The sequence below is a fragment of the Streptomyces sp. NPDC041814 genome, assembly GCF_055590565.1.
In genome coordinates, this window is the sequence record NZ_JBVJAM010000002.1 from 854,768 (window position 1) to 912,438 (window position 57,671).

43 protein-coding genes and 6 pseudogenes (2 of these 49 running past the window's edge) are annotated in these 57,671 nt (G+C 70.0%); 28 read left to right on the forward strand and 21 right to left on the reverse strand.

Annotation, left to right across the window (positions count from 1 at the left end):
• The 4 genes from ACZ6C6_RS09105 to ACZ6C6_RS09120 all read left to right on the forward strand — a co-directional run.
• On the forward strand, window positions 1-323 hold the final stretch of the coding sequence (locus tag ACZ6C6_RS09105) for a carbohydrate ABC transporter permease (RefSeq protein WP_469200618.1). It extends 562 nt beyond the left edge of the window; the window shows 323 of its 885 coding nt (coding positions 563-885); the start codon falls outside the window, past its left edge; it ends in the stop codon at window positions 321-323.
• A gap of 11 nt (window positions 324-334) precedes the next feature.
• Window positions 335-1,219 (forward strand): carbohydrate ABC transporter permease, encoded by an 885-nt coding sequence (locus ACZ6C6_RS09110; RefSeq protein ID WP_469200619.1) that lies wholly within the window; start codon window positions 335-337, stop codon window positions 1,217-1,219.
• Between the two features lie 320 nt (window positions 1,220-1,539).
• A complete protein-coding gene (locus ACZ6C6_RS09115; protein ID WP_469200621.1) occupies window positions 1,540-4,104 on the forward strand; it encodes a carbohydrate-binding protein in 2,565 nt (854 codons plus the stop codon).
• Window positions 4,105-4,238: 134 nt separating this feature from the next.
• Window positions 4,239-5,852, forward strand: a complete 1,614-nt coding sequence (locus ACZ6C6_RS09120; RefSeq protein ID WP_469200623.1) for a glycoside hydrolase family 13 protein — start codon at window positions 4,239-4,241, stop codon at window positions 5,850-5,852.
• Window positions 5,853-6,040: 188 nt separating this feature from the next.
• Here the strand turns inward: ACZ6C6_RS09120 and ACZ6C6_RS09125 are convergent, their stop codons facing one another.
• Both ACZ6C6_RS09125 and ACZ6C6_RS09130 read right to left on the reverse strand, forming a co-directional pair.
• Window positions 6,041-6,529 carry an ISL3 family transposase gene (locus tag ACZ6C6_RS09125; RefSeq protein ID WP_469200625.1) on the reverse strand — a complete coding sequence of 163 codons (489 nt, stop codon included), beginning with the start codon at window positions 6,527-6,529 and terminating at the stop codon, window positions 6,041-6,043.
• A 598-nt stretch (window positions 6,530-7,127) separates the two neighbouring features.
• Window positions 7,128-7,538, reverse strand: a complete 411-nt coding sequence (locus ACZ6C6_RS09130; RefSeq protein WP_469200627.1) for an organic hydroperoxide resistance protein — start codon at window positions 7,536-7,538, stop codon at window positions 7,128-7,130.
• Between the two features lie 142 nt (window positions 7,539-7,680).
• Here ACZ6C6_RS09130 and ACZ6C6_RS09135 point away from each other — a divergent pair, with 142 nt between their 5' ends.
• On the forward strand, window positions 7,681-8,595 hold the full coding sequence (locus ACZ6C6_RS09135; RefSeq protein WP_469200629.1) for an AraC family transcriptional regulator: 915 nt from the start codon (window positions 7,681-7,683) through the stop codon (window positions 8,593-8,595).
• Window positions 8,596-8,806: 211 nt separating this feature from the next.
• Window positions 8,807-8,980: pseudogene (locus ACZ6C6_RS09140) on the forward strand (phosphotransferase); the annotation flags it as partial.
• Window positions 8,981-9,176: 196 nt separating this feature from the next.
• Here the strand turns inward: ACZ6C6_RS09140 and ACZ6C6_RS09145 are convergent.
• A complete protein-coding gene (locus ACZ6C6_RS09145; protein WP_469200892.1) occupies window positions 9,177-9,512 on the reverse strand; it encodes a hypothetical protein in 336 nt (111 codons plus the stop codon).
• A gap of 415 nt (window positions 9,513-9,927) precedes the next feature.
• On the opposite strand from ACZ6C6_RS09145, the pseudogene ACZ6C6_RS09150 reads away from it, so the two are divergent.
• A pseudogene (locus ACZ6C6_RS09150) lies at window positions 9,928-10,588 on the forward strand (transposase); the annotation flags it as partial.
• Between the two features lie 275 nt (window positions 10,589-10,863).
• Here the strand turns inward: ACZ6C6_RS09150 and ACZ6C6_RS09155 are convergent.
• The 7 genes from ACZ6C6_RS09155 to ACZ6C6_RS09185 form a co-directional block, all read right to left on the reverse strand.
• Window positions 10,864-11,958, reverse strand: a complete 1,095-nt coding sequence (locus ACZ6C6_RS09155) for a Rieske 2Fe-2S domain-containing protein (RefSeq protein WP_469200631.1) — start codon at window positions 11,956-11,958, stop codon at window positions 10,864-10,866.
• A complete protein-coding gene (locus ACZ6C6_RS09160) occupies window positions 11,955-13,010 on the reverse strand; it encodes an MDR family NADP-dependent oxidoreductase (protein ID WP_445066113.1) in 1,056 nt (351 codons plus the stop codon). Before ACZ6C6_RS09160 ends, ACZ6C6_RS09155 begins: the two co-directional genes overlap by 4 nt.
• Window positions 13,007-14,650, reverse strand: a complete 1,644-nt coding sequence (locus ACZ6C6_RS09165; RefSeq protein ID WP_469200879.1) for a phytoene desaturase family protein — start codon at window positions 14,648-14,650, stop codon at window positions 13,007-13,009. The genes ACZ6C6_RS09160 and ACZ6C6_RS09165 overlap by 4 nt, the downstream gene beginning before the upstream one ends.
• An 11-nt stretch (window positions 14,651-14,661) precedes the next feature.
• A complete protein-coding gene (locus ACZ6C6_RS09170; RefSeq protein ID WP_469200633.1) occupies window positions 14,662-16,347 on the reverse strand; it encodes a phytoene desaturase family protein in 1,686 nt (561 codons plus the stop codon).
• On the reverse strand, window positions 16,334-25,660 hold the full coding sequence (locus ACZ6C6_RS09175; protein ID WP_469200635.1) for an amino acid adenylation domain-containing protein: 9,327 nt from the start codon (window positions 25,658-25,660) through the stop codon (window positions 16,334-16,336). Before ACZ6C6_RS09175 ends, ACZ6C6_RS09170 begins: the two co-directional genes overlap by 14 nt.
• A 127-nt stretch (window positions 25,661-25,787) precedes the next feature.
• Window positions 25,788-26,693 carry a sterol desaturase family protein gene (locus tag ACZ6C6_RS09180; protein WP_469200637.1) on the reverse strand — a complete coding sequence of 302 codons (906 nt, stop codon included), beginning with the start codon at window positions 26,691-26,693 and terminating at the stop codon, window positions 25,788-25,790.
• A gap of 1,073 nt (window positions 26,694-27,766) precedes the next feature.
• Window positions 27,767-27,973 carry an SDR family oxidoreductase gene (locus ACZ6C6_RS09185; protein WP_469200639.1) on the reverse strand — a complete coding sequence of 69 codons (207 nt, stop codon included), beginning with the start codon at window positions 27,971-27,973 and terminating at the stop codon, window positions 27,767-27,769.
• A gap of 476 nt (window positions 27,974-28,449) precedes the next feature.
• On the opposite strand from ACZ6C6_RS09185, the gene ACZ6C6_RS09190 reads away from it, so the two are divergent.
• Window positions 28,450-28,656: a hypothetical protein gene (locus tag ACZ6C6_RS09190; RefSeq protein WP_469200641.1), complete on the forward strand. Its 207-nt coding sequence runs from the start codon at window positions 28,450-28,452 to the stop codon at window positions 28,654-28,656.
• Window positions 28,657-28,665: 9 nt separating this feature from the next.
• Here the strand turns inward: ACZ6C6_RS09190 and ACZ6C6_RS09195 are convergent, their stop codons facing one another.
• The 4 genes from ACZ6C6_RS09195 to ACZ6C6_RS09210 form a co-directional block, all read right to left on the reverse strand.
• Window positions 28,666-28,965 carry a sulfurtransferase TusA family protein gene (locus ACZ6C6_RS09195; protein ID WP_469200643.1) on the reverse strand — a complete coding sequence of 100 codons (300 nt, stop codon included), beginning with the start codon at window positions 28,963-28,965 and terminating at the stop codon, window positions 28,666-28,668.
• 5 nt (window positions 28,966-28,970) lie between these two features.
• Complete coding sequence (locus tag ACZ6C6_RS09200) at window positions 28,971-30,233, reverse strand: MFS transporter (protein ID WP_469200645.1); 1,263 nt, start codon at window positions 30,231-30,233, stop codon at window positions 28,971-28,973.
• A gap of 96 nt (window positions 30,234-30,329) precedes the next feature.
• Window positions 30,330-31,436: a flavin monoamine oxidase family protein gene (locus ACZ6C6_RS09205; RefSeq protein ID WP_469200647.1), complete on the reverse strand. Its 1,107-nt coding sequence runs from the start codon at window positions 31,434-31,436 to the stop codon at window positions 30,330-30,332.
• A gap of 122 nt (window positions 31,437-31,558) precedes the next feature.
• Window positions 31,559-32,587, reverse strand: coding sequence for an alcohol dehydrogenase catalytic domain-containing protein (locus ACZ6C6_RS09210; protein WP_469200649.1), 1,029 nt, complete (start codon window positions 32,585-32,587; stop codon window positions 31,559-31,561).
• Window positions 32,588-32,714: 127 nt separating this feature from the next.
• Here ACZ6C6_RS09210 and ACZ6C6_RS09215 point away from each other — a divergent pair, with 127 nt between their 5' ends.
• Both ACZ6C6_RS09215 and ACZ6C6_RS09220 read left to right on the forward strand, forming a co-directional pair.
• Window positions 32,715-33,602 (forward strand): LysR family transcriptional regulator, encoded by an 888-nt coding sequence (locus ACZ6C6_RS09215; RefSeq protein WP_469200651.1) that lies wholly within the window; start codon window positions 32,715-32,717, stop codon window positions 33,600-33,602.
• A 193-nt stretch (window positions 33,603-33,795) separates the two neighbouring features.
• On the forward strand, window positions 33,796-34,005 hold the full coding sequence (locus ACZ6C6_RS09220; RefSeq protein ID WP_469200652.1) for a hypothetical protein: 210 nt from the start codon (window positions 33,796-33,798) through the stop codon (window positions 34,003-34,005).
• Window positions 34,006-34,766: 761 nt separating this feature from the next.
• Here the strand turns inward: ACZ6C6_RS09220 and ACZ6C6_RS09225 are convergent.
• The gene (locus ACZ6C6_RS09225) at window positions 34,767-35,702 is read right to left on the reverse strand and encodes an AraC family transcriptional regulator (RefSeq protein WP_469200654.1); all 936 of its coding nucleotides are present in this window, start codon (window positions 35,700-35,702) and stop codon (window positions 34,767-34,769) included.
• An 88-nt stretch (window positions 35,703-35,790) separates the two neighbouring features.
• Here ACZ6C6_RS09225 and ACZ6C6_RS09230 point away from each other — a divergent pair, with 88 nt between their 5' ends.
• Window positions 35,791-36,720 (forward strand): NADP-dependent oxidoreductase, encoded by a 930-nt coding sequence (locus ACZ6C6_RS09230; protein WP_469200656.1) that lies wholly within the window; start codon window positions 35,791-35,793, stop codon window positions 36,718-36,720.
• 98 nt (window positions 36,721-36,818) lie between these two features.
• Here ACZ6C6_RS09230 and ACZ6C6_RS09235 read toward each other — a convergent pair.
• Window positions 36,819-37,240 (reverse strand): annotated as a pseudogene (locus tag ACZ6C6_RS09235) (transposase); the annotation flags it as partial.
• Here ACZ6C6_RS09235 and ACZ6C6_RS09240 point away from each other — a divergent pair.
• Together ACZ6C6_RS09240 and ACZ6C6_RS09245 are read left to right on the forward strand one after the other, a co-directional pair.
• Window positions 37,212-37,496, forward strand: a complete 285-nt coding sequence (locus ACZ6C6_RS09240; protein ID WP_469200658.1) for a hypothetical protein — start codon at window positions 37,212-37,214, stop codon at window positions 37,494-37,496. The pseudogene ACZ6C6_RS09235 and the gene ACZ6C6_RS09240 sit on opposite strands and share 29 nt — an antisense overlap.
• Window positions 37,497-37,631: 135 nt before the next feature.
• Window positions 37,632-37,931 carry a hypothetical protein gene (locus ACZ6C6_RS09245; protein WP_397989443.1) on the forward strand — a complete coding sequence of 100 codons (300 nt, stop codon included), beginning with the start codon at window positions 37,632-37,634 and terminating at the stop codon, window positions 37,929-37,931.
• Between the two features lie 370 nt (window positions 37,932-38,301).
• Here the strand turns inward: ACZ6C6_RS09245 and ACZ6C6_RS09250 are convergent, their stop codons facing one another.
• On the reverse strand, window positions 38,302-39,264 hold the full coding sequence (locus ACZ6C6_RS09250; RefSeq protein WP_469200660.1) for an LLM class flavin-dependent oxidoreductase: 963 nt from the start codon (window positions 39,262-39,264) through the stop codon (window positions 38,302-38,304).
• Window positions 39,265-39,350: 86 nt separating this feature from the next.
• On the opposite strand from ACZ6C6_RS09250, the gene ACZ6C6_RS09255 reads away from it, so the two are divergent.
• Complete coding sequence (locus tag ACZ6C6_RS09255) at window positions 39,351-40,130, forward strand: helix-turn-helix domain-containing protein (RefSeq protein WP_469200662.1); 780 nt, start codon at window positions 39,351-39,353, stop codon at window positions 40,128-40,130.
• Here ACZ6C6_RS09255 and ACZ6C6_RS09260 read toward each other — a convergent pair.
• Window positions 40,109-40,531, reverse strand: coding sequence for a hypothetical protein (locus tag ACZ6C6_RS09260; protein ID WP_469200664.1), 423 nt, complete (start codon window positions 40,529-40,531; stop codon window positions 40,109-40,111). The two genes, ACZ6C6_RS09255 and ACZ6C6_RS09260, sit on opposite strands and share 22 nt — an antisense overlap.
• 174 nt (window positions 40,532-40,705) lie before the next feature.
• Here ACZ6C6_RS09260 and ACZ6C6_RS09265 point away from each other — a divergent pair.
• Window positions 40,706-41,550, forward strand: a protein-coding gene (locus ACZ6C6_RS09265) for an IS5 family transposase (protein WP_469200666.1) whose coding sequence is annotated in 2 segments (ribosomal slippage) — window positions 40,706-41,078 and window positions 41,078-41,550 — 846 coding nt in all. Because the reading frame shifts where the segments join, the coding sequence is not laid out codon by codon here.
• A gap of 4 nt (window positions 41,551-41,554) precedes the next feature.
• On the opposite strand, the gene ACZ6C6_RS09270 is transcribed toward ACZ6C6_RS09265, so the two are convergent.
• On the reverse strand, window positions 41,555-41,971 hold the full coding sequence (locus ACZ6C6_RS09270; RefSeq protein WP_469200667.1) for a hypothetical protein: 417 nt from the start codon (window positions 41,969-41,971) through the stop codon (window positions 41,555-41,557).
• Between the two features lie 559 nt (window positions 41,972-42,530).
• On the opposite strand from ACZ6C6_RS09270, the gene ACZ6C6_RS09275 reads away from it, so the two are divergent.
• The 3 genes and pseudogenes from ACZ6C6_RS09275 to ACZ6C6_RS09285 all read left to right on the forward strand — a co-directional run.
• Window positions 42,531-42,926: a hypothetical protein gene (locus ACZ6C6_RS09275; RefSeq protein ID WP_469200669.1), complete on the forward strand. Its 396-nt coding sequence runs from the start codon at window positions 42,531-42,533 to the stop codon at window positions 42,924-42,926.
• 648 nt (window positions 42,927-43,574) lie between these two features.
• Window positions 43,575-44,102, forward strand: coding sequence for a DUF6584 family protein (locus tag ACZ6C6_RS09280; protein ID WP_469200671.1), 528 nt, complete (start codon window positions 43,575-43,577; stop codon window positions 44,100-44,102).
• A 103-nt stretch (window positions 44,103-44,205) separates the two neighbouring features.
• Window positions 44,206-44,958, forward strand: a pseudogene (locus ACZ6C6_RS09285) (transposase); the annotation flags it as partial.
• Window positions 44,959-45,048: 90 nt separating this feature from the next.
• Here ACZ6C6_RS09285 and ACZ6C6_RS09290 read toward each other — a convergent pair.
• Window positions 45,049-45,178: pseudogene (locus ACZ6C6_RS09290) on the reverse strand (transposase); the annotation flags it as partial.
• Window positions 45,179-45,473: 295 nt separating this feature from the next.
• Between ACZ6C6_RS09290 and ACZ6C6_RS09295 the strand changes: the two are divergent.
• The 5 genes from ACZ6C6_RS09295 (at window position 45,474) to ACZ6C6_RS09315 (ending at window position 52,110) form a co-directional block, all read left to right on the forward strand.
• Window positions 45,474-48,224 (forward strand): ATP-binding protein, encoded by a 2,751-nt coding sequence (locus ACZ6C6_RS09295; RefSeq protein WP_469200673.1) that lies wholly within the window; start codon window positions 45,474-45,476, stop codon window positions 48,222-48,224.
• A 129-nt stretch (window positions 48,225-48,353) separates the two neighbouring features.
• A complete protein-coding gene (locus ACZ6C6_RS09300; protein ID WP_469200675.1) occupies window positions 48,354-49,187 on the forward strand; it encodes an alpha/beta fold hydrolase in 834 nt (277 codons plus the stop codon).
• A 34-nt stretch (window positions 49,188-49,221) separates the two neighbouring features.
• Window positions 49,222-49,695 carry a Dps family protein gene (locus tag ACZ6C6_RS09305; protein ID WP_469200677.1) on the forward strand — a complete coding sequence of 158 codons (474 nt, stop codon included), beginning with the start codon at window positions 49,222-49,224 and terminating at the stop codon, window positions 49,693-49,695.
• A gap of 29 nt (window positions 49,696-49,724) precedes the next feature.
• Window positions 49,725-50,855 (forward strand): serine hydrolase domain-containing protein, encoded by a 1,131-nt coding sequence (locus tag ACZ6C6_RS09310; protein WP_469200679.1) that lies wholly within the window; start codon window positions 49,725-49,727, stop codon window positions 50,853-50,855.
• A gap of 409 nt (window positions 50,856-51,264) precedes the next feature.
• Window positions 51,265-52,110, forward strand: coding sequence for an alpha/beta fold hydrolase (locus ACZ6C6_RS09315; RefSeq protein WP_469200681.1), 846 nt, complete (start codon window positions 51,265-51,267; stop codon window positions 52,108-52,110).
• Window positions 52,111-52,391: 281 nt separating this feature from the next.
• Here the strand turns inward: ACZ6C6_RS09315 and ACZ6C6_RS09320 are convergent.
• Window positions 52,392-52,960, reverse strand: a pseudogene (locus tag ACZ6C6_RS09320) (HD domain-containing protein); the annotation flags it as partial.
• 1,000 nt (window positions 52,961-53,960) lie between these two features.
• Between ACZ6C6_RS09320 and ACZ6C6_RS09325 the strand changes: the two are divergent.
• From ACZ6C6_RS09325 to ACZ6C6_RS09345, 5 genes are all read left to right on the forward strand, one after another.
• A complete protein-coding gene (locus tag ACZ6C6_RS09325; protein WP_469200683.1) occupies window positions 53,961-55,349 on the forward strand; it encodes an MBL fold metallo-hydrolase in 1,389 nt (462 codons plus the stop codon).
• A 158-nt stretch (window positions 55,350-55,507) separates the two neighbouring features.
• On the forward strand, window positions 55,508-56,092 hold the full coding sequence (locus tag ACZ6C6_RS09330; RefSeq protein WP_469200684.1) for a rhodanese-like domain-containing protein: 585 nt from the start codon (window positions 55,508-55,510) through the stop codon (window positions 56,090-56,092).
• Window positions 56,089-56,988 (forward strand): sulfite exporter TauE/SafE family protein, encoded by a 900-nt coding sequence (locus tag ACZ6C6_RS09335; protein WP_469200686.1) that lies wholly within the window; start codon window positions 56,089-56,091, stop codon window positions 56,986-56,988. The genes ACZ6C6_RS09330 and ACZ6C6_RS09335 overlap by 4 nt, the downstream gene beginning before the upstream one ends.
• 59 nt (window positions 56,989-57,047) lie before the next feature.
• Window positions 57,048-57,314 (forward strand): metal-sensitive transcriptional regulator, encoded by a 267-nt coding sequence (locus tag ACZ6C6_RS09340; RefSeq protein WP_469200688.1) that lies wholly within the window; start codon window positions 57,048-57,050, stop codon window positions 57,312-57,314.
• A 224-nt stretch (window positions 57,315-57,538) separates the two neighbouring features.
• Window positions 57,539-57,671, forward strand: partial view of a rhodanese-like domain-containing protein gene (locus tag ACZ6C6_RS09345; protein WP_469200690.1) — the start only. Its footprint extends 1,226 nt past the window's final position; 133 of the gene's 1,359 nt are visible here — the first part of the coding sequence; its start codon is at window positions 57,539-57,541; the stop codon falls past the right edge of the window.

Here is a 57,671-nt window from a genome sequence, read left to right on the forward strand (position 1 = left end):
CCGGCGAGGTCTACGAGGCAGCCGAGCTCGACGGCGCCTCCATCCGCCAGCGGCTGTGGCACGTGACGATCCCGCAGATGCGGTTCATCCTGATGATCACGCTTCTGCTCCAGGTCATCGGCACCATGCAGGTCTTCATCGAGCCCTACGTGCTCACCGGCGGCGGACCCAACGACGCCACCGTGACCGTCCTGCTGCTGCTCTACCGTTACGCCTTCGTCTACAACGACTTCGGCATGGCCAGCGCCATGAGCACGGTGCTCTTCATCGTCCTCGGACTCTTCGCAGCGGTGTACCTCCGCCTCACCCGCAGCAAGGGCTGAAAGGAACGACCATGTCCGACTCAAGCGAACGCACCCTCATCGCCCCCGCCGAAATGAACCGCCGCACCGGCCGCTTCCTCTACTGGTTCGTGCTGTGCTCCACCGTCCTCGGTTTCACCCTCGCCTTCGTCTTCCCCCTCTACTGGATGGCCGGCGGAGCACTGAAATCGTCCTCCGAACTGGCCGACCCGACCCCCACCCTCGTCCCGCACACCTGGCACCCCGAGTCCTACGCCCAGGCATGGACGAACGTCGGACTGAGCCACTACTTCCTCAACACCCTGCTCCTGGCCGCCGGCGCCTGGCTCACCCAGCTCCTCGTCGACGTGTCCGCCGCCTACGCCCTGTCCAAGCTGCGCCCGGTCCTGGGCAACATCGTTCTGGGCATGATGCTGGCCACGTTGATGCTGCCCGTCTCCGCCCTGCTGGTGCCGACCTACCTGACCGTCACCGACGTGCCGCTGTTCGGCGTCAACCTGATCAACACCCCCTGGGCGATCTGGCTGCCGGCCTGCGCGAACGCCTTCAACATCTTCATCCTGAAACGCTTCTTCGACCAGATCCCGGCCGAACTCCTGGACTCCGCACGCATGGACGGAGCCGGCCCCCTGCGCGTCCTGGTATCCGTCGTCCTGCCGCTGTCCCGGCCCGTACTGGCCGTGGTCTCCATCTTCGCCGTCGTCGGTGTGTGGAAAGACTTCCTCTGGCCCCTCCTGGTCCTCCCCGACCCCGCGCGCCAGCCCATCACCGTCGCGCTCAACCGACTCGCTGAATTCATGCCCGCCAACCAACTCCTGGCCGGCATGGTCATGGCCTCGATCCCGCTGCTGGTGATCTTCCTGATCTTCCAGCGGCACATCATCGCGGGCCTCACCGCAGGCAGCCTCAAAGGCTGACCCCACCCGACCCCACCCGACTCCGCCCACGCCGCCTAAGAGCGCACCACAGGCGAAGCCGGCGAACCCGGAGTGCCGCAGGGACCCACCCCATGACGCCGGCGGCACGACTCCACGGCGGCCACCACCGCAGCACACGCCTGCCCCGACCACCACCTCGTCACTGCCCGCCACCACCGGGCCCCGCTCCTGCCACGTCGAACCGGACCAGGCCCCAGACATCCGCCCCGGCCCCCGTTCGACCGCCACCGCAGCCCAGGTTGCGCGAGGCCCCAAACCCCTCAAGGGCGAGCCGCCCCTTCCCGGAAGGACACACAGCCGTGTCGAAACTCCGCACCGCCAAGTCCCTCAAGCCCACCGCCGCCATATCCGCCGCCATGCTGCTGGCCCTCACCGGCGCCCTCTCCTACAGCCTGGCCGCCCCCGCGCCCGCCTACGCCGCCACCTCCACGATGGAGGCGGAGTCGGCGACCCTGTCGGGTGGGGCGGTCAGTCAGCAGGAGCACGCCGGGTACACCGGCAGCGGGTACGTCGGCGGTCTGACCGACGGGAACAAGGGCCACGCCACGATCGCCACCACCATTCAGTCCGCCTACGCCGGGACCGGTACGGTCAGCATCCGCTACGCGAACGGCACCGGCTCGGGCAAGACACTCACGCTGAGCGTGGCGGGGGTCGCGAAGCAGATCACGCTTCCGGCCACGAGCGGCTGGGCGAGCTGGTCCACCGTCGACGTTCCGGTCACCTTCCAGCAGGGCACGAACGCTCTCACCCTCGCCTTCACCAGCAACGACACCGGCAACGTCAACATCGACAACCTGAAGACCATCACCCCGGCACAGCCGGACAACCCGACCCCCACAGACCCCTCCACGATGGAGGCGGAGTCGGCGACCCTGTCGGGTGGGGCGGTCAGTCAGCAGGAGCACGCCGGGTACACCGGCAGCGGGTATGTCGGCGGTCTGACCGACGGGAACAAGGGCCACGCCACGATCGCCACCACCATCCAGTCCGCCTACGCCGGGACCGGTACGGTCAGCATCCGCTACGCGAACGGCACCGGCTCGGGCAAGACACTCACGCTGAGCGTGGCGGGGGTCGCGAAGCAGATCACGCTCCCGGCCACGAGCGGCTGGGCGAGCTGGTCCACCGTCGACGTGCCGGTCACCTTCAAGCAGGGTACGAACGCTCTCACCCTCGCCTTCACCAGCAACGACACCGGCAACGTCAACATCGACAACCTGAAGACCACCACCCCTACCGGCTCCACCGACCCGGACGACCCCACCGACCCGAGCGGCGTGGGCGCCACCGTCCCCTTCACCACTTACGAGGCCGAAGCCGGCACCCTCAAGGGCTCGACCATCGGCCCCGACCGCACCTACCTCACCGTCGCCTCCGAAGCCTCCGGCCGCAAGGCCGTCAAGCTGACCCAGACCGGCGACTACGTCGAGATCAAGCTCACCAAGCCCGCCAACGCCATCAACCTGCGCTACTCACTGCCCGACAGCAGCGACGGCAAGGGCATCGACGCCACCCTCAGCGCCTACGCCGACGGCACGGCCCTGCCTGACCTCCAGCTCACCTCCCGTTACGCCTGGGTCTACGGCGCCTACCCGTACACCAACAACCCGGGCGAAGGCCAGGGTCACCGCTTCTTCGACGAGGCCCGCGCCACCTTCGGCCGGACGCTGCCCGCCGGAACCGTCCTGCGCTTGCAGAAGGACAGCGGCGACACCGCCTCCTCCTACACCCTCGACCTCATCGAGGCAGAGGAGACCGGGACGGCCGCCATCCTTCCCAGCGGCTACGTCTCGGCTGCGGACCTGGGAGTCAAGCCGGGCGGTCAGGACGTCACCGCAGCTCTCAACAACGCTTTGAACACCGCCAAGAACCAGGGCAAGGGCCTGTTTCTCCCCGCCGGCACCTACACCATCTCCGACCACATCAACCTCTCCGGCGTGAAGTTGCGCGGCGCGGGCGTGTGGCACACCGTCCTGCGCGGCACCGGTCTCAAGGGCGGGCTCTTCGGCCAGGGCGGCACCAGCACCGTCGAAGACCTCATGATCGACGGCCAGAACACCGTCCGCGACGACGCCGGGGGACAGGCCGCCATCGAGGGCGACTTCGGCACCGGGTCCGTTATCGAGAACGTCTGGATCCAGCACACCAAGGTCGGCCTGTGGATCTCCAGCCCCACCACCGGCCTCAGGGCCAGCGACCTGCGCATCCGTAACACCTACGCCGACGGCGTCAACCTGCACGGCGCCGTGAAGGACACGGTCATCTCCAACAGCAGCATCCGCGGCACCGGTGACGACGCGCTGGCCATGTGGTCGGACGGAGCAGCCGTCACCAACAGCGCATTCCGCAACAACACCGTCCAGCTCCCGACCCTCGCCAACGGCGCCGCCGTCTACGGCGGAAACGGCAACAGCGTCGAGAACAACCTCATCTCCGACACCGTCGTCGCCGCAGCAGGCATCACCGTCTCCACCCGCTTCGGCGAACCCTTCAGCGGCACCACCACCGTCTCGGGCAACCTCCTGCGCCGCACCGGCAGCAAGGAAGTGAACTGGAACTCCGACCTCGGTGCCCTGTGGATCTATGCCGACATCCACGACATCACCCAGCCCGTCGTCCTGCAGAACAACACGGTCGAGGACTCCACCTACAGCGGACTGCTCATCTCCTGGCAGAAGCAGGTCTCCGACCTGCGCGTGGACGGGCTGACCATCAACAAGACCGGTGCCAACGGCATCGAAGGCAACGCCGCCGGCAAGGGCACCTTCTCCAACACCAAGATCACCGGGACCACCGGTGCCGCCCTCAACATGACCGGCGGATTCACCATTGAGCGCGGCAGCGGCAACTCCGGCTGGTAACCCCGGCCAACCCGGGGCCGGCCCCTCACCACCGGCCGGCCCCGGGCACCACCCCGTAAAGACTCGCGGGCCCGGCCCACATCCCCGCCGGCCGGGCCCGCGCACTGTTCGCACCACATACGAAGGCAGGCACCATGACCCCGCGCACCACCGACTGGTGGCGTCACGCAGCCATCTACCAGGTCTACCCCCGAAGCTTCGCCGACGGAAACGGCGACGGTATCGGCGACCTGGCGGGCGTGCGCTCCAGACTGGACTACCTCCAGCACCTGGGCATCGAAGCCATCTGGTTCTCCCCCTGGTACCTGACGCCGATGGCAGACGCCGGCTACGACGTCACCGACTTCCGCCGGATCGACCCCCGCTTCGGCACCCTCGCCGAAGCCGAAAAACTCATCAACGAAGCACACGAACGCAACATCCGCATCATCGTCGATGTCGTCCCGAACCACGTCTCCAACGAGCACGCCTGGTTCACCGCCGCCCTCCAAGCCGCCCCCGGCTCACCCGAACGCGAACTGTTCTGGTTCCGCGACGGCCGCGGTGACAACGGAGAACTGCCCCCCAACCAATGGCAGTCCATCTTCGGCGGCTCCGCCTGGACCCGCGTGCCCGACGGCCAGTGGTACCTGCATCTGTTCGCCCCCGAACAACCAGACCTCAACTGGCGCAACCCCCTCGTACGCGCCGAGTACGAAGACATCTTGCGGTTCTGGTTCGACCGCGGCGTCGACGGCATCCGCGTCGACTCCGCCGCCATGTGCAGCAAGGACCCCGACCTGCCCGATTACGATCACAGCATCTTCCCCTACCCCCACCCCTACGTCGACCTCGACGAGAACCACGACATCTACCGAGGATGGCGCGCCGTCGCCGACTCCTACCCCGACCCCCGCGCACTCATCGGAGAAGTCTGGCTCGCCGACCCCGCCCGATTCGCCCAATACCTGCGCGCCGACGAACTCCACTCCGCCTTCAACTTCGACTTCCTCGGCTGCAGCTGGGACGCCACCGCCCTGCGCACTGTCATCGACCAGACCCTCGCCGCCCACGCCGGCGTCGGAGCCCCCAGCACCTGGGTCCTCTCCAACCACGACGTCACCCGCCACGTCACCCGCTACGGCCGACCCGACACCAGCACCGCCAACGGCATCCGCCAGTACAACCCCGTCGTCGACGAAGACCTCGGCCGCGTCCGCGCCCGCGCCGCCGCCCTGCTCACCATGGCCCTGCCCGGCGCCGTCTACATCTACCAGGGCGAAGAACTCGGTCTGCCCGAGGTCGAGGACATCCCCGCCGACCGCCGTGACGACCCCATCTACCACCGCACGAACGGCGAAGACCCCGGTCGCGACGGCTGCCGCGTCCCGCTGCCCTGGAGCGGAACCACCGAGCCCTACGGCTTCAGCCCCGAAGGCGCCGCATCCCCCTGGCTCCCACAGCCCACAGCCTGGGCACAGCTGACCGCAGCCGCCCAGGAACCCGACCCCGACTCCATGCTCAACCTCTACCGCCAGGCCCTCGCCCTGCGCGCGGCCGAACCCGCCCTGGGCGACGGCCCCATGCAGTGGATCGACGCCGCCCCCGACGTCCTCGCCCTCACCCGCGGCGAGACCTTCACCTGCATCGTCAATCTCTCCGACACCCCCTTCCGTCTCCCTGACCATGCCCAGATCCTCATCTCCTCCCAACCGTTGAACCAGAACCTGCTGCCCGTCGACACCAGCGTCTGGCTACGCACCGCCTGAACCTGCCAATCGGGCGGTGGCATCACACTCGGTGACCACCGCCCGGCGCGTGCCGGCCGGCCTCGGACGGCCACCGTGACCGACTGAGCCGAAGATCAGTGCGAGGACGGCTAGGACGAGGCCGAGGCAGAGTATGACCATGGTGTTGATGCCGCGACTGTCGTCGGCGTCGATCCGGGGCGTGCCGCTCAGGCTGGTCCGCCCGGCCTCGCCACAATGCGGCGGGGCCGGACGCGGACGTCGAGCATGTCGTCCGGTTCCGCCGGCGTCTGGGGTTCTCCGGGCTGGTGCCTGGTCCGGTGGGCGGTGTGGAGGCAGCCGTAGTGGCTGGTGACAGTCTTTTCCACGTCCTTGGCCAGGTTGTTCCACAGGTGCCAGACATCGGCGACTAGGACAACCTGAGGGAAGGTCGTCCCGGCGGCCTCCGCGTAGGTGGAGGCACGATCCCGGCAGATGATCTGTACGTCGGGGTGGGCCAGCCGGCGGGCCACCGGCGCGGTCTCGCGGCCGGGCAGCACATCGATCGGCCGACGGGCTTCCGGATCGACCAGCAGCGTGGCATAGATGTGGCCCTTGAGTAGGGCGAAGTCGTCGATGCCCAGGACCCGGACGGGCCCTGGGCTGGTCAGCGCGGTGGTGCGCAGCAACCGGAGCAAAGTGTCCTTCGCCGTCACCATGCCCAGCCTCCGGGCTAGCCGGGCACCCGGACGTCCGGCCAGCTCCTGAGCGACCCGGCCGAGTAGGTCTCGCAGTACGGGCGTATACCAGGCATGCGGTTGGGTCAGTCCCGGAATCTGCTCGGCGAACGTGACTGCTGGGCACTCGGAAGTCAGGCATTTGAACCGTCGTATCAGCACCACGATCATCACCGAGAGCGCGCAACGGCGCGTCCGCGAGCCGTCTTTCATACCTGCCGTGTGCTCGGCCTGACGGCCTTCCGCACTCCGGACACCGCGCCGAAGGCGTGCGAGACCGCACGCGCGGCACAACCACGCCCGCATCCCGGTGCACCGAGTCGACCACCACATCCGCCAGATGCGGCAGAACCTCTTGCAAACCCCCTGAATCACACACCTATCCGAAACGATCGAACGCCCCGAACGTCACAAGATCAGCGACAGAGCCCCCGAACGTACACATGGGTCTCGGTGCGAAAGGAGCTGGTCTCAAGACCGCTAGGCGTTGCCCCACGCCGTGGGGCAGGCGGGTAAGACGACACCACCTGGACCGCGCACTCCGGCGGTTGCGGTCCAGGTGGCGTTCAGCGGGCGGCGGCTACTCGGCGAGCAGCTCAACCGGGATGTTGCCGCGCGTGGCGTTGGAGTACGGGCAAACCTGATGGGTGGCCTCGATGAGCGCGCGACCGACTTCTCGGGGCAGGCTGTCCGGTAGCTTCGTCCGCAGGCTGACCTTGAGTTGGTAGCCGCCCTCCCCGTTGGGGACGAGACCGACTTCGGCGGTGACCGACATGCCCGAGACGCCGATCTCCTTCTTCTGCGCCACCAGCTGCATGGAGGTGGCGAAACAGGCCGCGTAGCCCGCCGCGAAGAGCTGCTCGGGGTTGGTTCCCTCTCCGGTCCCGCCCAACTCTTTCTGGAGGGCCAGCTCGACGTCCAACTTGCCGTCCGAACTGACGGCGCGGCCATCGCGGCCGGTCGCGGTCGCGACGGCGGTGTACAGGCTCATGTGCTGCCCTTCTGGTAGACCGATCGGTCAATCTCTCTGGCGCACTCAGCGTATGAAGGTGAGGTGCCGCTCTCCATGGCTCAACGTCTCCGTTTCATATCTGATCGTCTTGCGTGTAGCGGCCTCGCGATACGATCTGACGATGGATGTACTCAGCGATGCGATCGGCGTCATGCGTATGGGGCGCCCGCATTCCACTGAAATCCGCAAGCACGCTCCGTGGGGAGTGCGGGCCGAGCCGTTCTCCGGGGCCGGCTTCCACGTGGTGCTGGAAGGGACATGCTGGCTGATCCCGCCGACGGGCGCCGCGATCGCCCTGAGCGTGGGCGATGTGGTGTGTCTTCCGCACGGCTGCGGACACGCTCTGGCCGACAGTCCATCGACGCCCCTGACTGGCGCACACTCGGCGTCCCTGCGGGAGATAGCGCCCAGTGCCGACGACGGCGAAAGGGCTACGACGGTCCTGCTGTGCGGCGCGTACACGCTCGACCGGACCCGGCCGCATCCGTTGTTCGAAGAGCTTCCCGAGGTTATCCACCTTCCGGCACGTCTCGGCCACCGCACGCCGCTACATGCTGCCGTCAACCTGCTCGGCGACGAGATCGCCAACCCCGACCACGGAACCGAAGCGGTCGTATCGGCCCTGCTGGACATCATGCTGCTGTACATCCTGCGGGCCTGGCTCGACGAGCAAACCAACGACGGCCCGGCCACCGGATGGGCCGCGACGCTGCGCGATCCAGCGATCACCGAAGCGCTGCGCCATATCCATCAGGAACCCGCCGGACAGTGGACGGTCGAAGCGCTGGGCGCGAAAGCCGGACTGTCGCGGGCGACCTTCTCCCGCCGGTTCACCTCGCTGGTCGGCAAACCGCCGCTGGGCTACCTGACCTGGTGGCGGATGACGCTGGCGGCGCGACTGCTGCGGGACAGCGACAAGCCGGTGCAGACCGTCGCGCAGCGCACCGGATACACCTCCGAATTCGCCTTCGCCAAAGCGTTCAAACGAGAGTACGGCTTGGCCCCCGGTCGGTATCGTCAACAGTCGCGGAAGTAGTCCGGTCAGCACACCTTGACGTCGACGGCCTCCTGTCGGACGCAAGCCCGATCTGCAGCTGACCGCTCGAACACGAATCTGGCGTTTTGCACTGGCGGGTCCCGTTAACGCTGATCCATGTGGTGTGTGGTCCGGCCCGCGCGGGGTCGGACCAGGCGACAGCGTGATCCTCATGACGGGTGGCGACGAGACGCTGGTCGGCGGGATGCGCAACCATGTGTGCCCGGAGAACGTCGTCTTCCGCGACGGTTGTGCCGCGGCCCTGATCGATTTCGACTTGGCGGCCCCGGGCCGTGCCCTCTGGGACATCGCCATGGCCGCCCGCTATTGGGTGCCCATGCTTGATCCCGAGTCCACGACCGCTTTCTATCCCCCCGGGCTGGATTTCGATGCCTCCGTCGCCGCCGACCGGCCTGCGCAGAGTGTCGCGTCGTACGAGGAGAGTGGCAGCGAGGGCGTCCCCGATGCCGCCGCTGGACAACCCGGAGCTCGCCCCGGTTGGTCCTCGCCGGCACAACCGGCGAGATCCGAAGCAAGCCTCGGGGCGCTCACGGCGCCCCGAGGCGGTCGGCTTGTCTGCGCTACATGCTGTGGAACTTCATCGAACGCACAGGAGCCGAGACGCCCCACACGACCTGCTGCTCAGGTTCCAACTGGGCGAAGTAGCCTTCGCACTCCGAGCCCGCATAGAGCACAACGGTCGTGTCGGTGGCGTTGGTGGCCAGCATCACGCCGCCGTCCAGCTTGATGCACGTGTCGTTCGGCGGATCGAAGAAGTCGACCTGGGCCTGGTTGTCGCCCCGCAGGTAGTAGAACAGCCCCGACGCGGCCTGGGCGCTGGTCGACAACCCTGTGACCAGCACGAGCGCCGAACCTGCAACGACGGCCGCCCGGGCGAGCCGTTTCGCGATGTGCATGAAGGAACCCCTTCTCCGGAAAGCGGGTGATTCCCGCTGTACCTGTTGAAGGGTTGTCTCCAGTGCGGCAGCGAGAGCGGAGGCATACCGCACTCTCCACCAAGATCACTCCAATAAGGACCACCCTCGCCGACCGCCGCGCTCCTCAGGGCTGGGCCGCGAACACGAGTGCCGGCTGGATCTCCCGGAACTGATCGAGACGGAGCCGTGGTCCCGCAATCCGTAGGACTGCGACCAGATGGGCCCGTACAGCCGGTCGTAGGTTGCGGGTCTGTTCAGGGTGTCGGTCCGGGCCGTGGATAGCTGGTGGGCGAGGTGGCAGGTGGGTGGAGGGGACGCCTGTTGTCCCGTCCACGGGGCTGGCGCGCGGGTGAGCATCAGGTTCTGTCAGAGGTCGAGCAGGCTGCCGTCCGGAAACCGGCCCCGCGCCCAACTCACCAACATCTTCCCCGGTCTAGAGCGGGCACTGGGCCTGACCGACACCGGCCCGCTCATTCTGCTGACCGGACCCCGGACCCCGGCCGCCCTTCGGCGCACCGGCATGAAGCGGCTCGAGACCTGGGCTGCGCAACCGCAAGGTCCTGCGCGCCGACCGGCTGGCCGGGACAGCATTGGACGCTGCCAGGCGCCAGCACACCAGCCTGCCCGGCGAGAAGCTGGGCGCCCAGGTGGTGTGCACGCTCGCTGCGGAGGTGATGGCTCTCAACCAGCAGATCCCCGAGTCCGACAAGGCGATCGAGGCCCGGTTTCGCGAGCACCACGACTTTGAGGTGATCATCAGCAGGCTGGGCCTGGGCGTCATCCTCGGCGCCGAGTTTCTGGCCGCCACCGGCGGCGACATGACCGCCTACGGCACCGCAGACCGCCTTGCCGGCTTCGGCGGCGTCGTACCCGTGCCCCGCGACTCCGGCAATCTCCGCCGGCCACGGCGCTACAACCGCCGCCTCCCACGAGGCTTCTACATCTCCGCGTCGTTCGGCATCCGCCATTGCGATGAGTCCCGCCGGTTTTACGAACGCAAGCGAGCCGAAGGCAAGCCTCATCTCCAAGCCGTCCTCGCTCTGGCCGGAGGCCGAGCGGGCCAAACTCGGCGACGCAGACCAGTCGGCCGTCCGCAGGGCGGAGCATCATAGAGATCCAGCACGCGGTGCAGCTTGGCTATGAGGTGCGGGTCGTTGGACTTCTTCCAGGTGGTGTTGGCCTGTCAGGAGACTCTCCCCTCGTGCAGGATGCGGCGCACGGCCTCGCGGCCGATCGCGGGCAGCACCCGGCGCCGGACCAGGTGCTCGGCGAGTTTGGCGCCTCCGCCGTCGGTCCACTCCACCCCGCCCGGCTTCTCGGAGCGGCCGGGCTACGTCACTCTGCTCTCCGCTTCCCCCGCCGCACCCCGCACCACCGACGACGGCGTCCGCGCCAGCAGCCGGTCCGGCGGGTAGAACTGCCGGGCCCAGTGGCGGAACGGGCCGATCGGGCCGTCGCCGCGGGCCAGCCGGGGCGGAGACACGTACCGCTTCGTTGCCCAGACCGGGAAGTCCTGGGACACGAAAGCGCAGTTGCCCCGGAACATCACACCCGCCAGCAGCCGGTGTACCGAGCCGCTCACCCAGCGGGCCAGCGGGGCCGGGAGGGCGGCCGGCTCGGCCACCTCGAAGCGGCTCGTCTGACGCAGTTGGAAAGCCGCGGGCGCGATCATCGTGGTCGTGTATACGGCACAGGTGCGCACCCCGAACCGAGGAAGCGCCGTGCACACGTGCACCCGGCTGATCCCGTTGCCCTCCAGCGTCACCTCCAGCGGACTCGCGCCCAGCAGGGGCACCCGCTCCTCGGAGCGCACCGAGATCCGGAAGGACCGCCCCTCGAAGACCGCCGGCTCGGCTACCTCCGACGCGCCCCAGCCGTGCAGCGGCGTGAAGTGCCCGATGTCCACCGTGTTCTCGACCACGTCCTGGCTGTGCCCCGCCATCTCCCACGCGGCCAACCGCGGGGCCCGCGTCCCGAGCGTGTGCCAGGGCGTGAGCTCCCAGTCCGGCGCCCGCCCGTCGTGGTGCCGCCACACGAAGACGGCGCCGTCGACCTCGCGCACCGGAAGCAGGGTCAGATCCGAGGACGGCGGCGGGGGCGTGCCGTACCCCGTCCGCGTGCAGGCGCCGTCCGGGCCGAAGGCGAAGCGGTGGAAGGGGCACAGCAGTTCGTCGCCCTCCAGGGCGCCGAGCCCGAGGTGCGCCCCCAGGTGCGGGCAGTACGGGCGTACCGCTCGCACCTCGCCATCGCGGAGCCGGTAGAGCACCACGTCCTCGCCCTGGAGCGGCCGGGTCAGCAGCGCCCCCCGTACCACCTCCGAGGAGAACGCCACCGAGAACCAGCCGTCCGGGTACGGCAGGACTGGCTCGTGCGCGTCGGCCGGGCTCGGGCCCTCCGTGAGCGCCCGGGTGTGGCTGCGCCTCACAGCTCGACCAGCACCTTGCCGAAGGACGCCGCGCGGTCGGTGTACAGGCTGCGGTAGGCGGCGGGAATGGAGTCGAAGCCGTGGTGCAGGGTCTGCTGGTAGCGGATCTCGCCGGCGCGCACCAGCGGCCCCAACTCGGCGTGCAGCGCAGCCCAGTTGTCGTCGGTGAACCATTCCAACGCGAAGATCCCGCGGATCGTCGTGCGCGGGAACATGATGTACGGCAGCAGCCGGGGCCCGGTCCACTCGCCGCCGACCTGGCTCGCCCACTGCCAGCACACCGCGACCCGGCTGTCCACGGTGAGCATCGTGAAGACGGTGTCGGTCATGACCCCGCCGAGGTTGTCGAAGTACCGGTCGACGCCGTCAGGAGCCGCCTTCGCCAGGTCCTCGCGGAGCTGCGCAGGGTCCCCGCCGTGCCGGAAGACGACGACGGCGTCGAATCCGAGCGCCGTCAGCCGCGCCGCCTTCTCCGGCGAACCGGTCGTGCCCACCACCCGCGCGCCGGCCCGCTTCGCCAGCTGCCCGGCCAGCGTGCCGATCGCGCCGGACGCGCCGCTGATCAGGACCGTGTCGCCGGGCCGTACGGCCAGGAAGGTGGTGAGGGCGCCCCACGCGGTCATCCCGGCCCCGCCGAGGATGCCCAGCGCGGTGCTCAGCGGCAGCGCCTCGTCGTAGTGGGCCGGGTCCAGCTTCCGGTACGCGGGGAAGACCATCGGGAACGTGCCGGTCTGCCAAAGCGCCCCTGCGCCGTTACTGACCAAGTGGGTGCGCCAGCCGCCGAAACCCTGCACAAGGTCCCCGACGCCGAACATCGCCCGCGGTCCGGCTGCCAGCACCTCCATGATCGAGTCGGCGCCCATGTGGTCGCCCACCGGGGTGTCGAGGGCGATCCCGTGGAGGTACGGGTCCACGGAGACGTACCGCGTGCGCAGCAGCATCTCGTCCTCGGCCAGGTCGGTATCGAGCTCCTCCACCACCTTCACGTACATCCTGTCCACGTCCGGCACGCCGTCGTTGTGCTCGCTGACAATCCACTTGGCGGTCTTCACGGGGTCGCTCCTGCGGGTTCGATGAGTTGTACGGGGAGAGGGGCGCTGTCGTCGACGGCGGCGGTGAACGGCCGCCCGTCGTCGCGGCAGATGAAGTGCATGACGTGCCGTCCCGAGGCCGCGGCCCGGATCAGGCCGCCGGTGGTGGCCCAGACGCCGGACAGATAGAAGTCCGCGAGCCCCGGCAGTCCCGGACCGTGTCGCTTGACCTCCTGTTCCACGGTCTCGCCGCTGTCCACGAACGGTTGCCAGCCGAGCACCGTGCCGTCGTAGTTGCCGGTGTAGCGGACCTGGGTGAGCGGAGTGGACACGTCCCGCACCGCGATCGCGTCCCGCAACCCGGGATGCCGCTCGTCGAGGAAGTCAACGATCGTGTCCCGGACCTGCCGCTTGGCCCGCTGGTACTCGCGCCCACGTCCGACCGGCAGCGTGTGCAGCTCCTCGCCGCGGCGGATCCGGGTGAACTGTTCGGGACCGGTGCTCAGCTCCCGCCACGGCGCGATGTCGCAGAAGTACGTGGCGTACACCACGGAGGTACCCGGCGGCGACAGCTCCGGGTAGTGGCGGCTGCGGAACTGCACGTTGACGCTGGGGTGCCGGATGCCGGTGAGCCGCTTCGCGACCGCGTCCTCCAGGAGGTACGTGGTGCACGGCTCGCCGTCCGGGAAGGGCCGGCGCAGCCCCAGGAAGACCGTGAGGTAGCCGGGGAAGACCATGTCGGGTTCCGTGATGGTCCGGGTGTACAGCTCCCGGTACGTGTCGGTGAGGTAGCGGCCCTTCAGCAGGTCGAGGAGGGTGGTGCGCCCGTCGCAGGCGGAGACCACGATGTCCGCCCGCAGCTCCGTGCCGTCGCTCAGCCGGACCCCGGCCGCCCGGTCGTTCTCCACCAGGATCTCCACGACCCTGGAGTTGTACATGACTTCGCCCCCGAGCCCTCGGTAGCGCTCCTCGACCGAGCGGGCCAGGCCCAGCGAGCCGCCTTCGGGGACACCGGCCGAGGCGTCGGCGTGCGCCGCGAGCTGGAAGTAGAACGGCAGCACGGGGAAGTTGGGATGCTTCTCGTACAGGATGAAGTTGAACGCCTCGCGCAGCAGCGGGTCCCGGAAGCGCAGCGAATAGTCCCGCATCAGCGTGCCGATGGAACGCCGGATCACGTTGAAATAGGGGACCAAGGACGCCAGCATCCGCCAGCGCTCCAGGCGGCCCATGAGCCCGACCGGGGTGAGGAAGGGGTAGCGGGCGAGTGCCTTGCGGAAGGTTCGTAGCCCGGCGCAGAAGTCGCGGATCACCCGGGCGTCGCCGGGGGAGAGGGCGAGCAGATGCGCTTCGAGGCGGTCCGGATCGGAGTAGAAGTGGACCGCTCGCCCGTCCCGCCCGCGCACCGTGTTGAACACGTCGAAGTTGCGCATCCGCTTGCCCTGGAGGGCGCCGAGCTCCAGCCAGATCTGGTGCATCTCGTTGCCCGGCCCGCTGCCGAGCAGCCAGCTCACACAGCAGTCGAGGGTGAAGTCGCCCCGGTCCCAGGCGGTGCAGGAGCCGCCCGGGATTTCGTGCATCTCCAGCACCCTGCTGCGATAGCCGTTCATCTGGGCGTAGCAGCCGGTGGAGAGGCCGCCGAGCCCTCCGCCGACGATCAGCATGGTCTTCCTGGTCATTCGGCCACCGCCGCGTTCCCGGCGTTGCCCCGCTGTTCGAGTCGTGGCAGTCGGCCCAGCTTCCCGGGATGCCACGGCCCGGCACCCTCGCTCGGCCAGGCCCGGAAATCCCGGCCGAGCTCGTCGCAGAGGAACTGGACCGCGTACCGGCCACTGGTCGCGGCACGGATCAGGCCGCCCATCCCGGTCCACTGCCCGGCCATCGAGAAGCCGCTCAGCCCCGGCAGCCGCATCCGGTCCCGGTCCACCAGTGCGGTCGACACGTCGTCGGCCTCGGAGAACGCCTTCCAGGCCAGGATGCTGCCGTAGGTGTTGCCGGTGTACCGCTCCGTCGTCGCCGGCGTCGCCACGTCCACCAGCTCGATCCGCTCCTTGAGGCCCGGATGACGCTCGGCCAGGAAGCCCCGCAGGTAGTCGACGACCTCCTGCTTGCGCTCCCGGTACGCCCGCCGGTCCGCCTTTCGTAGATCCTGCCAGGACCGGTGGTCGGTGAAGTACGTGCAGTGCAGCACCGACTTCCCGGCCGGCGCGAAGCCGTCGGCGTAGTCGGACCGCCGCTGCACCACCAGGCTGTGCTGGAGGCTCCCCGGCAGCGCCGCGCCCCGCTCCGGACCGAGGAGGTACGTGGTGCTGTGTGGCTCACCGGCGGGCAGCGGGCCGTCGATCCCGACGAACGCGGAGACCACCGCCGGGTACAGGTTGTCCGGCCGGTCCAGCAGCTCCGTGTACAGCCGCTCGGTGCGCGGGCTGCTCCACCGCCCCTCCAGCAGCCGGTCCAGCACCGTCGGTCCGTCGCAGGCGGCGATCACATGGTCGGCGAAGTGCTCCTGCCCGTCCCGCAGCCGTACGCCGACCGCCCGCCCGTTCTCGACGAGGATCCGCTCCACCCGGGCGCGGTAGCCGATGTGCCCGCCGAGGCCCGTGTAACGCTCCTCCACCGACCGGGCCAGGCCCAGCGAACCACCTTCAGGGAAGCCCGCGTTGCCGTTGAAGGCGCAGGACATCGTGAAGAGGAAGGGGAGCAGCGGGAAGCCGGTCAGCTCTTGGAGGAACATGTTGGGGAACGCCTGGCGCAGCAGTGGGTCCTCGAAGCGGTCCGCGAACCGGCGCATCGGCGTGGCCGCGGTGCGCCAGTACAGCCGGAACGCCGGCAGGATCGCGAGCAGCGTTCGCGTCTTCTCCGTCAGGGACTTCAGCGGCGGCGGCTTCAGCTCCCAGCGCGGGGCGAGCCCCGCGAAGCGCCTGAGGTCCCGGCAGAACGCCCGGATCAGGCGCTCGTCGCCGGGCGAGATCTCCAGCAGGTGCTTCTGGAGCCGGTCCGGGTCGTTGTAGAAGGTGACGGACCGGCCGTCTTCCGTCACCACCCGGTTGAACTGGTCGAAGTGGGTGATCCGCTTTCCGTCCAGCGCCCCGAGCTCGCGCCACACGTCGTTCGCTCCGGTCCCGGGTGCCGTGCCGATCAGCCAGTCGATGCAGTAGTCGAAGAGGTAGCCCTGGCGAGCCCAGGCGGTGCAGCAGCCGCCTGGCAGCACGTGCTTCTCGAAGATCCGGCTCTCCAGCCCGCTCATCTGCGCGTAGCAGCCGGCGGCCAGACCCGACATGCCCGCGCCGATGATGATCACCCGGGGCCGCCCGCCGGGAGGCCGGGCCTCCCAATGGGGCCCGCCGTCACGCACGCCCATCCGCGGCACCTCCCGCCAGCAGCGCCCGGACCAGCTCCGCGTTCCCGTCGAGGAACGGGCCGTCGAGCATCTCGGCGTGCTGCCCGTGCCCTTCGCGTACGGTGCACCCGCCGGCGGTGACCCCGTGCCAGCTGCCGGGCTCGTCCGCCGCGAAGCGGAGCAGTTTGTCCTGGTCGGAGATCACCGCGATCGGCGCGTCGAGCACACCGAGCGACGGGTGAGCACCGCAGTGCGCCAGGTATTCGCGGGCCTGCTCCACGGTCTCCCGGGCGATGATCTCGGAACCGGTGTGCCGCCGCAGGTGCTCCGCGAGTTCCGCCTCGAACTCGGCCAGGTGCTTCTCGCCGAGGGCGACGGCCTCTGCGATCCGGTACGAGTCCATGATCAGCACGAGGCCCACCGCGCGGCCCCGCCGCTCCAGCTCCCCGGCGATCTCGAACGCGAGGTTGCCGCCGAGAGAGTAACCGAACAGCGTGTACGGCCCGCCCGGGTGCAGCTCCTCGGCCAGATCCGCGTAACGGGCCGCCTTGTCCGGACCGGACAGGTAGTTGAACGCGGCGAGGCGGTGCTCGGGCAGCCGCGCCGCGAGCTGCCGGTACACCAGCCCGTGCCCGCCCGCGGGCGGCAGGCAGAACACCGTCGCCGCCGGGTCCGCGCCCGGGTTGAACCACAGGTACGGCTCGGCGCCGGGCAGCCGCCCGGTGACGACGTCCTCCAGGGTGCGGGCCATGCCGTGCAGGGTGCTGGTCCGGAACAGCCGCCCGACCGGCACGGACGCGTTGAATTCGGTCCGCAGGTGGTGGATCAGTTCGATCAGCTTGATCGAACTGCCGCCCGCCTCGAAGAAGTCGTCCCGCAGCCCCGGCCGCTCCAGCCCGAGCAGCGACCGCCAGTGCGCCGTCATCCGCGTCTCGTACAGCGTCACCGGCGGTTCGTACCTCTCCGGTCCCGCCTCCGCGCGCGGCTCCGGCAGGGCGCCGAGATCGACCTTGCCGTTCGTGCTCAGCGGCAGCGCGGACAGCTCCGTGAAGTGCGCCGGGATCAGATACGTCGGCAGCTGCTCCGCGAGGTGGCGGCGCAGCTCCCGGGTGTCGACCACCGCGCCCGGCGCGGGCACGCAGTAGGCGCACAGCACGTTCTCGCCCGTCTCGTCCCGCCGTACCGTCACGCACACCTGCGCCAGATCGGGGCGGGCAGCGAGTCGTGCCTCGATCTCCCCGGTCTCCACCCGGTGGCCGCGCACCTTCACCTGCCCGTCGGCCCGCCCGAGGAGGTGCAGCACGCCCTCCGCGTCCCAGTGCCCGAGGTCTCCCGTCCGGTACAGCCGTACGGGTTCGCCGCCCGGTTCGAGGGTCACGAACCGCTCGGCCGTCCGCTCCGGATCGCCCAGGTAGCGGTCGGCAACGCCGGCGCCGCCGATCCACAGCTCACCGGCCACCCCCGGCGGCACCGGCTCGCCGTGCCGGTCGAGGACGTACAGCTCGCTGTTGGGCAGCGGCCGGCCGACCGGCACCATCCGGCCCGGCTCCAGCCCCTCCGCCGGCCCCTCGTAGTAGGCGCTGTCGATGGTGGCCTCGGTCAGCCCGTACGAGTTGACCACCCGGGTCCCCGGCCCGCACAGCGAGACGAGCTTCCGGTGCTCGCCCGCCCGCCAGGCGTCCGAGCCGACGATCACCAGGCGCATGAACTCCAGGCCCAGCCCCTCCCGCTCGCAGTGCGCCAGCAGCCCGCGCGCCACCGACGGCACGAACTCGCCGCAGTCCACGCCCTCAGCGCGCATGGTCCGGTAGAGCCGTGCGGTGTCGAAGAGGAGGTCCCGGTCGACGAGGACCAGCATCCCGCCCGAACACAGCGCCCGGACCAGGTCTCCGGTGAACACGTCGAAGGAGACGCCCGCCATCTGCAGGTGCACCCGGGCGTCGGTGTCCAGCCGGTACTCCTGCTGCCAGGCGACGAACACCGAGGCCAGGTTGCGGTGGCTGACCCGCACCGCCTTGGGGCGGCCGGTGGAACCCGAGGTGTGAATCACGTAGGCCGTCTGGTCGAGGCCCACGGCCGGCTCCGGCCGCTCCTCGGCCCCCGGCCGGTCCAGCTCGTCGAGGGTGACCGGCTGTCCCGGCAGCCGGGCCGCCTGGCCCCGCCGCCCGTCGGTCAGAACCAGAGTGGCCCCGGCGTTCTCCATCAGCTCGGCCAGCCGCTCCGCCGGGTGGTCGGGGTCCAGCGGCAGGTAGGCGCCCCCGGCCCGCCACACCGCGAGCAGCGCGATCACCAGCTCGGGCGACTTCGCGAGACGCACCGCCACCACCGTCCCGGCGCCGACGCCGCGTTCGCGCAGCGAGGCAGCCACGCGCCGCGAGCGCTGGTCCAGCTCCCGGTAGCCGAGCCGCCGCCCGCCCGGCACGGACACCGCGACCGCCTCCGGGTGCTGCGCGGCGATCTTCCCGATCAGCTCGTGCACCGGCACGTCGTGGTCGATCCGTCGGCCGACCCCGCCGAACCCGGTAACGATCCGCTCCCGTTCCCCGGCCCCCAGCATCGGCAGCCGTCCCGCCGGGCTCTCGCCCTCCGCGCGGGTCAGGCCGTCGAGGAGGTTGCGGTAGTGCGCGGCCATCCGACGGATCGTCGCCGCGTCGAACAGGTCGGTGTTGTACTTCAGCACGCAGTGGAAGCGCCCGTCGGACCGGTCCTCGTACGCGGACAGCGTGACATCGAACTGCCCCTCCTCCTCGGGGAGTTCGATGTACTCAAGGGTGTACCCGAAGCGCTCCACGGCCACCTTGTGGGTGAGCAGGATGAACATCGCCTGGAAGACCGCCGAGCGGCTCGGGTCGTGCGGGAGGCCCAACTGCTCCACGAGCAGCACGAACGGGTACTCCTGATTGTCGAGGCCCCCGAGGACGGTGTCCCGCACCCGGCCCAGCAGCTCGGCAACCGACGGTTCCCCCGCCAGGCTCACGTGCAGCGGCAGCGGATTGACGAAGTAGCCGTAGACGGTGGCGAACTCCTCCTCGGTGCGGCCGGTGACGGGGCTGCCGACGACGATCTCGTCCTGCCCCGACCAGCGGTTCAGCAGCAGGTAGTACGCGGTGAGCAGCACCGTGAACACGGTGACGTTGTGCTCCCGTGCCAGCGTCTGCACCCGGGCGCTGAGCTCGTCGTCGAGCTGGAAGAACTCGGAGGCGCCGTTGTCGGTCTGCACCGGCGGGCGCGGCCGGTCGGTGGGCAGTTCGAGCGCCGGGACCTCCCGCGGCAGGTGCTCCCGCCAGTACTCCAGCATCCGCCGCGCCTCGGGCCCGGCCAGAAAGCGGTTCTGCCGGTTGAGGAAGTCCAGGTAGCGGGCCCGGACCGGGGCCAGCTCCGCCGGCCCGCCGGTGCGCAGCCCGTGGTAGACCTCGAACAGCTCCTCGATGAAGGTGAAGGTGGAGATCGCGTCCGAGACGATGTGGTGGACCGCCTTCATCAGCACCCAGCGGTCCGGGGCCCGTCGGAACAGCCGCAGCCGCACCAGAGGATCCCGCTCCAGGTCGTACGGTCTGCGGTACTCCGCCACCAGCCGGGCGCGAACCTCGTCCCAGGGCAGCCCGGACACATCGAGAAGACCGGTGTCGGCGACGGCCTCGGGCCGCACCCGCTGGACCGGACGCCCGTCCTCGGTGGTGATGTTGACGCGCAGGCTCGGATGCCGGGCGATCAGCGTGCGGAAGGCATCGAACAGCAGCTCCGGGTCGAGCTCCGCGCGCACCTCCACCGCGCCCCCGATGTTGTACGCGAAGCCGTCCGGGTTGAGCTGCCGGAGGAACCACAGGGCCTGCTGGTTGTGGGTGAGTGGGTAGCACGCCTCGTCGGTGAACAACTCCACCGCCGTCTCCGCCACCGGACCCCCGGCCGCCGCGAGCTCGGTCAGCCCCGCGTGCAGCCGCTCGGTCAGCTCGATCACCGGCCCATTGCTGAGCAGCGCCACCACCGGAAGCGAGACCCCCATCTCGGTGTGGGTCCGGGCCCGCAGCTCCATGGCGAGCAGCGAGTCCAGACCGAGGGAGCCGAGCCGGGCGTCCGCGTCGACCAGCTCCGGCCGCACCCTCAGCACACCCGCCGCGAGGGCCGCGAAACGCTCGGCGACCAATGCCGTCCGCGCCCTCTCGTCGGCGGCGCGGAACGCGTCGAGCAGACTGCCGCCCTGCCCCGCCGGGACCTCCCGCGCCGCCGCGGCGGCGAGCGCCGACACCAGTGGCGGCGGGGTGGGATACCAGGACAGGAACACCGGCCAGTCCACCACCGCGGCCACGAGCAACTGGGCCCGGTCCTGCCCGATCACCCGCTCCAGGACCGCCATGCCCGCCTCCGGCGCCAGCGAGCTCATCCCGCGCGCGTCCCGGTAGTGGGCGACCAGCCCGAGCTCCTCGATCATGCCGGTGGCCCACGGCCCCCAGTCCAGGCTGAGCGCGGGCATTCCGAGCGCCCGGCGGTGATGGGCGAGCGCGTCCAGGAACGCGTTCCCGGCCGCGTAGTTGACCTGACCGGCCGTGGTCAGCAGCGAGGCGACCGACGCGAACAGTACGAAGTGCTCGACCGGCTCGTCGCGCAGCAGCCGGTGCAGCAGGTACCCGCCATGCACCTTCGGCCCGTAGCCCGCGTCGAACGCTTCGCGGTCCAACGACGGCAGCAGGACGTCCCGCACCTGTCCCGCGAGGTGGAACACCCCCCGCAACGGCGGCAGCCCGGCGGCCCGGCGTTCGGACAGCCAGCCCTCCATGGCCGCCGCGTCGGTCACGTCCACCGCGGCGACGTGCACCTCTGCGCCGAGCGCTTCGAGCTCGCGCAGGAACGCGGCCCGCCGCCCCTCGGGGCCGCCCGGATCGAGCCCCTGCCACGCGCCGCGTTCCGGCACGCCGGTGCGGCCGAGCAGGACCAGGCGCCGCGCCCCGCGCCGTACCAGGGTGCGGCAGAGCAGCCGCCCCAGCGCCCCGAACGCGCCCGTGACCAGATAGGCGCCGTCCGTGCGCAGCCGCAAGGGCAGCGGACGGGTCAGCCCCGCGGGCGGACGCAGCCGGCTGAGGTGTCGCCGCCCGGACCGCAGCGCGATCTCGCTCTCGCCGTCGTCCGCCGTGAGCGCGCGCAGCAGCACCTCGGCCTCGCCGGGATCCCCGGCCGGGTCGAGATCGATCAACTTGCCGCTGTGACCGGTGAGCTCCTGCTGCCACAGCACTCGGCCGATGCCCCAGGCGGGCGCGCCGAACGGCTCCACCGGCTCGCCCGGCACCACCGCCTGGGCGCCCCGGGTGACGATGTGCAGGCGCCCCTCCGGGCACGCCTCGGGCAGCACCTGGGCGAGCAGGACTAGTGAGTAGCCGCCGACCGTGCCGATCCCGTCGAGGTCCGCCGCGCCGACCGTGTCCAGCGGGGGCAGATCGAGGTTCCACAGATGGACCACGGCTCCGAACCCCGGCCCGATTTCGTCGAACAGCCTGCGCAGATCGGCCGCCGAATCGGGTCGCACGGTCATGTGCCGGGCCCCGCTTCGGTATCGGCTGCCCGGACGGACCAGCCGGCACCGCCCGCCACGCGCCACGACCGCCTCGGCCATCCGCGCGCCGAGCCCGCCCTCGTCGGCGAAGACCACCAGGTCGGGTGCGGGGAAGCCGTCGGGACCATCCCCGGTCCCCTCTTCGGTCCCGCCGTCCTCCGGTGCCTCGGTGGGCGCCTCCTCCCAGACCATCTCGGCCAGCCAGCCGTCGATGGTGCTGAGCTTCACCGAGGAGGCCACCCGGTCCACCGCCGTCGCGCGGAAGCCGCTGATCCGGCCGAGCGGCGTCCCGTCCTCGGCGTACAGGGCGAGGTCGCCGACCAGTTCCTCGTCGCTCTCCGCGGTCACTGTCGCGTGCGCCCACAGGGCCCGGTCGCCGACCGCGTCCAGCCGCAGCTCCGCGATGCCGACGGGCAGCCGGATCCCGGCGGACCGGCTGTCGTCCGGTGTCATCGCGGTGAGCATGGTCTGGAAGCAGGCGTCGAGGAGCACGGGATGCACATGGCATTCCGCGGCCCCGTCGCCCATGCCCGGGGTGGGCCGGATCAGCGACAGCGCCTGGCCGGGCGCCGTCCACACCTCGTCGATCGCCCGGAACGCCGGGCCGTAGTGGTAGCCGAGCGCCGCCAGCTCGCCGTAGCACGCTTCCCGGTCGAGCCGGCGCCCCGCCCGCGCCCGTACCGCGTCCGTGTCCAGCGGTTCCGCGAGCCGGCGCGGCTGCCCGGTGCGGACGACCCCGCTCGCGTGGACCGTACGGTCCGGAGCCCCGGTCCCGGAACCGGCGAGGGAGGCGATGGTGAACCCGGCCTCCTCCGGCGCGAAGGCGAGCTGGACGGTCGTCGCCTCGCCGTCAGGCAGGAACAGGGCCCGGGAGAACTCGACGTCGGCCAGGGTCGCCGTGTCGCCGCCGGTCAGGGCCCGGACCGCCTGCGCGGCCATCTCCAGGTACCCGGCAGCCGGGAAGACCGTGCTGTCCTCGATCCTGTGGTCGGCCAGGTACGGCAGCCGCTCGGTGTCCAGGCGGCTCTCCCAGGTCGGCTGCAGCGCGGAGGTCCGCCGGCCGAGCAGCGGGTGGTCCAGCCGGCCGAGCCGGATCTGCTCCACCGGCGCGGGCTCCACCCAGTACCGCTCCCGCTGCCACGGATAGCCCGGCAGCGGCACCGGCCGCCCCGCGGGCTGGAGCACCGACCAGTCCACGTCGACGCCCACTGTGTACAGCTCCGCGAGGGAGCGGGCGAACCGCTCGGGCTCGTCCTCCCGGCGCCGGATCGACGGCAGTGTCACCCCCTCGACCGCCCGGCCCTCCAGGCACTCCCGGATCGAGTGGCCGAGCACCGGGTGCGGACCGATCTCCAGGAACAGGGTGTACCCGTCGTCGACCAGCCGGTCGACCGCGGCACGGAACCGCACGGGCCGCCGGACGTTCTCCCACCAGTACGCGGCGTCCAGCTCCGGCCCCCGAGCACACCCCTCGCGGGCGGTCAGATACAGCGGGAGACCGGCGGCGCGCGGCGCGATCCCGGCCAGCGCCTCGTGCAGCTCGTCCTCGATCGGGTCCATCCGCACGCTGTGGTACGGCACTTCGACGTCGAGGAACCGGGCGAAGACCTGCTCCCGCTCCAGCCGCCCGGCGAGTTCCGCGAGGGTGTCCCGGTCCCCGGACAGCGTCACGGACGCCGGGCTGTTCACGGCGGCGACCGACACGTGGTCCCGGTACGGGCGGACCAGCTGCTCAGCCTCCTCCTCGGACAGGTTCGCCGCCAGCATCACGCCGGTGCCCGCGAGCCGGTGCTGGAGGGCGCTGCGCGCCAGCGCGATCCGGACGGCGTCCTCCAGGCCGTAGACCCCGGCCTGGTGGAAGGCCGCGATCTCGCCGGTGCTGTGCCCGACGACGGCGTCCGGCCGCACCCCGTGGTGTTCCCACAGCGCCGCGAGCCCCGCCTGGACGGCGAAGTTCGCGGGCTGGGCGAGCCAGGTCTCGGCCATCCGGGACTCCGCCTCGGGCCGGGTCAGCTCGTCGAGCAGCGACCAGCCCGCCTGCCGCCGGACCTCCCGATCGCAGCGCTCGACCGCCTCCCGGAACACGGGCTCGGCGTCCAGGAGCTCGCGCCCCATGCCCCACCACTGGGGTCCCATGCCAGTGAATACCCACACCAGCCGCCGCGCCCCCGGCTCCCGTAGGCGGCCCTGCACGGCCTGGGGGTGCTGCTCCCCGCGCTCGCAGGCGGCCAGTACCTCGTCGAGGGAGCCGGGCGGGCCGAGGGGGGAGTGGACGACGGCGAGGCGCTCCTCGAAGTGCTGGCGACGGTGGGCCAGGGTGTGCCCGAGGTCCGTGAGGGGCACCCCGGCGGCAAGTTCGCGGCGGAGGCCCGCGGCCAGTTCGGCCGGGCCCGACGCGTGCCGGGCGCTCAGCGGGAGGATCGAGCGGGCGGGCGTCCGGGCCGTCGTGCGCGGCTCCTCCGGCGGGCGGGGCGGCGCCTCCTCCAGCAGGACGTGGGCGTTGGTGCCGCCGAAGCCGAAGGAGTTGACGCCCGCCCGCGCGGGTCCCTCGTGCTCCGGCCAGTCCACCGGTGCGGTCGGGATTTCGAAGGGCAACGCGGCGAAGTCGATGGCGGGATTGGGCTGTTCGAGGTTCAGATGCGGTGGGATGCGGCGGTGCCGGAGCGCCAGTGCCGTCTTGATCAGGCCCGCGACGCCGGCGGCGGCCTCCGTGTGTCCGATGTTGGTCTTGACCGAGCCGACATAGCACCGCGCCCCGGGCGCCCGGCCCTGCGCCAGCACCCGGCCCAGCGCCCGCGCTTCGATCGGGTCGCCTACGGGGGTGGAGGTGCCGTGCGCCTCGACGTACTGAAGGCTGCCCGGTGTCACTCCCGCCTCGGCGCAGACCCGTTCGATGAGCGTGGCCTGGGCGTCGGCGCTGGGCACGGTGATGCCGTTGGTGCGTCCGTCCTGGTTCACCCCGCTGCCGATCACCACGGCGTGCACCGGGTCGCCGTCGCGCAGCGCGTCCGACAGTCGCTTGAGCGCCACGACGCCGACGCCCTCGGCCCGTACATAGCCGTCGGCGGAGGCGTCGAAGGCGCGGGAGCGTCCGTCGGGGGAGAGGAAGCCGCCCTTGGTCTCGGCGATGGTGTACTGCGGCGCGAGGTGCAGCAGGGTGCCTCCGGCCAGGGCGAGTTCGCTCTCGCCGCGCTGCAGGCTCTGGCAGGCCAGGTGGACCGCGACCAGGGAGGAGCTGCACGCCGTGTCGATCGAGACGCTGGGGCCGCGGAAGTCGAGGCAGTGCGAGATGCGGTTCGAGACCATCGTCATCATCGTGCCGGTCGCGGTGTGCGCGGCCAGCGTCTCGAAGCCGAGGTCGGCGAACTGCAAAATCTTGTAGTCCAGGGTGAAGGCGCCGATGAAGACGCCGACGTCCCGCCCGGCCAGTTCGGCGGGCCGCTGCCCGCCGTCCTCCAGCGCCTCCCAGGAGACCTCCAACAGCTTGCGCTGCTGCGGGTCCATTTGCTCGGCCTCACGCGGGCTGATCCCGAAGAAGTGGGGGTCGAACTCGTCGAAGCCGTCGATGTAGCCGCCCCGGCCGCCGGTCAGCCGGCCCGGCTTGGCCCGGTCGCGGCTGCCGAGGGTCGTGGTGTCGTACCGGTCCGCCGGGGTGGGGACGAGACAGTCCCGGCCTTCGATCAGATTGCGCCAGAAGGACCGGTGGTCACCCGCGTGTCCGGGGAGCCGGCAGCCGATGCCGATGATGGCGACCTTGTCGCGGTGGGCGGCGCTGGGTGAGTCCGTCATGTTCCAATCCGGTGGAGACGACGCCTCGGCGGGCCGGGCGGGGGCGTACGGGGGGGCACCACGCCGGTACGGCGCGGTACGGGGCGGGGAGGTCGCGGTACGGAGCGGGTGCGAGCGGTACGGGGGACTACGCGTTCTGGGACGGGCGGCGCACGGGGTGGAGCAGGCTGGCGACGATCGAGCCGGTCTCCGGGAACGTGGCGGGGCTCCTGACACCGACGATCACCGGGCGGCGGTCCGGTCGCCAGGTGAAAGTGCCGAAGAAGCGGTCCCAGACCGAGAGGTCCACGCCGAAGTGACCGGCCTCGGCCAGGTCGGCGCTGTGGTGCAGCCGGTGTTGCTCGGGGCTGGCCAGGACGTGGTGGAGCGGACCGAGTCGGACGTCCACGTTCGCGTGCACGAAATAGCCTTGGACAAGGGTGAAGAGAGCCACCGCGAAAAGGCAGTCGGCAGAGAATCCGAGGAATCCCAGGGTCAATTGGACCGCGCCCTGCTTGAAGGCGACATCCAGTAGGTGGTTGACGCCGTTATTGGCGACGTTCACTTTTCCCGGGACGTGATGAATTCCGTGCACCTTCCATAGCCACCGATTGGAATGCGCCCAGCGGTGGGTGAGGTAGCCGGTCAGTGAGGAGGCCAGCAGAGCGAGGGGTACCTCGGCTCCGAGCGCGAGCTCAGGTCCCGTGACGGGGGTCGCGGCCAGAACGGCCGCGACGACCGACTGGCCGAGCACGGCGCCAACCATGGTGAACCCGAAATAGGCTGCGTACCAGCACAGTTCCCGGCCGCCCGGGTGCCAGTCGGCCCGGTGCGGGATCAGGCGCTCCAGCGCCGCGAGGTAGACGATGGTGCCGATCAGGAAGAGCTGGACGGCCCGGCCCCGGTCCCAGCCGAAGCGCAGAACCGAGGTGAAGAGCAAGACTGCGGACAGGAGCAGAATTGGGTACGCGGCATAGCGGAGACACTCGCGGGCGGACGCGCCCAGGGTCCACGCATTCGCCGGCAGCGACCCTGTATCGGGTCGATCTTCCATGCGGAGAATCTCCATTGCATCCGAATAGGGGGTTCGCAGAGTAGCAGCGGATGTGAGGGGCCGTGAATGAGTGAACGGCGTATTTTGGCCAGCACGGTAAGGGGGGCGCACGAGGGTAATTTATAAGAAGAAGTTCTTTTCATTGTTCGGTGCCCATGGGGCGGGGTGGAGGGCACGGGGTGCCGGGGACCGAAAGTAACGATTCCGCACTCGGGTGGGCGGCGCCGGCTACGTGGTCGCGACCCGCGTGGAGAGCAGATACCGCAGGGTGCCGGGCCCGACGGATATGCCCGAAACCAGCACCCCGTGGGAGCGCGTGTGGGGCCATGGGCGGAACGCGAGCCGTGCAACTCGGCGGCCGGACCGCACAGGACCCCGCAAGGAGAGAATCGTCCGGGTAGTCAGGCGCACCCAACCTGGCGGCCCGTCAACTCGGAGGCGAGCGAACAAGGGACGATCCCCGACAGGCCATGGTGCGGGGCGGATGCCCGGTGCGGACCTCGCGCCTCGCCGCGCAAGGGCCGCACTTCGCAAGACGGTTCGGAGTCCCTCGGTAGAACGCTCATGTTCCGGCGGTCCCGTGCGAGGTGGCGCCGAAAGTGGACGGGTTCGGCTTGGGAACTCGTCGCATGATCAGTCGTCTGTGAAGGAGAGGCAGACTGCGGCGGGCTCGAGCACCACCAGGTCTTGGGTGTAGCAGTCTGCCTGTCGAGTGGCCACTTCGGCCCCGCAGCCCGAGCAGACGGGATTCAGGCCGTCACCGCCGACAGGGCCCTGGCAACAGTCGATCGATCGCATGGTGTCGGGACGCCGACCGGCGCCGACGGCGTCGCCTGGATGGATGATGAACCCGGGGAGGCCAATGTCGAATTCCCGCAGCCGAAAGTTCGGGGCATAGGTTCCGCGGGGCATCCGGGCTGGCCGTGTCCGGACACCGGGGGCCTCCGACGGTGGGACCGGAATGCACGCGGCACGATCCGGACATCGATCGCATCCGTTCCGCAGGAACCCCGTCCGGCTCTCCACCGCATCGGCATGGTCCTCCGGACGAGTCCGTGGGCCTCGCTCCCCAATCAGGGTCGCCTCCCGCGGGGAGCGCTGCAGCTGCGTCCGTTGGCCTTGAGATGCAGGAGGGCGGCTTGCACCAGGTGGAAGTAGGCGTACACGTTGACCGCGAAGGAACGGTGCCAGTCCTCGTAGGAGAGCTGCGACAGATCCAGCTGGCTGTTCGCATGAGCGGCGTTGTCCACCAGGATGTTCAGCCCGCCCAGCTCGCGCACAGTCTGCTCGACGACCTCCCGTCAGAACGATGCCCCGGCCAGGTCACTGGAGAGCAACAGGCACCTGCGGCCCTCCCGCGTCACCGCGCGGCGGGTCTCCTCCGCGTCGGACTGCTCCTGCGGCTGGTGTACCACGGCCACGTCCGCTCCCTCACGCGCGTCCATCACGGCCAACGGCCCTGCCGACGCCCGAGTCCCCGCCCGTGATCAGCGCGACCTTGCCGCTCAGCTTTTCGGCCGCCTTGTAACGGGTGGGTACCGCAGCGCTGGATCCATGTCCCGTTCGTACCCAACCACTTCTCAACCCGCGCATCGGGATGCCGCCTCCGCGAGGACGGGACTGCTGTACGAACAGGTGGCACCTGACCTGACGTGCTGAGAGGCGGCCTGGACGGATGTTGTACTGCCGAAGCCGTATCCGGAGAAGTTCCGCGAGGACGTCGTGCGGGTCGCGCGCAATCGCGGGAGAACGAGGTTTGCGGAGGGCTGCGGCGTATCCGTCGCAGGCGCATCTGCCCACAGGTCTCACCCTGGTCGGCCTGCGCCAGGACCGCATCCTCAACCAAACCGCCGAAGCCGCCGACCCTCTCCGGCTGATGAGGCTCTTCGGGATCACGGAGAAGACCGCCATGCACTACGTCACCGTCGCCCACCCGGAGCGCACGGCCAAGCTGCCGAGGTGAAGGGGGCTGTCAGCCCTCCAGGTGATCTGTGTGCCAGGGGGCGTCCGCTCGGGTGGGGTGGGCACCGGCGGCGATCCGCAGTACATACACCGGCCGTTCGTCGTCGGGGGCAGGACCGAGGTAGTGGTGGCCGGTCATGTGGCACCAGGCGGGCAGGTCGAGCGGGGCGGCGGGGTCGGTGGCGACGATGTGGACGACGGTGCCCGGCTCGGCGCCGTCGATCTCCTTGCGCAGGCGCAGCAGGAGGGTGACGCAGAGCAGGCCGGTGCCGTCGACGGTGATGCCCGGTGCGGGGGACCCCGGGTTCATCGGGCTCATCGGCGGTAGGCGGTGGCGGCGACGGCCGGCAGCAGGGCGAGGGCCAGGGCCCCGCCGGTGAGGGCGAGAACGGGGTAGCTGGTGGCGGCGACCATGATGCCGGAGGTGATGCCGCCGGTGGCGCCGGCGATGGCGATGGAGACGTCGACCAGGCCCTGGGTCTTGGCGCGGGTGGCGAGGGGCACGGTGTCGGTGATGATCGCGGTGCCGGAGACGAGGCCGAAGTTCCAGCCCAGGCCGAGCAGGGCCAGGGCCAGGGCGAGGAGTGCGACGGAGTCACCAGGGGCTGCGGCGGCGAGGACGCCGGCGGCCAGCAGGACGATGCCGGAGGCTGCGGCGATCTTCATGTGGCCGTAGCGGTCGACGAGCCGGCCGGTCAGAGGTGAGGGCAGGTACATGGCGCCGATGTGGATGCCGATGACGAGGCCGGAAGCGGCGGTCGAGTGGCCGTGGTCGTGCATGTGGACCGGCGTCATCGTCATGATCGCGACCATGACGAGCTGGGTGAGGATCATGACCAGCGCGCCGAGGACCACGCCGCCGGTGCCCACACCGGTGTCGTCGGCGTGGGCAGTGGCCGGACCGGCCGCGGTGTCGGCTTCCTCGGCCCGGGCGACGGCGCGGGCCAGGAGCAGCGGGTCGGGGCGCAGCCAGAGGGCGAGGACGGTTGCGGCCAGGGCGTAGGCGGCGCCGGAGATGACGAAGAGTCCGGCGAGGTGGGGGATGCCTAGGTATTCGGCGAGGGTGCCTGCGGGGGCGGCGAGGTTGGGTCCGGCGACGCCGCCGAGGGTGGTGGCGACCAGGACGGTGGACACGGCGCGGGCGCGGTGGCCGGGTGGGGCGAGGTCGGCTCCGGCGTAGCGGGCCTGGAGGTTGGTGGCGGTGCCTGCGCCGTAGACGAACAGGGCGATGAACAGCAGGGCGGGGTTGTCCAGGACGGCGGCGGTGATGACGCCGGCCGAGCCGACGGCGCCGGTGAGGTAGCCGGCGGCGAGGCCGGGGCGGCGGCCTCTGGCCTGGGAGATGCGGCCCACGGTGACGGCGGCGAGCGCGGAGCCGGCGGTGAACAGGGCGCTGGGCAGCCCGGCGAGGCTGGTGGTGCCGAGCATGTCCTGGGCGAGGAGCGCGCCGACGGTGACGCCGGCGGCGAGTCCCGCGCCGCTGAGGATCTGGGAGGAGACCAGGACGCGCAGGATCCGCCGCTGTGCCTGGGCGGGGTCGGATATGAGTCCCGGGGCGGTGGGTGCGGCGTTGGTCATCTTTCTCCTGGTGTGTGAGGAAGCCGGACAGTGCCGGGGAGCGCATGGCTGGACGTGGCGAGACGTACGGGTTCTGTGAGGCGTCCGGCTGGTGGCCTACCTGCTGAGGGCGGTGGCGCCCAGTGCGGTGTCGTCCGCGTCGGTGGCTGCGAGGACGGTCCGCGCTGCACGTTGTCCGGCGGCCAGGGCGCCTTCGATGTGTCCGGCGTAATCGGTGGCAGTCTCGGTCGTCGCCCAGTGCAGGCGGCCGTTGAGAGCCGGTCGCTGGTAGAGGGGGTGGCCGAAGAGCGAGTAGTCGGCGAGGCGCTGCACGGTGGGCGGGGCGGTCCACTCCTCGGTGCTCCAGTCCTGTACGTGCAGGGCGAGGGGGGAGTCGGCGGCCGGGCCGAAGAGCCGGGCGAGCTGCGCGGTAACGGCCTGTTCGAAGCCAGGGCGGACGGTGCGTGCGTGGGCGAAGCCGAACAGCGCGGCGGGCTCGCCGCCGGCCCCGGACATGTCGTGGATCTCCTGGAGCGGGCCGGTCCTGCTGAACGCCGCACCCGCCAGTCCGTCCTGGCGCCAGAACGCGGTCGGGTAGTGGGCGACGACCTTGACGGCAGCGCCCATCCACACCGGGGTGGACTGGGCCAGGCGCACGAGATCGGCGGGGAACCCGTTGTGGAAGTCGATGCGCTGCATCGCGAGGGCTGGGGGGACGGCCAGGATGACGTGCCCGGTGTGAAGCTTGCCGGCGGGGGTGAGCACGTCGAGGCCGCCGTCTTGGCCGACGGGTTGGACGGCGGTGACGGGTGTGGCCAGGCGCAGAGCCCCGGTGGGCAGTCCGGCGGCAAGGGCGGTGGCGAGGCTCTGCGCTCCGGTGGCGAAACGGCGTGACGGTGCGTCGATCAGGTTGCCGGTGAGACGGCGGGTGCCGGTGGCTTCCTGGAGCACGGTGTCACCGGCGAGGTGCTGGTCGAAGGTGACGATGTTGCTGCGGGCGGTCAGGGTCCGTACGCGTTCCTCGCCGTCCCAGAACCAGGTGGCTCCCAGGTCGAGGGCCCGTTCAGGGTGAGCGGTGGGGACGGAGAGCAGGCGGCCGCCGACGCGGGCCCGGGCCTCCAGAACGATGACATCGCGGCCGGCGGCGTGCAGCAAGGTGGCCGCGGTCAGTCCGGATGCGCCGGCGCCGATGACGATGACGTCGTGGGTTTCCTGGTGGGACATCGTGGCTCCATTCTGAGCAGGCTGAACCTCCGCGGTCGTCGGTGGTTGCGGCATCGGGTGGAAGAAGGGGCGGAGTGCCGCCCGCTGTGTGGCTGTGGCGCGCTGAGTGGCCATGGGGCCCGCTACTTGCCGCCGGAGGTGTCCAGGACGATGCGGAAGCGGGGGGCGCCGGAGCGCAGGCGGGTGACGGCGTCGTCGGCCTTCTCCAGCGGCATCCGCTCGACCATCGGGCGCACGCCCGTGGTGACGGCGAAGGCCATGGCTTCTTCCGTCTCGCGCGGGCTGCCGGTCAGGTGCCCGGTGAGGGTGTGGCCGTTCATGACGAGCCGGGCCGCCGGAACGGTCACGGATCCTGTGTCGACGCCGACGAGGGTGAGCTGCCCGTGCAGGGCCAGGCCGGTGAGCAGTTCGTCCACGGGGGCGGTGGAGGAGGCGGTGTAGACGATGAGGTCGGCGCCCCCGAGCACCTTCAGGGCAGCTCCGGGGGCCTGTGCGTCGCTGTCGATGTAGTGGTGGGCGCCGAGCACGTGTGCGAGGCGCTCGCGGTCACGGCCGCGGGCGATGGCGACGGTCTCGTACCCGGACTTCGCGGCGAACTGGACGGCGAGGTGGCCCAGGCCGCCGATCCCGAAGACGGCGACCCGTCCTCCGGCGCGGATGCCGGCCTTGCGGATCGCATTGAAGGTCGTCACCCCGGCGCAGCCGAAGGGGGCGGCATCGACGAGGTCGAGGCCGTCGGGGATGCGGGCGAGCGCGTCAGTGGGCACGGTGATGCTCTGCGCCCAGCCACCCGGGTAGGACAGGCCGGGGGTCTTGCGTTCGGCGCAGTGGACGACGTCGCCCGTGCGGCAGTGCGTGCAGTGGCCGCAGCTGCCGCCGAACCAGCCGACGGCCACCCGGTCGCCGACCGCCCAGCCCTGGACCGTGTCGCCGGTCTCGGCGATGACACCGGCGACCTCGTGGCCGGGGGTGACGGGGAAGACGGTGTCCTCGCCGGTGGCGGCGGCCGTTCCGATGTCGGCGTTGCACACGCCGCTCGCCACCACCGCCACACGGACCCACCCGGCGGGCGGCGGAACCGTCTCGGCCACCACCGGGTACAGGGGTCCGCGGGGCTCGGTCACGACCATGGTCACGGCGCTGTCCGACATGCTGCCTTTCCGTTCTGAGGACGCTACTCATAGCTGCTGTTTATGCTGAATTGATAGGGCCCTACCGTAAGCAGGGGTCATCCTGCCCGGTAGGGGACTTCAGTGAATGGAGCGATAAGCCGTGGCTATGGCAACAGACCGCCTGAACCTCGAAGGGCTTCGCTATGCGCAGGCGGTCGCGGAGACCAAGTCGTTCAGCTCCGCCGCACGCGCATACGGAGTCACCCAGCCCGCGCTTTCGAACGGGATCGCCAAGCTGGAGGAACGCCTCGGCGACAAGCTGTTCGAGCGGTCACCGCGCGGCGTGACGCAGACCGCGTTCGGTATTCGGATCCTGCCGTTGATCGAGCGCGCCCTCGTCGCGCTCGACGCCGTCGGAGCGGAGGCCCGGCGGCTGACCGAACCGGGTGGGCAGAAGATCCGCATGGGCGTTTCGCCGCTGATTGGCTCGCACCTGGTCGCCCGCGCGTTCAGCATGGTCCAGGGCCTTCCCGCACCGCGGGACCTGGTGCTGCGCGAGGCGAACATGCAGGAGCTGCGGGAATGCCTGCTGGCCGGCCAGCTCGACATCATCCTGATCCCGGCCGTGGCCGCGATGCCGCGTTTCGAGCACCGGGTCATCGACGTCGAGCCGATCGTCGTCGTCACTCCTGACGCGGCGGAGGCGACCCCCGTCGAACTCACGGAGGCCGGCAAGGGCCAGTTCATCCTCGTCCCCGACACCTGCGGCCTGACCACCTTCACCACGCAGCTCTTCCAGGCGCACGAGATGCCCCTGAGCACCTATCCGGGCGAGGCCGCCAGCTACCGGGTCCTGGAGGACTGGACGAAACTCGGCCTGGGCTCGGCCATGGTCCCCCGCTCCAAGCTCAGCTCGCCCGACGTCTGCCACCGTTCCCTGCACGACCTGGGCCGCGAAGTGCAGATCTCCTTCGAAGCAGTCTGGAGCGCCGACTCCCCGCTTGCCCCGGACCTGCTCCGCCTCGCCGACAGCCTCGCGTCCACCCGCCCCTAGGTCATACACACTGTGCATATCCTGACTCGGCGAAGTCCTCTACCGGGCGTTGACGGTTATGCCTAACGTGGCAGGCAAATTGCGGACTTCGCCGCACAGCCCTCCTTCCTGCTCATCGAGTGAGACATAACCATGGCGTATCTTCAGATCACCTTGCAGGTGGGGCCCGGCCCACCGCACCGCAGCTGCGGGCGTGTACGAGAAGTGCGAGCAGCCGTTTCTCGACACCGCCCCCGGCGCCCTCAGCAAGGAGCTTCTCCTTCGCGACGAGGAGGTCCAGGTCCTCCACGGTTTCGAGACCGCAGCCGACGCCAAGACGTATCTGACCAGCGAGCTGTTCACCCGTGACCTCGTCGGCGGCCTGTCCGGGCTGCTGGAGGCTGGCCCCGACGTGTGCCTCTAGGACACCGTCTGAGGCCCGGTCGGGCACGAGCTCACGGTGCTGCTGCGCCCATACGACGGTGCCCGCGCCTACACCGCCGACCTCCGGCGCACCGTCAGAGCGCGGGGTAGTGCTCTGCGAGGTGCGGGCGGGATTGACCGCGGGGACGGTGAAGCCCCCTCACATGGCGGCGGGCCATGCCCCGCTGCCACTTGTTCAGCTGCCGACGCACGTTGTTCAGATGGCGCGGATTGACGAACAACTGCTCCTTACCGGCGGCCGTGAGGACCGGCTCCGACGTCGCGGCGAGCACCGGCACCCCAAGATCCACCCCCCACGGCCCCTGGTGCGACAGGTCACGGTATCCGCCAGGGAATCGGTGACGAAGCCCACCGAACCGCGCGGCCGGGAAGGCGTGGTGGTCCTCCTTCCAGGCCGGCAGTTCATCGTCCTATAGGCCGTGAGAGCCGAGTCGTACCGTTCGGTACCTCGGCAACCGCCTGGCGCTGCCTGACACGGCTGGTCAAGACAGATGAACGGCCCCGCGTTCTCGCGCGTGGAGATGTCCCTCGGCCTCGCGCGGGGCACGAGGCGGCAAAACGCTCTCCAGGGTGTAGCCCGCCCTTTGCGCGACTCGGCAGGAGGCGGGGTTGCCCGCGTTATGGACCAGTTCCAGACGGCTGAGTCCCGCTTCCGTCCCGGTGTCGGAGGCCCAGTGTCGGCGTACGCCTGGATGTGCTCAGTCGCGTACAGGTGAACGTGCTCACTGTCCTTGCAGTGAATCAGCTTTCCCGTCGGTACGCGCCGGGGGCCAGCCCGTGCATGCGCTTGAACGCGTTGGCGAAGGCGAACTCGGAGGTGTATCCGACCTGGGCGGCGATCGATCTCAGGGGCGCTTCCGTCGCCCGTAGAAGGCGGGCTGCCGTGGTCAGTCGCCACCAGGTCAGGTAGCTGAGGGGCGGTTGGCCGATCATCGAGGTGAAGCGCCTGGCGAACGTTGCCCGGGAAAGGCCGGCTTCCGCGGCGAGCTTCGCCACGGTCCAGGGCGCTGCCGGGTCGCGGTGGACGGCGTGGAGGGTGGCGGTGACCGCCGGGTCGTTGAGTGCTGCAACCCAGCCTGTGGTGCTGTTGCGGGTGGGCTGTTCGGCAAGCCAGATGCGCAGGATGTACATCAGGAGCGTGTCCAGGAGCGCGGGGACGGTTGCGCTGGTGCCCAGGCGCGGATTGCCCACTTCGGCAGCCAGGAGTTGCACCGCCGCGTGCAGCTCGGGGTGGCGGTCCCGATCGGCCGGCAGGTGGATCAGGTCGGGCAGGGTCAGCAGCAGGGGGTGGGTTCGGGACGGATCGAGCCGGGAGGCGCCGCAAAGCACCACGGTGGCCGGGCCACCCTGACCGAGTCGGTCGACCCTGTCCGACGCGTAGGGCCCGGCCAGCTCAGCGTCGTCGGGGGTACAGGCTGGGGCAGTGACCACGGTTGCCGGGCCGTCGGCCAGGGTGTGCCCGCTGCCGTGCGGCAGGAAGAGCACATCGCCCGCACCCAGTTGGACCGGTGCGGCGTGCGGGGGCAGGAGCCAGCAGTGGCCCTCCAGGATCACCTGGAAGCCTGCCGAACCCGGTACGGACGCGAACTGCTGTCCCCAGGGTGCATGCCATCGCACGTACGCCGACCGTGGCCGGCCGGTCCGGGCCACTGTGATCACATCGCTGAGCACATCCATGGGGCGAGCGTACGCATGAGACGCACGCGCATGAACAGGTCACCCTGACGCATGGATCGTCTCCGCGTGCGGCCCGTAGGTTCACTCCATGAAAATGAAGACCGCGCGTATCCACGCGTTCGGCGACGCGTCCGTGATCCGCTACGACGACGTTCCGCAGCCTCGACCCGGCGCCGGTGAGGTGCTCGTCCGCGTCGCGGCGACTTCGTTCAACCCCACCGAGGCCGCGTTGCGTGCCGGGCTGCTGCAGGTTTTTCTTCCCGTGGATCTCCCCTACACGCTGGGCTGGGACGTCGCCGGTACGGTTGCCGAAATCGGCCCGGGGACCGAGGGGTTCGCCGTCGGCGACCGCGTCATCGGGCGGCTGGACGGCGCCGGCGCGGCCGCCGAGTACGTTCGGGCGCCGGGTGAACTGCTGGTCCCGGCACCGGCGTCCGTTCCTCTCACGCACGCCGCAGCCCTGCCGGTGGCGGGCCTGACAGCCTGGCAGACGGTGTTCGAGCACGGAAAGGTGACCGCCGGCCAGCGGGTCCTGGTCAACGGCGCGGGAGGAGGGGTCGGCGGCTTCGTGACGCAGCTCGCCAGGCGCACCGGGGCCGAAGTGATCGCCACGGCCAGCGCCCGCAGCGCCCAGGCAGTCCGGCGACACGGGGCGGACCACGTGATCGACTACACCGCCGGGCCGGTCGCCACAGCGCTCGACGGCCCAGTGGACACCCTGCTCAATCTCGTTCCGCTGACCTCGCACGAGGCCGCTGCTCTGGCATCCGCAGTACGGCCGGGCGGGCGGATCGTCTCGATCGCAACCCCTGTCGAACCGCCTGCCGACGCCGGGGTGAGGGCGATGCACATGGTCGCCCGCAACGACGTGGTGCATCTGGCGGCACTCGTGGAACTCGTCGACGCGGGTGAGGTCGCACTCGACATCAGCGCATCACACCCGCTGGCCGACCTCGCGGACGTCCACCGCCTCGGTGAAGCCGGCCGGATCCGCGGCAAGGTCGTCATCATCCCCTGAGCCCGATGCCGCACCCTGAAGCAGTCTTCCCAACCCACAACTCGGTGGGGACGTTCACGTGTGCACAGCTGAGCACATTGGCGAATACGCCGACACTCGGTGTCGGACGCGGCGTGGACACTGACCCCGATCTGGCAGTTCCCGACCTTGCCCAGGGTGCCGGAGTACTGCCTGGCCACCCAGGGCGAGGACGTGCCGTCCTTCGGGAACCCGGTGTCATCCACCACCCACACCGGCGGCCGCACCACCGCCACCGCCCGGCGGGCCAGCTTGGTGCGGACTATGTCCAGCGGCCAGGTCGACGAGGTCATGAACTGCTGCAACTGCTGATGGTCCACACCAAGGCGTCCGGCCATCGGCTGCATCGACTTCCACGCCCATCCAACAGCAGGTCCCGCAGATACGGACCGCCCTTCACGCGCTGGTCAGCACGTGCCAAAGGCGCGAATACCTCCCCGGCGACCTCCTCCAACCGACCCCAGGACGCGCGCTTGCGCCGGCTTTTCGATGCCGACGACAGCCCTCACGACCCCATGGCCCGGTTCCGCGGGCTGCCGTCCGAGCTCGGCTTCGTCCATCGGCACGTGCCGTGGACCCGGAGCGTCCCACTTGACATGCATCTCGCCAACCTCGCCAGCTACTCCGACTTCCTCGTCCTCGGCAAGCAAGCAACGAACACCTTCATTGCCAAGGAGCGCGACATCCTGGCTGAGGTCTTCCCGAGCCGGATGGTCGAGGAGCACTACGTCGTGAGCTTGGCTGTCACCACCTGCTGACAGAGTGCTGCGACACGTTGGCGATCGCCGGCGGACAGAGAGGCCGTCAATTCTCGGGTTCTGGCTCGCTTTCCGTGGAGGGCTGACTGAGTGTGATGTCAGTGGTGTGTGGTGGGATGGCCGGACTCTGCTGCCGTGACCTGCTGGGAGACCGCGTTGATGCCCGTGTACTCCTCTCTGACCCACGCCTTGGCCGCGGCCTTGGTCGATGTCCTGTGGTTCATCGAGGGCAGTGAAGACGAGCAGGTGGATCCGGATGACGCAGTCAAGGTCCTGGAGGGTGTAGCCCACCTGGTCAGCAAGCTGTCGAGTGACCAGCGGAGCGAGCTGATCGGCCTGCTCGGGACGATGGCCGAAGCCGAGTCAGACCCCGCGCGGCGGGAGTTCCTGGAAGGGTTTCCGGAGGGCTTCGGCCTCGTTGATGATGCGGTCTGACCTGTGCTTCACGAGTAGAGCAGGACGCGCTTGCGGAGAAGATGGAAGCCGGCCCGGCCGAACATCTGACGTTTCAGCATCTTAAAAGTTACGTGGAAGCTACCGGGGTGATCAAGTCTCTCCGGTGCGACCACGGACTCAGGAGATGTGTTGAGCGGCACGACGCTGCTAACGGAGAAGTGGCCGGTGCTCGGCCGGCACGAGCAGGAGACGCGGGAGGTGGCGGGGAGGCCCCGCTCGGCCGCTCTGCCGAGGTCGCACCACAGGCGGAACCGGTCCACGACCTGGGGCAGCGGTGGGCGCCCCGATTCTGGCTCCCCAAGCCCTGCCCCACAACCGGCGCCGCGTGTCGGCCGTCCGGGCTCAAGGGCTAGGTGGAGGCGTGGTCCGCTGCCGCTCGGAGGGCGGGGATCAGGTCGGCGAGCTGTTCGAGCTGGTCGCGCTGGGAGTGCAGGTCCAGGGCTCCGAGGCGGGCGACGATGTGCCGAGCACCGGCGGCGACGTACCGTCCCAGCTGCTCGAGTACCTGGTCCGCCGAACCGGTGACCACTGCCTGGATCTCTTCCAGCTGTTCCAGTGGCATGCCGTACGTGGCCCGCGCGTAGTCGTCCAGTGTCCGACGGCCGTTCTCGACGTCGCCGTCGATCCGTACCGAGACGAACAGTGCGGGGACGATGTCGTCCGTCTCGCGCCCTGCGTCGGTTGCCGCTTCGCGGATGCTGCGGAGGCCGGACGCGTAGTCGGCGGGGTCGGGCGGGTAGGGCAGCCATCCGTCGTACATCCGGCCGGTGCGGGCCAGAGCCGCCGGGGTCGCACCGCCGAGCCAGATAGGCGGGCCGCCGGCTCGGTGCGGCCTGGTCGTGGGCGGGACGTCCTCGAACCGGAGGATTTCGCCGTGGAAGGCATCGGCGCCGTCCCACAGAGCCCGCCACAGCGCAACAGTCTCGTCCAGGCGGACGAAGCGCCTTTCCCACGGCAGCTCGGACAACGCGTAGAGGGGCCGCCCGAAGCGGCCGGGGAAACCGGCGCCAACGGTCACGACAAGCCTGCCGGCGGACAGCAGGTCGATCGAGGCGAGTGCCTGCGCGGCCTGGACCGGCCGACGAAGGAAGGGCATCAGCGCAGCCGTGCCCAGGGTCACGGAATCAGTGACCGGCGCGAGTGCGGCCAGCATCGTGAGCGCCTCGACGCGCGGGCTGATCAGAGAATCGTTGGCGAAGAGCGAGGTGAAGCCCGCGCGTTCGGCGGAGCGGCCGAAGGCGACCAGCTCGCGAGCGTCGCAAGCAGGGCCCCACTGGGCGGTTCCGGTCGGAAGCAGTACACCGATATCCATGTCGGCCATGTTCACGACCCGGACGAGACGCGACAATTCCCTGCGGGGAATGGCCTGGGACCGTCCGCCGCCGCTACAACAGGACTGTGGACTTCCCCCGGACACTGCGTGAGCGTCGTACCCGCCGTCATGTCAGCCAGCTCGATCTGGCGTTGCGAGCGGGCACCACCCAGCGCTACGTCAGCTTCATGGAATCCGGGAGGTCGGTCCCTGGCCGGAACATGGTCGTGCGCCTGGCCGAGTCGCTGGAGCTGCCGCTGCGGGAGCGCAACGAGTTGCTGCTGGCCGCCGGTTACGCGCCTGCCTACCCGGAGAGCTCACTGGACGATCCGGTGCTGGCCCCCGTGCGTACGGCGATCGACCACATACTGCGCGGGCATCTGCCGTACCCGGCGATGGTTGTGGACAGAGGCGGCGACCTGATCGCCGCCAATAGCGCATTCGACTTGATCACCGAGGGCGCAGCCGAGGAACTGGTGGGCCCGGGCACGAATGTCTACCGCCTGGCCCTGCATCCCGACGGACTGGCTCCTCGTATCCTCAACCTCGCCGAGTGGGCGCGTCACATCTTGGTTCGCCTTGACCATCTCGGGGAGTTGCGCGCCGAGCTCACCGGGTACGTTCCCGATCTGGAGCCGTCCGACGGCCCACTCGGCTTCGCGGTGCCACTCCGCCTGCGGTCCTCCGACGGTGAGCTCCGCCTGATGACGACTGTGACGACCTTCGCCACTGCCATCGACGTGACGCTTGCCGAGCTGAAGCTGGAGGCGTTCCTTCCGGCCGACCCGGCGACGGCCGAGGCTCTCTCGGCCGCCGCCGGGGCAATGACCAGTGCTGCCGTCGCTCAGGTGCCCGGGAACATGTAGTCGGTCTTGATGCGGCCGTTGTCGTCGAGTACGAGGATGTCGGAACCGCCACCCACCGCTTCGCCGGTTGCGGTGGACACCGTTACCCAGCCGATCCTGACCACGCCGTGGAGACGCACTGCCCCGGGGCGCGGCCGGAACGTGAACCCCTGCTTCTCAACGAACCGTTCGTAGCTTCGCGCGACACGGGTCTCGATGGCATCGAATCCTTGAGCTTCCAACGTCGGGTATTCGAAGCCGAGTTCCGCTGCGGTCTTCCTCATCTCCGCAGGAGGCTGAAGGATATGGGTGCCGTCCTCGGTCCATAGTCCCTCGATGATCGCGCGGCGCTCTGCGGCCTCGCGCACATTCCATTGAGCCATATAGCGGTCGGCCAGCTGCTGCGGGTCTATCTCGATCATCTGCGTCTCCTTGCCCGGGCAGGTCCCTTGTGACCAGATCCTGCGGGACGCGGTGGAGACCGACAATTCCTAAGAGGGAATCGGCTGGTAGGACCGTGAAACTGCCGTTGGAGGGCCGAGAGGCGCTGGCAACGACTTACTGATCGTTTCAGAATGAGTTGAGCTACGGATCTTGTGTTCGACGATCTTGGTCGGCAGGGTGTCCGGGTACGTGCTGATCTTGTTCCTGATGACCTGTGGGAGCGGGTGGCCCCGCTGCTGCCACCTGCTCCCGAACGGCGCCGTCGCCACCCCGGGCGGCGACGCGTTCCCGACCGAGCGGCGCTTGCCGGCGTCATGTACGTGCTGCGGACCGGTGTCGCGTGGCGCGATGTTCTCGTGGAGACGGTGGGCTGTTCCGGCGTGACGGCCTGGCGTCGGCTGCGGGACTGGACCGAGGCCGGCGTCTGGCCACGCCTGCACGCCGCCCTGCTGGCCGAGTTGCGCCGCGCCGACCTGCTCGACCTGGACGACTGCTCCGTGGACGGGTCACACGTCCGGGCTCTCAAAGGGGGGCTCATGTCGGCCCCTCACCGGTCGACCGCGCCCGCCCCGGCTCCAAGCACCATCTGATCGTCGACCGGCACGGAACCCCGCTCGCCGTCACCCTCACCGGCGGCAACCGGCACGACGTCACCCAGCTCCTGCCGCTGCTGGACGCCATCCCATCGATCCGGGGGCTGCGGGGGCGCCCCCGCAGCAAACCCCGGCGTCTGTATGCGGACCGGGGCTACGACTTCGACAAGTACCGCCGCCTGCTGTGGAAGCGTGGCATCAAACCCATGATCGCCCGACGCGGCGTCGCCCACGGCTCCGGACTGGGCAAGGTGCGCTGGGTGGTCGAGCGCGCTTTCGCTTGGCTCCACCAGTTCAAACGGCTCCGCATCCGCTACGAACGACGCGCCGATCTCCACCAGGGCCTACTCGAACTGGCATGCAGCCTGATCTGCATCCGACGTCTGTCTGGTCGCTCCAAGTGATCGACTAGGAGTCTGAGCGCAGCCCCAGGGTGCTGTGCTGAATCACGCCGGCCGGGGCATCTGCAGAACGCGGCTTTCGACGAGTCAACTCCACCAGCTTCGAGCGGAGCTCAGGCGCTGGTTCGCCAAGCACGATGGCGGTGATGACCAACTCAAGCATGACGCAGTCGTAGGCATCGTCCGTGCCGCCATAGCGCTCGCCATCACGCTCTACCACGGCACTGACGATCCGCCATCCACCGCCATCAGCCGGCGCAAAGGTCGCCGCGAATACTCCGTAACCGGTCCAGCTTCGATGCAGGAAGACAACCTCACCCTCTGTGAAGACGTCCCACTTCTCATCCATGTCCCGTGAGGCGTAGCCACGCTGGATCCGCTCCCAGTCCTCATCTGACCAGATCCGCTGAGGCAGCTCCGGCATCGGCCGAGGATCTGATATCGGCTGGACACGACACATGGATCGAGTTACAGGTTCGTCAGCAGGCATGGAGTGATCTTACGGACGAAGCAGAGAACGACAGCGCTCTCTTCGTCATTCTCATTCTGAAACGATCAGTTACTGGCTTATCGGCAGACGAACCTGACGCGGCTACAGCCGCCCAGATATTGCCGGCCTTCCGGGGCCACACGACCCACAGCGGCGACACCGTACCGGTTGATCACCCTCCGCCAATGGGAAAGACCCAGCGGCCGCCACGAGGGCATCAGCGATGGCCTCAGTGAGGCCGAGACTGGTGAACGCAGCCTTCCGGGCCTCGTGTCCCGCCCCCGAGCGTGGGATGCGGCGCCCACGAACCGGTGCGACGCCGGAGCAGGAGCGTCGGACTCCACTTCAAGGTCCTGACCGGACGTGACGAGTAGGCCGGCGTCGTCATCGCCTCCCACCCGTCATTGGGCAAGCGCATACGTCACGGCAGGCCGTGCTGGACAGCACCGACCTCACGGGTTCCGGCAGGGCCCGGATGCCGCATAATCGAACGATGTTGGTCGAACTGGTGAAGGTCGCGAAGTTTCCCTGGAGCCCCTGGCTGGCCCAGGTCCGGACCTCGTTCGGCGGGACAGCGGTCCGCTGGTGCGGTGACCAAGCCGCGCAACCGGGCAAGTACCACGTCGAGTGGACGGTCGACGAAGACATCGTCTGGGGGCGGAACGCGAGACCGGCCGACGGAGCAGGACCGGGAGTCCGGCCCGGCGGCCACTGCGTCATCCTGCGTGGACGTCTGAACCTCACGGAGGACGGCGCCGCCGTACTGGACTTCGATGGCTCGCAGATTCTGCTGGACCTTGCCGGCCCGCTGCCCAAAGGCACTGCCGGCACGTGGGTTGAACTCCACATCGAGCGCGAGAAGATCGCCCTCCACCCGTACGAACTCTGAACCGGAGGCGGGCGTGGGACCCGAGGGCGTCGCTCCTGGCAGTCCCGGTCTTCGTCCGCGTTCCCGGCCACCGGCACGTCGGGCAGTGGCTTGCGCCGCTTCTCGAGCGCCCCGGTGCGCCGTGCCTCCTCCGCTGTCGCGCGCAGCCGCCGCGACTACGACACTGAGCGTTTTCAGCGTTGCTTCTCCAGGGTGAGGACGGTTTTGGTGCCCTGACTACCCAATTTCCGCCCGCACCCTCTGCCCGTCCGTCCGTCCGACGGCCTGAACCCCGACGAGCAGCATCCGACCGCCCCGCCGCCCTCGGCTGAACGCTGACGAAGCGGAAGATTATGGCATCGCATATTCAAGTTGGGTGGCATCCATTGCGGTTGAACCACCATCCCTGCTACTGCCGCCGAACGCGCAGCAAGTCCGTGCCGACTCGACCGGATTGGGGCTACCGCGCCACGGCTGGCACACAGGGCAGGCATGTCGACACTCTGGTAGCTCTGCGTGACGCCCGTAGATAAAGAACAAGCTAAGGGCTGTCCCGTAACTGGCGGTGCCCCGTCTCAGTGAGGTTCAGCCGATGCCGTGGAGAGCGAGCGAGTGCTGAGCGACAAAACCAGGTCGACGTAGGCCAGTGCGGTATCCGATCATGCGTTCATGCCCCTGAGAGAGACCCTTGCCCGAGTCGATGCAGACCTGGCCGTCGGCCGGGTTCCCGTCGCGCGCCAGCGCCTGCGCGGTCTCATCTCGTCCTTCCCACACGACCTGACGCTCCGCCGTCGTCTGGCCGAGGTGTACCGGCTCTACGGCGACGCCGCCGAGGCTGGACGCTGGATGTACCTCGAAGAGGACCGGAATGCCGAGGAGACTGCCGCCTTCGAGGCGCGGCACGCGTCTCCCGGGTGGCGGATGAAGGCCCTCGCCTGGCACGGTCCCGAGACTAAGGCGGCCACTGCCTTCGCGAAGGGGCAGTTGGTCGCGGTGCGGACCGCCTGCGCCGAGGAGCTGGGGCGCCCCGTCGACTGGGATGAGCCCGCCTCTTACCGGGACGACCTGGAAGGGGAGTACAAGGCGCCCTCCGAGCTGTGGACGGTCGGCGGTGTGCTGGCGGGCGTCGGCTGCCTGACGGCGGTCCTTGTGCTCCTCGCGATCTGGGTGACCGGACTCGTTGCCCTCTTCGACTGACTCAGGTCACCGGGGCCTGTGGGGAGCGCCGAGCAAGGTTCGGTGAGACCGTCCAGAACTGCCGTGAACGAGGACGCCCGGTGACGAGTGAAATGATCCCGCGGTGTCTGGTGTGATCACGGCTTCGGAGCCGTCCTGGATAGCCCCGTTCACCGGGCTGAGCCCTCGCCTGTTCGGCAAGCTGGTGACCGTACTGCGGCGCGAGGGTGCGGATGCGGTTCGCAAGGGCCGGCCATGGAGCCTCCCGCTGGGGGACCGGGCTCTGCTGGTCGCGGCGTACTGGCGCACGAACTTGACAATGCGCCAGCTCGCCCCACTCTTCGGGGTGTCCGAGTCGGCAGCGGACCGCATTATCGACCACCTGGGGCCGATGCTCGCGCTTCAACCCCGCAAGCGGTTCGTCAAGGACACCGTGCTCATCGTGGACGGCACCCTGGTCCCAACCCGGGACCACGCGGTGGCGGAGCAGTCCAAGGACTACCGGTACTCGACCTATCACCAGGTCGTCATCGACGCCGATACCCGCCTGGTCGTCGTGGTCGGCCAGCCCCTGCCCGGCAACCGCAACGACTGCAGGGCATGGAAGGAATCCGGCGCCAAAGCCGCCGTCGGCAGAACACTCACGATCGCCGACGGCGGCTATCCCGGCACCGGGCTCGTCATGCCCCACCGCCGACGCAAGGGCGAAGACCTTCCGGACTGGAAGGAAGCACGGAACAGGTCTCACAAGCAGGTCCGCGCCCGCGTCGAGCACGTCTTCGCGCGCATGAAGATTTGGAAGATCCTCCGCGACTGCCGCCTCAAGGGCGACGGAGTCCACCAAGCCATGCTCGGCATCGCCCGGATGTACGTCCTCGTCAGCGGTGATCTTCTTGACGGCCTTGGGGAACTTCGCCCCGTACTGCCTGGCGAACACTGCGAGGGCCGGGGCGGGCGTGTTCACGGTCCTCGGCCTTGTAGATGTCCTGGATCGCCTTCTTCGCCGCCGGCTGAGCCGACTTCGGGAGGCTGTCCAGGACATTTGCGGTCTTGTGGACCCAGCACCTTTGATGGCGGGTGTCAGGGAACACCTCGCCGAGCACCTCTCCCGAACGGCGCCATCGTCACCCTGGGCGGCTGCGGGCCGGCGAGTGCCGCCGGGTCCGGAATCGCCCTGTTCGTGCTGCGGACGGGTGTCGAGAGGCGCGGCGGCTCGGTTCGCGCACGCGGACCGCGGTCATTCCCGCTCGGTAGCATGCATACCATTGCGTGAACGGCATCCAGGCCAGGCTTTCAGGCCGCCCACCAGCGGAGATGCCGCCAGGTCGTCCGGTTTCGCAAGGACGCGGAGCCGTCGGGTGCTGGGGAGGTACAGAGAAACGGGGGTGCGGCATGCATCGACGGGTACTACTGGGTCGCGATACGGAACGCCGTACGCTGGCTGCCCTGGTCGAGCAGGGGGCCGCCGGTTCGGGCGGTGCCACGGTGATCACCGGGGCGCCGGGGATCGGCAAGTCCGCGCTGGTCGCGGAGGCCGCGGGCGCGGCAGCACGCGGCGGGACCCGTGTGATCACCGCTGTGGGGGTCCAGTCGGAGGAAGACCTGCCCTTTGCAGGTCTGCACCAGTTGGTTCACCAGCTGAGGGACGGAATCGACGACTTGCCGGGACGTCAGCGCACCGCGCTGCTCGCGGCCGTCGGGCTCGTCGACGAGGCTGTACCCGATCTGTACCTCGTCGGCCTGGCCGCGCTGACCCTGCTGTCGGACGCGGCGGCGAAGGCGCCACTGCTCGTGGTCGTCGAGGACGCCCACTGGATGGACCGAGCCAGCATCGATGTGCTCGGGTTCGTGGCGCGGCGGATCGAATCCGACCCCCTCGTTCTGGTCGCTGTCACCCGGCACCTCGACGACCGCCTCAGCAGCGCCGGCCTGCCGGTGCTGCACCTGGGCCCGCTGACGGACGAGGTGTCGGGTCAGGTGCTGGACGCGGTGGCCCCCGGACTGGGACAGCAGGTCAGACGGCGGCTGTTGGAGGAGGCCGCCGGGAACCCGCTGGCGCTGACTGAGTTGCCGGTCGCGCTGCAGTCGGTCGGCGGGGCGTACGCGCTCAATCCGGGTCCGCTGCCGCTGACCGCGCGGCTGGAGCGGACGTTCACGGCACGGGTCTCCCGCCTGCCGGCCGACACCCGCGCGGTCCTGCTCCTTGCGGCCCTCAACGGTGACGGGACGATGGAGGAATGCCTCGACGCGGCGAGCGGGATGCTTGGGACGGCGGTCGACGCCGGTGCTTTCGAGGCGGCGATCGGCGCGGGCCTGGTGGAGGCCCAGGGGCTGGCCTTCAGACACCCCCTCGTCCGCTCGGCAATGCACCATGCCGCCACCGCCGTGGAACGCCAGGCCGCGCACGCCGCGCTGGCCGCCGCGCTCCAGGGGCAGCCCGATCGGCAGGCATGGCACCGTGCCGCGGCCACCGCCGGTCTCGACGAGCGAGTGGCCCGGGATCTGGACTCCACTGCTGGCAGAGCCCTGCGGCGAGGCGGGGTCGCCGCGGCTCTCGCCGCGCTGAGGCGGGCGGCGGAGCTGACGAAGGAGCCCTCCGCTCGGGCGGACCGGCTGCTGCGGGCGGCGGAGCTCGCACTGGAGTCGGGCCAGGGAGACGTCGCGACGCATCTGCTGACCCAGGCACGCTCACTGGACCTTTCGGCCCGGGACCGAGGCCGCGCGGCCTGGGTCAGCATCGCTCTGGCCGAGGGGACGCGGGGCGAGGGCGCCGCGACCGCCGAGCTGGCCGAGCTGGCGGTCGAGATCGCCGCCGGGGGCGAGTCGACGCTGGGGCTGCGCATGCTGTGGGGCGCGGTCCTGCAGTGCTTCTGGGGAGAGCCGGGTGCGGCGGCCCGCGAGCGGGTCGCCGCCGCTTCCGACCGGATGCCCGTTCCTGCCGACAACGCCGACCTGGTCGCTCTGCGGGCCTACTCGGCGCCGGTCGAGCGTGGGGAAGGGGCTGTGGAGGGCCTGGCGGGTCAGCTGGAGCGCTCATCGGAGAACGCGGAGGGGGACCAGCTCCTGGGCGGCGCCGCCGTGACGGTGGGCGCCCCCGCCCTGGCGAGCCGGTTGACGGCGCGGTCGCTGGACGCCCTGCGAGCGCAGGGCAGGCTGTCGATGCTGGCCCGCGCTCTTTGCGTCCAGGCAGGGAGCGCCGCACGGCTGGGTGACGTCCGCGCTGGTTCCCTCGCCGCAGAGGAGGCCTCGTCGCTCGCCCGCGAGACCGGTCAGCCTCTTGTACACGCGATGGTGAACGCCATCCGCGCGCAGCTGGCCGCCGTCAGCGGCGACCCGGCGGCCGAGGCATGGGCGGCGGAAGCCGAACGCGAGGCCCTTCCCAGCGGAGGGCGCCCGGTGCTGGCCATCATGCAGATGGCCCGCGGGCAGGCGGCCCTCTGCCAGGGCCGCTACGGCGACGCGTTTGGCCACCTGCACCGCGTCTTCGACCCGGCCGACCCCGCCTTCCACCCCTGGCTGCGCTTCTACGCGGTCGCGGAGCTGGTCGAGGCAGCGGTGCGCAGCGAATCCGCGGAGGTGGCACGTGACATCGTGCGGGAGCTGACCCCGCTTGGGGAATCGACGTCCTCGCCCGCCCTGCTCTGCGGGCTGCGGCTGGGCCGGGCCCTGCTGAGCCCGCAGGACGCCGCCGAGCCGCTGTACAGGGCGGCCCTCGACGCCGTGCCCAGTGACTGGCCGTTCGAGGGCGCGCGGGCACGCCTCGCCCTGGGCGAGTGGCTGCGGCGTCACCGGCGGCCAGCGGAGTCCCGCGTCGCCCTGCAGGCCGCACGCGACATCTTCGACGCTCTCGGCGCGTCGGCATGGGCGGAGCGGGCACGACAGGAGCTGCGCGCCGCGGGCGCGTCGTCCCCGCGCCAGGATCCGGCCGCGGTCGACCGGCTGACCTCGACCGAGCTGCATGTCGCCCAGCTCGCCGCGCAGGGTCTGACGAACCGTGAGATCGGCGAGCGGTTGTACGTCTCACCCCGGACGGTGAGCACCCACCTCCAGCGGATGTTCCCCAAACTGGGGGTCACCTCCCGCGGCGAACTCGCCGGGGTGCTCGGCGGCACGACGGCGTACCCCGAAAGCGCAGCGTCATGACGTACGCGGAGGACGCGGCACCATGACGTACGTCGAAGCCGTAGTCCGACGGACGCGGTCCGACCCGCTCAGTTCCTAGGTTGGTGCCATGCCCGGTGCGCACACGGCGGACGGGCGGGAAGGCACACCATGGGAACCATCACCGTCGGCACCGAGGGCTCGACCGGCATCGATCTCTACTACGAGGACCACGGGTCGGGGCAGCCGGTCGTCCTGATCCACGGTTACCCGCTGGACGGGCAGTCGTGGGAGAAGCAGACCGATGCCCTGGTCAAGGCCGGCTACCGCGTCATCACCTACGACCGCCGCGGCTTCGGCCGGTCGAGCAAGACCATGACGGGGTACGACTACGACACCTTCGCCGCCGACCTGGACACCGTTCTGACGCATCTGGACCTGCGTGACGTGGTTCTCGTCGGGTTCTCGATGGGCTCGGGCGAGGTCGCCCGCTACCTCGGTACCTACGGCTTGGAGCGGGTGGCGAAGGCGGCGTTCCTCGGTTCGCTCCAGCCGTTCCTGCTGCAGACGCCGGACAACCCCACCGGTGTGCCGCAGAGCGTCTTCGACGGCATCGCGGAGCAGGCGGAGGCCGACCGCTACGCCTGGTACGAGAGCTTCTTCGTCGACTTCTTCAACACCGACGAGACGCTCGGGTCGCGGCTCAGCGAGGCCGCGCTGCGGGCGAACTGGGCCACCGCCATCGGCTCGGCCCCCCTGGCGGCCTACGCGTGCGTCCCGGCGTGGCTGACGGACTTCCGGGCCGACGTGGAGCGTATCGACGTGCCGTCGCTGATCCTGCACGGGACCGCCGACCGCATCCTGCCGATCGACGCCACGGCCCGCGAGTTCCGCCGCCGCCTGCCCGACGCGCGGTACGTCGAGATCGACGGCGCTCCGCACGGGCTGCTGCTCACCCACGCGGCCGAGGTCAACGCCGCCCTGCTCGACTTCCTCGCTGCCTGAGAGCCGGCGCTTGTCACGAAAGGACCGCACTCCTGTGTCGGTTGTCAACCACCCTCTGCCCGAGCGCGACCGCGAGGCCGCGGGCGCGGCGCTGCAGGCGACCCTGGCCGACCTTCTCGGCCTGTCCCTGGTGGCCAAGCAGGCCCACTGGAATGTGTACGGCCCGCGGTTCCGCTCGGTCCACCTCCAGCTCGACGAGGCCGCCACCGTCGCCCGGAACCACGCCGACACGGTGGCCGAGCGCGCGGCCGCCCTGGGCGTCAGCCCGGACGGTCGGGCCGGGACCATCGCGGAAGCCAGTGGCGTGCCCGCCTTTCCGCCGGGCTGGACCAAGGACAGCGACGCCGTCGACGCCTTGGTGCACGCGCTCTCCGCCGTGACCGAAAGGCTGCGTGTGCGCATCGTCGCGATGGGCCCGGTGGATGTCGTCACCGAGGACCTTCTCGTCGGGCTCACGGCCGATCTCGAGAGGCACGCGTGGATGTTCCAGGCGGAGAACCGGGTCTGATGGGGGAGAAGAGGATGGGGGTCGAGGGCATGAGCACCGACCGGTTCGAGCCGGTACGGGCGGCGCTGGCGGCACACCTCGAAGCCGGCGAGGAGCTGGGCGCGTCGATCGCCGTCGATGTGGACGGGGTCATGGAAGTCGATCTCTGGGGTGGCCACGCGGACGCGGCGCGAACCGTTCCGTGGCACCGGGACACGTTGGTGAGCCTGTGGTCGACCACGAAGACCCTCACCAATCTCGCGGCCCTCATCCTCGTCGACCGGGGCGCGCTGGATCTGCACCGCCCGGTCGCGCACTACTGGCCCGAGTTCGCCGCCCAGGGAAAGGAGCACATCGAGGTGCGGCACGTCCTGGCCCACACCTCGGGACTCTCCGGCTGGGAGCAGCCCTTCTCCCTGGAGGATCTCTACGACCGGCCCACCGCGAGTGCTCGGCTGGCCGCGCAGGCACCCTGGTGGGAGCCGGGCTCCGCGTCCGGCTACCACGTTCAGACCCAGGGGCAGTTGGTGGGAGAGCTCGTCCGGCGGGTCAGCGGCCGCAGCCTGACAGAGTTCGTCGCCACTGAGATCGCCGAGCCGGCGCAGGCTGATGTCCAGATCGGCGCGCCACGGGCCGACTGGCCGCGTATCGCCGCTCTGGTGGCCCCCTCGCAGCCCATCGGCATGCCCACGGGTCTTGATCCCGAGGGGATCTTCATCAGGACGTTGCTCGGAAGCCCCGCGCGTGACGAGCACGTCGACACCCCGCAGTGGCGCTCCGCCGAACTCGGAGCCGTCAACGGACACGGCAACGCACGTGGCCTGGCCCGAGCGCTCTCCGTCGTCTCGCGGCGCGGCGAGGTCAACGGCCGCCGGCTTCTCTCCGAGGAGACGGTGGACAAGGTATTCGATGTCCAGGCCGACGGAGTCGACCTGTTCCTGGGCGTCCCCGTCCGCTGGGGCATCGGCTACGCCCTCGCCGATCCGAGGACGATGCCGCACATGCCCACTGGGAGAATCTGCTTCTGGGTCGGCAGGGGCGGGTCGATCGTCATGATGGACCTCGACCGGCGCGTCACATTCTCGTACACGATGAACCGGGTGGGCGACGGGCTCCTCGGTTCGGAGCGCACGCACATCTACCTCAGGCACGTCTACGAAGTCCTGGAGGGTACCGGCTGAGGTGTGGCCGTGGGCTCCGCGCGGGGGAGCCCACGGCCCACCGCCGAACGTGCCGTCAACCGCCTCAAGATCTTTCGCGCGGTCGCCACACGCTGCGGGAAACGGCTCCGTATCCGCCTCGACGTCGTCGCACGCGAAGCACTCGTGATCTGGCGCCGCACACCGACCACGGTCCGGGAGATATCGCGTGGGAGCGCGAGTGAGTGGCCGTCATCTGACTGGAGGGGAGCTCGCTCCCTCATCCGGTCGAGGCTTCCGCGCCCTCCGATCCGCGCTGCTCACGCGGCGCGGACGGACGCCCGTCCATCACGTACCGGCCAAACGATCCGGGCCCCGTTCCTCGACTCACCCAGCTGCCTCGCCTTTCGGTCCGTCGAACACTATTCATCGAACAAGAGGGATTTCACCCATGCGCAAAACCCACCTCGCCCGTCCGGTCGGCAGATCCGTACTGCTCGGTGCCGCCGCGGCCATCGCCGTTGGACTGTCCGTCGCCGCCGTCACCCTGCCCGCCGCGGCAGACGCCACGCCCCACCACCCCGTACGTCCGACGGTCGTGCTGGAACACGGAGCGTTCGCCGACGCCGCGAGCTGGGACGGTGTCGTCACCCGGCTGCAGAGCGCGGGCTACCCGGTGGTGTCCGCTGCCAACCCGCTGCGTGGTCCGGCGAGCGATGCCGCCTACCTGCGCAGCGTCCTCGACCACATCGACGGGCCCGTGGTCCTGGTCGGCCACTCCTACGGCGGCACCGTCATCAGCCAGGCCGCCGCGGGCCTCGAAGACAAGGTGCAGGCACTGGTCTACATCGCGGCGTTCCTGCCAGACGAGGGCGAGAGCTCGATCGGACTGACGGACAAGTTCCCCGGCAGCACCCTCGGCGAAGCCGTTGAGTCCGTCCGCTACGTGCTGCCCGACGGTGCTCAGGGCGCGGACGTGTACATCGAGCCGGAGAAGTTCCGCGACCAGTTCGCCGCAGACGTGCCGAAGGAGAAGGCCAGGCTCATGGCCGCGGGACAACGTCCGATCGCTGCCGCCGCTCTGGAGGAGAAGTCGACCCAGGCCGCCTGGAAGACGATCCCCTCCTGGTCACTGGTGACCACGGAGGACCGCAACATCCCGGTGGCCGCCCAGCGCTTCATGTCGGCCCGCGCTCATGCCCGCACGACGACCATCGACGCGTCACACGCGGTCTCCGTATCCCGCCCCGAGGCCGTCACCCGCATCGTCGAGCAGGCGGCCCGAACGGTCCGATGACCGAGGGCCCACCCTGACGCTCGTCGCACGTCCCCGCACAGCGGGCCTGATACGTGTTCGGGTGACAGGCTGACCTGCCCCACCACCGCGGTTCCAGTTCTGGTGACTGAACCTCTTCCATCCTGTGCTGGAGGGCGAAATGGGCTGGTCAGCCCGACGCGGTGACGAGACAGACTGGTCCATCCGCGGAAGAGCGAGGAGACTGAGCCGCGCAGAGGCGGGCGCCGGACAGGAAGGCCCCTGGCAGCAGCCAGGGGCCTTCCTGCGGATGGGGCCGGTGAGGGCAGAAAGTTCTTCTGCCACTGGAGGGAGTCCATGCTCAGCGCGGCGTCGGCCAGGGCTTTCGCGGACGGCGTCTTGAGCGAGGCGAGGCTGGTGTCGATCCAGCTCCGGGTGAGGCTGTAGCCCTGCTCCCGGTACTCCACCGCCTGGACCAGGCATTCGAGCTTGTCCGCGTCGCGGGCGACGATCGCCTCCGCGGTTTCGGCGGCCTCGTACTCGTCGACCGCGCCTTGCACGCCGGTGCGTACGGCCGGGTGGGCGTTTGCGACCTGGTCGGCGGTCACCTCGCGGTTCGGGGCGGCCTTGATGTACCTGCGGCCGATGTGTGCGATGTCCCCGATGCGGGTCTCCTGGGAGTCGTGGAACAGGCACATCAGCGCGACCCGGGCCGGGTCGACGCCTTCCACCATGGCGAGGACGGAACCGATCACCCCGACGCGGAAGGAGTGCTCCGCGACGGATTCGGGGGCCTTGTTGCCGGTGAACCACCAGCCGGTTCGTGCGACGCGCTTGAGCACGCCCATCTCGGAGATGAAGCTCGCGGTGCCCTTGTGGTGTCGTCGGCCATACGGTCCGCCGGTGTCAGCGGTTGTGATCGAAAACGTAATGGACGTGGGCGAGCTCGCGCCGGGATCTCGCCGACAATGCCGCCCCCGTCCAGGAGCTGGCCGGCCTGCTCGCGCAGCGGGCCCCCGAGCGGTCCGGCGGCCTGCGGCAGCCACGGGAAGGCCGTCAGCAGCGCCCACAGCGAGTGCGCGTACAGGTCGACGTACCCGGGCGCCAAGTGCAGCCCGCGGGCCAGGCCACGCAGCAGGGTCACCGGGCCCCAGCCCGACAGGTCCCGGTTCCCCATGAACGCGTCGTTGGGCTGCGGCAACGGCAACGCGCCCAGCCACAGAGCCCAGTAGTTGAGGTTCGCGGCCTCTGCGGTGTCGTCATCGGCCAGGGCGCGGTCGATGGAGTCCAGCAGTGGCTGCGGGTCTCCCAGTCGGGCGAGCGCGGTGGCGGTGGAGCGGGCCTCCGCCCAGTGCGGCGACCAGCCCCGCCTCGCCAGCACGTCACGACGCCGGTGAAGCGTGTGCGCGGTCCACGCCGCCGCGTCCGGCCCTTGGTCGTACGAGGCGAGGTAGAGCGCCTGGCGGTGCAGCAGCACCCCACCCTCGCCCTGAAGGCCCGCAGCCTCGGTCGCGCCCCGCAGATGGTCGAAGAACACCGTCCTCTCCGCGGCCGCCAGCTGCGGCGCGACGGCGACCGGACCACGCGCCTTGGCCGCAGGCCTGTCGGATGTGGGTCGGCGCGAGACCGCCATACCCCCCTGGGTATTTGACGACGTCGAAAAAACCTCTTACTGTCGTTAATACCCCAGGGGGTATATGGCGGATCCGGGTGTGCGGGCAGCGCGGCCGGGTGGCCCCGGGCTCGGCTTGATGCCGGAGCCCTGTCGGTACCTCGGCTCCACGCCGGCGCCCTGTCCTCCCTGTGATCCCCGCGCCCGCTTTTCCGGAGGGGCGCTTCACGGCCCGCAAAATACCCCCCGGGGTACACATCACCTTGCTATGGAGGTTTCCGTGTTCTTCTCGCAGTACTACCTCGAGTGCCTGTCCCAGGCGTCGTACATGATCGCCGACGAGGCCACCGGGCAGGCCGTGGTGGTCGATCCGCGCCGGGACGTGTCGGAGTATGTGAACGACGCCGAGGCGCGCGGTTTCACCGTGGTGGGTGTCATCAACACCCACTTTCACGCGGACTTCGTCGCCGGGCACCTGGAGATGGCGGCCCGTACCGGGGCGTGGATCGGTTATGGGCGGCGCGCGGAGACGGAGTACGCGATCCGCACGTTCGGCGACGGTGACACGATCAGCCTGGGCGACGTGACGTTGAAGATCATGGAGACCCCGGGGCACACCCCGGAGTCGATCAGCGTGCTGGTCTTCGAGCACGCCGAGGACGCCGTGCCCTACGGGGTGCTCACCGGTGACGCCCTGTTCATCGGCGACGTCGGCCGTCCGGACCTGCTGGCCTCGGTCGGGGTCACCGCAGACGAACTCGGCGCGATGCTCCACGACAGCGTCCAGAACAAGCTGATGGGCCTGCCCGACGAGGTGCGGGTCTTCCCCGCCCACGGCGCCGGCTCCTCCTGCGGCAAGAACCTCTCCACCGAGCGGCAGTCCACCATCGGTGAGCAGCGTGACACCAACTACGCGTGCGCGCCGATGAGCGAGCAGGAATTCGTCGCGATCGTGACCGCCGGCCAGGCGGCTGCCCCGGGTTACTTCGCCTACGACGCGGATCTCAACCGCCGGGAGCGGGAGCTGTTCGACCCGGAGAGCGGTCCGAGGGCGCTGTCGGCGCAGGAGTTCTCGGCGCTGCGTGCGACGGGCGCTGTGGTGATCGACGCCCGTGACCCGCAGGAGTTCGCCGCGGGCCACGTGCGCGGGGCGGTGAACGTTCCGGCCGACGGCCGGTTCGCCGAGCAGGCCGGCACGGTGCTGCCGCTGGGCTCCCAGGTGCTGGTCCTCGCGCCGGAAGGCCGCGAGGAGGAGATCGTCACCCGTCTGGCCCGGATCGGTTTCGACCGCACGGCCGGCTACCTCGCCGACCCCGGCGAGTCGCTGGCCGCGATGGCCGACGAGGTCACCCCCGCCAGCCGTCTGACGGCGGCTCAGCTGCGCGAGGCGCTCGCGGGCGACAACCCGCCGGTCGTCGTCGATGTCCGTAACTGCGGCGAGCGTGGCGAGACGGGCTTCATCGAGGATGCCCTGCACATCGCCCTCGGCGAGCTCCCCAACCGTCTGGACGAGATCCCGAGCGACAAGCCGCTGGTCCTGCACTGCGCGGGCGGCCTCCGCTCGTCCATCGCCGCCAGCCTCCTGCGCCGCCACGGCTTCCACGACGTCTCCGACGTCCTGGGCGGCTGGGCCGCCTTGGCTCCGCTGTACCAGCCCGCCACCGCCTGACCCGGAAACACGGCCCGGGCCCTTCACCGGGCCCGCGCCACCAGCAAAACCCCCGGTGCACCCACACGGGCTCTTCACGCGCCTGGCCGTGCCCCCGCGCGGGTGCGCCGGCCCCCCTGCACCCTCTCTTCCCCCCCGCTACCACCCGAGGAGTTCCCATGACGACCGACACCGCCCGCACCGCCCCCTTCACCCCCGCCGCCCTCCAGCACCTCATCGACAACGGCAAGGCCCCCCGCCTGCTGGACGTGCGCACGCCCGGCGAGTTCCAGACCACTCACATTCCCGGCGCCTACAACGTGCCGCTGGACACCCTGCGCGAGCACCGCTCCGAGCTGCGTCGGCACCTCGACGAGGACGTGGTGCTGATCTGTCGCTCAGGCGCCCGTGCCTCGCAGGCCGAGCAGGCCCTCGCCGAGGCCGGCCTGCCGAACCTGCGCGTCCTGGACGGCGGCATGATGGCCTGGGAGGCCGCAGGCGCCCCGGTCAACCGCGGCCCGGAGCGCTGGGAGCTGGAGCGCCAGGTCCGTCTGATCGCCGGCTCGGTTGTGCTGGTCAGCGGTGTCGTGGGCTTCTTCGTCCCCGGCGTGCACCTCGTGGGCACGGCGATCGGCGCGGGCCTGACGTTCGCCGCGCTCAGCAACACCTGCGCGATGGGCATGATGCTGTCAAAGCTGCCCTACAACCGGGGACCGCGCACCGACATCCGTACCGTCATCGCCTCCCTGCGGGACCGCTCGTGATCACCCTCGTCCTCGCCGCCTCCGTCCTGATCGGCATCAGCCTCGGCATCCTGGGGGGCGGCGGGTCCATCCTCACCGTACCGATCCTGGTCTACCTCGCCGGACAGGAGAGCAAGGAGGCCATCGCCACCTCCCTGTTCGTCGTCGGCGTCACCAGCCTCGTCGGCCTGATCCCGCACGCCCGAGCCCACCGCGTGCGCTGGCGGACCGGGCTGATCTTCGGCTCGGTCAGCATGATCGGTGCGTACGGCGGTGGACGCCTGGCCGAGTACATCCCCGGCACCGTCCTGCTGATCGCGTTCGCCCTGATGATGCTGGCCACCGCCGTGGCCATGCTCCGCAAGGGTGCCGGACGCAAGAAGGCCGGACACAAGGGCGCCCCCACCGAGATGCCGGTGAAACTCGTTGTGACCGAGGGCTTGATCGTCGGCGCGGTCACAGGACTGGTCGGCTCGGGCGGCGGTTTCCTCGTCGTCCCCGCCCTCGCCCTGCTGGGCGGACTGCCCATGAGCATCGCCGTGGGAACGTCGCTCCTGGTCATCGCCATGAAGTCGTTCTCCGGGCTCGCCGGCCACCTGTCCGGCGTCCAGATCGACTGGAACCTCGCCCTCCTGGTGACCGCCGCCGCCGTCGTGGGAAGCCTGATCGGCAGCCGGTTCGCCGGCCGCATCCCCCAGGACACCCTGCGCAAGGCGTTTGGTTGGTTCGTCGTCGTCATGGGCGTCTTCGTCCTCAGCCAGCAGCTCCCCACGGCCGTCTGGACCAGCCCTCTGACCTGGATCGGCGCCGCACTCGCAGCGGCGGTGGCCGGGTCCTGGAAGCTGACCGGCAGGCGTCGGACGCAAGCCGCCGACACGGCACCGCAGACCACCCGAGAGCCGAGCATGCACTCCTGAGACCCCAGTCACGGAGGGGGACGGCACACCACACGACATCACACACGAAGGAGAACCCGGTGAAAGTACAGGAAGAGGCGGTGAGCGCGGTCCTCCACAGGCTGCGCCGCGCCCAGGGCCAGCTCACGGGAGTCATCACCATGATCGAGGACGGCCGCGACTGCGCGGACGTCGTCACCCAGCTCGCCGCCGTCTCCCGTGCCCTCGACCGGGCCGGCTTCAAGATCGTCGCAGGCGGCATGCGCGAGTGCCTGGCGGGGGACCGCGGCGAAGCCTCGTCGATGACGGAAGACAAACTGGAAAAACTGTTCCTCTCCCTGGCCTGACCGTACCGGCGGCTGGGACCCGTGACGGTCTCCCTCGCGGGGCCCTCGCGGGCTGTGATCCTCTCCCTCCGCGATGCGGCCCGGCCGGGCCGAGCAGCCGGTTCGCCGCGGATTTGTCTGATCACCATCTCGTCGAGGTACTCATGAGCGAAATACCCCCCTAGGTATATTTCGTTACATTGGGTACAGATACCCACGGGGGTATTTGCGAGAGGAGCGACCACGTGTTCTTCATCGACACCATCGAGATCGAGGGCCTTGGCAATCGCCACTACCTGGCCGGCGGCGAGCAGGCCGCCGTGGCGGTGGACCCGCCCCGCGACATCGACCAGGTTCTGGCCGCAGCGGCCCGCCGCG

What these genes read in the sequence shown, in the direction of transcription:
- ACZ6C6_RS09110 (WP_469200619.1), top strand. Translation starts at nt 335, where the DNA reads ATGTCCGACTCAAGCGAACGCACCCTCATCGCCCCCGCCGAAATGAAC.
- ACZ6C6_RS09120 (WP_469200623.1), top strand. Translation starts at nt 4,239, where the DNA reads ATGACCCCGCGCACCACCGACTGGTGGCGTCACGCAGCCATCTACCAG.
- ACZ6C6_RS09125 (WP_469200625.1), bottom strand. Translation starts at nt 6,529, where the DNA reads ATGGTGACGGCGAAGGACACTTTGCTCCGGTTGCTGCGCACCACCGCG.
- ACZ6C6_RS09130 (WP_469200627.1), bottom strand. Translation starts at nt 7,538, where the DNA reads ATGAGCCTGTACACCGCCGTCGCGACCGCGACCGGCCGCGATGGCCGC.
- ACZ6C6_RS09135 (WP_469200629.1), top strand. Translation starts at nt 7,681, where the DNA reads ATGGATGTACTCAGCGATGCGATCGGCGTCATGCGTATGGGGCGCCCG.
- ACZ6C6_RS09145 (WP_469200892.1), bottom strand. Translation starts at nt 9,512, where the DNA reads ATGCACATCGCGAAACGGCTCGCCCGGGCGGCCGTCGTTGCAGGTTCG.
- ACZ6C6_RS09165 (WP_469200879.1), bottom strand. Translation starts at nt 14,650, where the DNA reads ATGCTGATCGTCGGCGGAGGGCTCGGCGGCCTCTCCACCGGCTGCTAC.
- ACZ6C6_RS09170 (WP_469200633.1), bottom strand. Translation starts at nt 16,347, where the DNA reads ATGGGCGTGCGTGACGGCGGGCCCCATTGGGAGGCCCGGCCTCCCGGC.
- ACZ6C6_RS09175 (WP_469200635.1), bottom strand. Translation starts at nt 25,660, where the DNA reads ATGACGGACTCACCCAGCGCCGCCCACCGCGACAAGGTCGCCATCATC.
- ACZ6C6_RS09180 (WP_469200637.1), bottom strand. Translation starts at nt 26,693, where the DNA reads ATGGAAGATCGACCCGATACAGGGTCGCTGCCGGCGAATGCGTGGACC.
- ACZ6C6_RS09195 (WP_469200643.1), bottom strand. Translation starts at nt 28,965, where the DNA reads ATGAACCCGGGGTCCCCCGCACCGGGCATCACCGTCGACGGCACCGGC.
- ACZ6C6_RS09200 (WP_469200645.1), bottom strand. Translation starts at nt 30,233, where the DNA reads ATGACCAACGCCGCACCCACCGCCCCGGGACTCATATCCGACCCCGCC.
- ACZ6C6_RS09205 (WP_469200647.1), bottom strand. Translation starts at nt 31,436, where the DNA reads ATGTCCCACCAGGAAACCCACGACGTCATCGTCATCGGCGCCGGCGCA.
- ACZ6C6_RS09210 (WP_469200649.1), bottom strand. Translation starts at nt 32,587, where the DNA reads ATGTCGGACAGCGCCGTGACCATGGTCGTGACCGAGCCCCGCGGACCC.
- ACZ6C6_RS09215 (WP_469200651.1), top strand. Translation starts at nt 32,715, where the DNA reads ATGGCAACAGACCGCCTGAACCTCGAAGGGCTTCGCTATGCGCAGGCG.
- ACZ6C6_RS09225 (WP_469200654.1), bottom strand. Translation starts at nt 35,702, where the DNA reads ATGGATGTGCTCAGCGATGTGATCACAGTGGCCCGGACCGGCCGGCCA.
- ACZ6C6_RS09230 (WP_469200656.1), top strand. Translation starts at nt 35,791, where the DNA reads ATGAAAATGAAGACCGCGCGTATCCACGCGTTCGGCGACGCGTCCGTG.
- ACZ6C6_RS09250 (WP_469200660.1), bottom strand. Translation starts at nt 39,264, where the DNA reads ATGGATATCGGTGTACTGCTTCCGACCGGAACCGCCCAGTGGGGCCCT.
- ACZ6C6_RS09260 (WP_469200664.1), bottom strand. Translation starts at nt 40,531, where the DNA reads ATGATCGAGATAGACCCGCAGCAGCTGGCCGACCGCTATATGGCTCAA.
- ACZ6C6_RS09270 (WP_469200667.1), bottom strand. Translation starts at nt 41,971, where the DNA reads ATGCCGGAGCTGCCTCAGCGGATCTGGTCAGATGAGGACTGGGAGCGG.
- ACZ6C6_RS09275 (WP_469200669.1), top strand. Translation starts at nt 42,531, where the DNA reads ATGTTGGTCGAACTGGTGAAGGTCGCGAAGTTTCCCTGGAGCCCCTGG.
- ACZ6C6_RS09280 (WP_469200671.1), top strand. Translation starts at nt 43,575, where the DNA reads ATGCCCCTGAGAGAGACCCTTGCCCGAGTCGATGCAGACCTGGCCGTC.
- ACZ6C6_RS09295 (WP_469200673.1), top strand. Translation starts at nt 45,474, where the DNA reads ATGCATCGACGGGTACTACTGGGTCGCGATACGGAACGCCGTACGCTG.
- ACZ6C6_RS09300 (WP_469200675.1), top strand. Translation starts at nt 48,354, where the DNA reads ATGGGAACCATCACCGTCGGCACCGAGGGCTCGACCGGCATCGATCTC.
- ACZ6C6_RS09310 (WP_469200679.1), top strand. Translation starts at nt 49,725, where the DNA reads ATGAGCACCGACCGGTTCGAGCCGGTACGGGCGGCGCTGGCGGCACAC.
- ACZ6C6_RS09315 (WP_469200681.1), top strand. Translation starts at nt 51,265, where the DNA reads ATGCGCAAAACCCACCTCGCCCGTCCGGTCGGCAGATCCGTACTGCTC.
- ACZ6C6_RS09330 (WP_469200684.1), top strand. Translation starts at nt 55,508, where the DNA reads ATGACGACCGACACCGCCCGCACCGCCCCCTTCACCCCCGCCGCCCTC.